Source organism: Acinetobacter sp. AOR41_HL (genome assembly GCF_027854645.1).
Lineage (GTDB): Bacteria > Pseudomonadota > Gammaproteobacteria > Pseudomonadales > Moraxellaceae > Acinetobacter > Acinetobacter nosocomialis.
The window spans coordinates 57,672-115,342 of sequence record NZ_JAKTHZ010000012.1; the positions used below are offsets into that span (position 1 = coordinate 57,672).

Annotated in this window: 52 protein-coding genes and 4 pseudogenes (2 of these 56 cut by a window edge); 19 read left to right on the forward strand and 37 right to left on the reverse strand. The window is 38.1% G+C overall.

Going from position 1 to position 57,671, the window contains the following annotated elements; genetic code table 11:
• The 3 genes in view from MKL35_RS03570 to MKL35_RS03580 are tightly spaced (at most 12 nt apart) and all read right to left on the reverse strand, a layout consistent with a single transcriptional unit that may run on beyond the window.
• A protein-coding gene (locus MKL35_RS03570) for an NAD(P)(+) transhydrogenase (Re/Si-specific) subunit beta (RefSeq protein WP_106479520.1) crosses the window boundary here: on the reverse strand, nt 1–590 show its beginning. 865 nt of this gene lie to the left of the window's left edge; 590 of the gene's 1,455 nt are visible here — the first part of the coding sequence; its start codon is at nt 588–590; the stop codon falls past the left edge of the window.
• Nucleotides 591–602: 12 nt separating this feature from the next.
• On the reverse strand, nt 603–917 hold the full coding sequence (locus tag MKL35_RS03575; RefSeq protein ID WP_106479519.1) for a proton-translocating transhydrogenase family protein: 315 nt from the start codon (nt 915–917) through the stop codon (nt 603–605).
• Nucleotides 918–928: 11 nt separating this feature from the next.
• The gene (locus MKL35_RS03580; protein WP_004883185.1) at nt 929–2,056 is read right to left on the reverse strand and encodes a Re/Si-specific NAD(P)(+) transhydrogenase subunit alpha; all 1,128 of its coding nucleotides are present in this window, start codon (nt 2,054–2,056) and stop codon (nt 929–931) included.
• Nucleotides 2,057–2,294: 238 nt separating this feature from the next.
• Here MKL35_RS03580 and MKL35_RS03585 point away from each other — a divergent pair, with 238 nt between their 5' ends.
• From MKL35_RS03585 to MKL35_RS03605, 5 genes are all read left to right on the forward strand, one after another.
• Complete coding sequence (locus MKL35_RS03585; protein WP_106479518.1) at nt 2,295–3,221, forward strand: DMT family transporter; 927 nt, start codon at nt 2,295–2,297, stop codon at nt 3,219–3,221.
• Nucleotides 3,222–3,289: 68 nt separating this feature from the next.
• Complete coding sequence (locus tag MKL35_RS03590; protein WP_270912844.1) at nt 3,290–3,697, forward strand: RidA family protein; 408 nt, start codon at nt 3,290–3,292, stop codon at nt 3,695–3,697.
• An 18-nt stretch (nt 3,698–3,715) separates the two neighbouring features.
• Nucleotides 3,716–4,906 (forward strand): MFS transporter, encoded by a 1,191-nt coding sequence (locus MKL35_RS03595; RefSeq protein WP_004710591.1) that lies wholly within the window; start codon nt 3,716–3,718, stop codon nt 4,904–4,906.
• A 520-nt stretch (nt 4,907–5,426) separates the two neighbouring features.
• On the forward strand, nt 5,427–6,110 hold the full coding sequence (locus MKL35_RS03600) for a hypothetical protein (RefSeq protein WP_001182927.1): 684 nt from the start codon (nt 5,427–5,429) through the stop codon (nt 6,108–6,110).
• 11 nt (nt 6,111–6,121) lie between these two features.
• Nucleotides 6,122–7,267 (forward strand): helix-turn-helix domain-containing protein, encoded by a 1,146-nt coding sequence (locus tag MKL35_RS03605; protein WP_270912846.1) that lies wholly within the window; start codon nt 6,122–6,124, stop codon nt 7,265–7,267.
• Between the two features lie 383 nt (nt 7,268–7,650).
• On the opposite strand, the gene MKL35_RS03610 is transcribed toward MKL35_RS03605, so the two are convergent.
• From MKL35_RS03610 to MKL35_RS03620, 3 genes are all read right to left on the reverse strand, one after another.
• The gene (locus tag MKL35_RS03610) at nt 7,651–8,553 is read right to left on the reverse strand and encodes a copper resistance protein B (protein ID WP_001260877.1); all 903 of its coding nucleotides are present in this window, start codon (nt 8,551–8,553) and stop codon (nt 7,651–7,653) included.
• Nucleotides 8,540–10,477 (reverse strand): copper resistance system multicopper oxidase, encoded by a 1,938-nt coding sequence (locus MKL35_RS03615; protein ID WP_072688826.1) that lies wholly within the window; start codon nt 10,475–10,477, stop codon nt 8,540–8,542. Before MKL35_RS03615 ends, MKL35_RS03610 begins: the two co-directional genes overlap by 14 nt.
• A gap of 83 nt (nt 10,478–10,560) precedes the next feature.
• Nucleotides 10,561–10,926 (reverse strand): hypothetical protein, encoded by a 366-nt coding sequence (locus MKL35_RS03620; protein ID WP_000853613.1) that lies wholly within the window; start codon nt 10,924–10,926, stop codon nt 10,561–10,563.
• Nucleotides 10,927–11,075: 149 nt separating this feature from the next.
• On the opposite strand from MKL35_RS03620, the gene MKL35_RS03625 reads away from it, so the two are divergent.
• Both MKL35_RS03625 and MKL35_RS03630 read left to right on the forward strand, forming a co-directional pair.
• Nucleotides 11,076–11,759, forward strand: a complete 684-nt coding sequence (locus tag MKL35_RS03625; RefSeq protein ID WP_001221580.1) for a heavy metal response regulator transcription factor — start codon at nt 11,076–11,078, stop codon at nt 11,757–11,759.
• The gene (locus MKL35_RS03630; RefSeq protein WP_000149046.1) at nt 11,749–13,125 is read left to right on the forward strand and encodes a heavy metal sensor histidine kinase; all 1,377 of its coding nucleotides are present in this window, start codon (nt 11,749–11,751) and stop codon (nt 13,123–13,125) included. The genes MKL35_RS03625 and MKL35_RS03630 overlap by 11 nt, the downstream gene beginning before the upstream one ends.
• A gap of 77 nt (nt 13,126–13,202) precedes the next feature.
• On the opposite strand, the gene MKL35_RS03635 is transcribed toward MKL35_RS03630, so the two are convergent.
• Entirely contained in the window at nt 13,203–15,548 is a 2,346-nt protein-coding gene (locus tag MKL35_RS03635) for a heavy metal translocating P-type ATPase (protein ID WP_000349575.1), read from the reverse strand.
• Nucleotides 15,549–15,831: 283 nt separating this feature from the next.
• Between MKL35_RS03635 and MKL35_RS03640 the strand changes: the two genes are divergently transcribed.
• Nucleotides 15,832–16,212, forward strand: coding sequence for a copper resistance CopC family protein (locus MKL35_RS03640; RefSeq protein ID WP_000689220.1), 381 nt, complete (start codon nt 15,832–15,834; stop codon nt 16,210–16,212).
• Nucleotides 16,213–16,278: 66 nt separating this feature from the next.
• Nucleotides 16,279–17,160 (forward strand): copper resistance D family protein, encoded by an 882-nt coding sequence (locus tag MKL35_RS03645; protein ID WP_001067742.1) that lies wholly within the window; start codon nt 16,279–16,281, stop codon nt 17,158–17,160.
• 200 nt (nt 17,161–17,360) lie between these two features.
• Here the strand turns inward: MKL35_RS03645 and MKL35_RS03650 are convergent, their stop codons facing one another.
• The 8 genes from MKL35_RS03650 to MKL35_RS03685 all read right to left on the reverse strand — a co-directional run bounded on the left by MKL35_RS03650 (nt 17,361) and on the right by MKL35_RS03685 (nt 21,836).
• Entirely contained in the window at nt 17,361–18,410 is a 1,050-nt protein-coding gene (locus MKL35_RS03650) for a DUF932 domain-containing protein (RefSeq protein WP_000930100.1), read from the reverse strand.
• A 55-nt stretch (nt 18,411–18,465) separates the two neighbouring features.
• Complete coding sequence (locus MKL35_RS03655; RefSeq protein ID WP_005116050.1) at nt 18,466–18,759, reverse strand: hypothetical protein; 294 nt, start codon at nt 18,757–18,759, stop codon at nt 18,466–18,468.
• Between the two features lie 79 nt (nt 18,760–18,838).
• Nucleotides 18,839–19,252 (reverse strand): hypothetical protein, encoded by a 414-nt coding sequence (locus MKL35_RS03660; protein ID WP_000732630.1) that lies wholly within the window; start codon nt 19,250–19,252, stop codon nt 18,839–18,841.
• 26 nt (nt 19,253–19,278) lie between these two features.
• Nucleotides 19,279–19,890, reverse strand: coding sequence for a hypothetical protein (locus MKL35_RS03665; protein ID WP_001991904.1), 612 nt, complete (start codon nt 19,888–19,890; stop codon nt 19,279–19,281).
• A gap of 92 nt (nt 19,891–19,982) precedes the next feature.
• Entirely contained in the window at nt 19,983–20,231 is a 249-nt protein-coding gene (locus tag MKL35_RS03670; protein WP_000405166.1) for a hypothetical protein, read from the reverse strand.
• Between the two features lie 3 nt (nt 20,232–20,234).
• Entirely contained in the window at nt 20,235–21,308 is a 1,074-nt protein-coding gene (locus MKL35_RS03675; protein WP_001993743.1) for a J domain-containing protein, read from the reverse strand.
• A 13-nt stretch (nt 21,309–21,321) separates the two neighbouring features.
• A complete protein-coding gene (locus MKL35_RS03680) occupies nt 21,322–21,471 on the reverse strand; it encodes a hypothetical protein (RefSeq protein WP_002017940.1) in 150 nt (49 codons plus the stop codon).
• Nucleotides 21,472–21,575: 104 nt separating this feature from the next.
• Nucleotides 21,576–21,836: a hypothetical protein gene (locus tag MKL35_RS03685; RefSeq protein ID WP_000790979.1), complete on the reverse strand. Its 261-nt coding sequence runs from the start codon at nt 21,834–21,836 to the stop codon at nt 21,576–21,578.
• Between the two features lie 540 nt (nt 21,837–22,376).
• On the opposite strand from MKL35_RS03685, the gene MKL35_RS03690 reads away from it, so the two are divergent.
• From MKL35_RS03690 to MKL35_RS03710, 5 genes are all read left to right on the forward strand, one after another.
• Nucleotides 22,377–22,592 (forward strand): hypothetical protein, encoded by a 216-nt coding sequence (locus tag MKL35_RS03690; RefSeq protein WP_001995220.1) that lies wholly within the window; start codon nt 22,377–22,379, stop codon nt 22,590–22,592.
• 359 nt (nt 22,593–22,951) lie between these two features.
• Nucleotides 22,952–24,169, forward strand: a complete 1,218-nt coding sequence (locus tag MKL35_RS03695; RefSeq protein ID WP_029959638.1) for a hypothetical protein — start codon at nt 22,952–22,954, stop codon at nt 24,167–24,169.
• 719 nt (nt 24,170–24,888) lie between these two features.
• Nucleotides 24,889–26,130, forward strand: coding sequence for a YagK/YfjJ domain-containing protein (locus tag MKL35_RS03700; RefSeq protein ID WP_000838837.1), 1,242 nt, complete (start codon nt 24,889–24,891; stop codon nt 26,128–26,130).
• 1 nt (nt 26,131) lies between these two features.
• Nucleotides 26,132–27,112 carry a hypothetical protein gene (locus MKL35_RS03705; RefSeq protein ID WP_000170388.1) on the forward strand — a complete coding sequence of 327 codons (981 nt, stop codon included), beginning with the start codon at nt 26,132–26,134 and terminating at the stop codon, nt 27,110–27,112.
• Nucleotides 27,113–27,130: 18 nt separating this feature from the next.
• Complete coding sequence (locus MKL35_RS03710; RefSeq protein WP_000538009.1) at nt 27,131–27,403, forward strand: pyocin activator PrtN family protein; 273 nt, start codon at nt 27,131–27,133, stop codon at nt 27,401–27,403.
• On the opposite strand, the gene MKL35_RS03715 is transcribed toward MKL35_RS03710, so the two are convergent.
• Entirely contained in the window at nt 27,387–28,535 is a 1,149-nt protein-coding gene (locus MKL35_RS03715; protein ID WP_000534868.1) for a tyrosine-type recombinase/integrase, read from the reverse strand. The two genes, MKL35_RS03710 and MKL35_RS03715, sit on opposite strands and share 17 nt — an antisense overlap.
• 134 nt (nt 28,536–28,669) lie before the next feature.
• Here MKL35_RS03715 and dusA point away from each other — a divergent pair, with 134 nt between their 5' ends.
• Nucleotides 28,670–29,686, forward strand: coding sequence for a tRNA dihydrouridine(20/20a) synthase DusA (gene dusA, locus MKL35_RS03720; RefSeq protein WP_016803800.1), 1,017 nt, complete (start codon nt 28,670–28,672; stop codon nt 29,684–29,686).
• Between the two features lie 336 nt (nt 29,687–30,022).
• Nucleotides 30,023–30,532, forward strand: a complete 510-nt coding sequence (locus MKL35_RS03725; RefSeq protein ID WP_002050979.1) for a hypothetical protein — start codon at nt 30,023–30,025, stop codon at nt 30,530–30,532.
• An 11-nt stretch (nt 30,533–30,543) separates the two neighbouring features.
• Here MKL35_RS03725 and MKL35_RS03730 read toward each other — a convergent pair whose 3' ends face one another.
• The gene (locus MKL35_RS03730; protein ID WP_106479515.1) at nt 30,544–31,437 is read right to left on the reverse strand and encodes a LysR family transcriptional regulator; all 894 of its coding nucleotides are present in this window, start codon (nt 31,435–31,437) and stop codon (nt 30,544–30,546) included.
• A gap of 102 nt (nt 31,438–31,539) precedes the next feature.
• Here MKL35_RS03730 and MKL35_RS03735 point away from each other — a divergent pair, with 102 nt between their 5' ends.
• Nucleotides 31,540–31,662, forward strand: coding sequence for a hypothetical protein (locus MKL35_RS03735; protein WP_081400969.1), 123 nt, complete (start codon nt 31,540–31,542; stop codon nt 31,660–31,662).
• A gap of 63 nt (nt 31,663–31,725) precedes the next feature.
• Here MKL35_RS03735 and MKL35_RS03740 read toward each other — a convergent pair whose 3' ends face one another.
• From MKL35_RS03740 to MKL35_RS03805, 14 genes are all read right to left on the reverse strand, one after another.
• Nucleotides 31,726–32,487: a tRNA threonylcarbamoyladenosine dehydratase gene (locus MKL35_RS03740; protein ID WP_000130925.1), complete on the reverse strand. Its 762-nt coding sequence runs from the start codon at nt 32,485–32,487 to the stop codon at nt 31,726–31,728.
• Between the two features lie 366 nt (nt 32,488–32,853).
• On the reverse strand, nt 32,854–35,610 hold the full coding sequence (gene acnA, locus MKL35_RS03745; RefSeq protein ID WP_006580418.1) for an aconitate hydratase AcnA: 2,757 nt from the start codon (nt 35,608–35,610) through the stop codon (nt 32,854–32,856).
• Nucleotides 35,611–35,734: 124 nt separating this feature from the next.
• On the reverse strand, nt 35,735–36,547 hold the full coding sequence (locus MKL35_RS03750) for a TatD family hydrolase (RefSeq protein WP_106479514.1): 813 nt from the start codon (nt 36,545–36,547) through the stop codon (nt 35,735–35,737).
• Complete coding sequence (locus tag MKL35_RS03755) at nt 36,547–37,488, reverse strand: RsiV family protein (RefSeq protein ID WP_106479513.1); 942 nt, start codon at nt 37,486–37,488, stop codon at nt 36,547–36,549. The genes MKL35_RS03750 and MKL35_RS03755 overlap by 1 nt, the downstream gene beginning before the upstream one ends.
• Before the next feature lie 87 nt (nt 37,489–37,575).
• Complete coding sequence (locus MKL35_RS03760) at nt 37,576–38,418, reverse strand: hypothetical protein (RefSeq protein ID WP_033846471.1); 843 nt, start codon at nt 38,416–38,418, stop codon at nt 37,576–37,578.
• A gap of 69 nt (nt 38,419–38,487) precedes the next feature.
• Nucleotides 38,488–40,077 (reverse strand): peptide chain release factor 3, encoded by a 1,590-nt coding sequence (locus tag MKL35_RS03765; protein WP_017393502.1) that lies wholly within the window; start codon nt 40,075–40,077, stop codon nt 38,488–38,490.
• A 175-nt stretch (nt 40,078–40,252) separates the two neighbouring features.
• The gene (locus tag MKL35_RS03770; RefSeq protein ID WP_209796434.1) at nt 40,253–42,271 is read right to left on the reverse strand and encodes a GmrSD restriction endonuclease domain-containing protein; all 2,019 of its coding nucleotides are present in this window, start codon (nt 42,269–42,271) and stop codon (nt 40,253–40,255) included.
• Nucleotides 42,261–43,694, reverse strand: a complete 1,434-nt coding sequence (locus tag MKL35_RS03775; protein ID WP_016654392.1) for a DUF262 domain-containing protein — start codon at nt 43,692–43,694, stop codon at nt 42,261–42,263. The genes MKL35_RS03770 and MKL35_RS03775 overlap by 11 nt, the downstream gene beginning before the upstream one ends.
• A 44-nt stretch (nt 43,695–43,738) precedes the next feature.
• Nucleotides 43,739–43,951 carry a DNA translocase FtsK gene (locus MKL35_RS03780; protein WP_016654393.1) on the reverse strand — a complete coding sequence of 71 codons (213 nt, stop codon included), beginning with the start codon at nt 43,949–43,951 and terminating at the stop codon, nt 43,739–43,741.
• Nucleotides 43,952–43,972: 21 nt separating this feature from the next.
• The gene (locus tag MKL35_RS03785) at nt 43,973–44,734 is read right to left on the reverse strand and encodes a PP2C family protein-serine/threonine phosphatase (RefSeq protein ID WP_000102846.1); all 762 of its coding nucleotides are present in this window, start codon (nt 44,732–44,734) and stop codon (nt 43,973–43,975) included.
• A gap of 185 nt (nt 44,735–44,919) precedes the next feature.
• Nucleotides 44,920–45,924, reverse strand: a complete 1,005-nt coding sequence (locus MKL35_RS03790; protein ID WP_000877142.1) for a Fic family protein — start codon at nt 45,922–45,924, stop codon at nt 44,920–44,922.
• The gene (locus MKL35_RS03795) at nt 45,921–47,432 is read right to left on the reverse strand and encodes a DUF6035 family protein (RefSeq protein WP_004738127.1); all 1,512 of its coding nucleotides are present in this window, start codon (nt 47,430–47,432) and stop codon (nt 45,921–45,923) included. The genes MKL35_RS03790 and MKL35_RS03795 overlap by 4 nt, the downstream gene beginning before the upstream one ends.
• A gap of 24 nt (nt 47,433–47,456) precedes the next feature.
• Nucleotides 47,457–50,144 carry a DEAD/DEAH box helicase family protein gene (locus MKL35_RS03800; protein WP_032042396.1) on the reverse strand — a complete coding sequence of 896 codons (2,688 nt, stop codon included), beginning with the start codon at nt 50,142–50,144 and terminating at the stop codon, nt 47,457–47,459.
• A 3-nt stretch (nt 50,145–50,147) separates the two neighbouring features.
• Nucleotides 50,148–50,480, reverse strand: coding sequence for a hypothetical protein (locus MKL35_RS03805; RefSeq protein ID WP_209796438.1), 333 nt, complete (start codon nt 50,478–50,480; stop codon nt 50,148–50,150).
• A gap of 50 nt (nt 50,481–50,530) precedes the next feature.
• Between MKL35_RS03805 and MKL35_RS03810 the strand changes: the two are divergent.
• Nucleotides 50,531–50,899, forward strand: a pseudogene (locus MKL35_RS03810) (hypothetical protein); the annotation flags it as partial.
• Between the two features lie 63 nt (nt 50,900–50,962).
• Here the strand turns inward: MKL35_RS03810 and MKL35_RS03815 are convergent.
• The 3 genes and pseudogenes from MKL35_RS03815 to MKL35_RS03825 all read right to left on the reverse strand — a co-directional run bounded on the left by MKL35_RS03815 (nt 50,963) and on the right by MKL35_RS03825 (nt 54,150).
• Nucleotides 50,963–51,907 (reverse strand): YagK/YfjJ domain-containing protein, encoded by a 945-nt coding sequence (locus MKL35_RS03815; protein WP_004992793.1) that lies wholly within the window; start codon nt 51,905–51,907, stop codon nt 50,963–50,965.
• 388 nt (nt 51,908–52,295) lie between these two features.
• Complete coding sequence (locus MKL35_RS03820) at nt 52,296–53,528, reverse strand: hypothetical protein (RefSeq protein ID WP_004992792.1); 1,233 nt, start codon at nt 53,526–53,528, stop codon at nt 52,296–52,298.
• A gap of 291 nt (nt 53,529–53,819) precedes the next feature.
• Nucleotides 53,820–54,150, reverse strand: a pseudogene (locus MKL35_RS03825) (transposase).
• Between the two features lie 87 nt (nt 54,151–54,237).
• Between MKL35_RS03825 and MKL35_RS03830 the strand changes: the two are divergent.
• Nucleotides 54,238–54,555 (forward strand): annotated as a pseudogene (locus tag MKL35_RS03830) (integrase core domain-containing protein); the annotation flags it as partial.
• A 4-nt stretch (nt 54,556–54,559) separates the two neighbouring features.
• Here the strand turns inward: MKL35_RS03830 and MKL35_RS03835 are convergent.
• The 3 genes and pseudogenes from MKL35_RS03835 to MKL35_RS03845 all read right to left on the reverse strand — a co-directional run.
• Nucleotides 54,560–54,688: pseudogene (locus MKL35_RS03835) on the reverse strand (transposase); the annotation flags it as partial.
• Nucleotides 54,657–55,733: an OmpA family protein gene (locus MKL35_RS19375; protein WP_017403325.1), complete on the reverse strand. Its 1,077-nt coding sequence runs from the start codon at nt 55,731–55,733 to the stop codon at nt 54,657–54,659. The gene MKL35_RS19375 and the pseudogene MKL35_RS03835, both read right to left, overlap by 32 nt.
• Before the next feature lie 2 nt (nt 55,734–55,735).
• Nucleotides 55,736–57,671: the end of an SdrD B-like domain-containing protein gene (locus MKL35_RS03845; protein ID WP_039250482.1), read on the reverse strand. It continues 4,157 nt past the right edge of the window; only the last 1,936 of its 6,093 coding nucleotides appear in the window; its start codon lies off the right edge, out of view — the gene reads right to left on this strand; it ends in the stop codon at nt 55,736–55,738.

The window sequence follows — 57,671 nt, forward strand, 5'->3', positions numbered from 1 at the left end:
AAGAAGTAGAAACCACAAGCCAACATCGCAACAAAGATAAGCGCTTGAACAGGTTTAACCCATGCACCAGAAATTGTTTTAGCCCATTTTTTCGCAGCCAATTTACCGTAAGCAAATACAGATGCTGTGAAGGTAATCGCACCAACGAAACAGCCCACAAACAATTCAAATAAATGAACTTTGCTCATGTGCGCATGTTGTACGCCAGCAGCTGTTAATGCCGCCTCGTTTTGGGCAAACAATGCTGTAAGCTGGTTGTTATGCAAAATTGCAGCAACTGCAATTAAAACTGCAGCCAAACCTACTAATGAGTGCATAAGTGCAACAGTTTCAGGCATTTGAGTCATTGGTACAGTACGTGCACGTGCAATACCCACAATCGCGCCAAGCACCATTGCACCGCCAATCATCCAGATCACTGGATTGTTGGCAACAAAGAAGGTTGTTACAACTGCAATCGCCATTGCGATCATACCGTAACGGTTACCTTGAATTGCTGTTTTAGGACCAGATAGACCGCGAAGCGTCAAGATAAAGAGAATTGCGCCTACAAGGTACAACCAGTTTGCATTTGCTTGAATAAATTCCATGTCAAAGCCCTCTTATTTCTTTTGCTTAGGCTTGAACATTTCCAACATGCGTGCAGTTACTGCGAAGCCGCCGAAAATATTAATGCTTGCCAAAAATACCGCAATCGCACCAAGTACGCTTACAACATTCACACTTTGAAATACAACATTTGCATCTACACCAAGTACAGGCAGCCCGACTGTTTGCAACATCGCACCAACAACAATAATTGATGACAATGCATTAGTTACCGCCATAAGTGGCGTATGTAAAGCTGGTGTAACACCCCAAACTACGTAATAACCTACGAAGATGGCAAGGACGAAAATTGTAATAGTTTCAACCATGAGAAATCTCCTTAACCACGCTTAAGCAGCACTTGACCGCCATGAGTGACCAATAGGGCTTTTTGGATTTCGTCTTCTTGATTAATCGCAAAGTTTTTCTCTTTGTCGAATAAAGTCTCTACGAAATTGAAAACGTTACGTGCATATAATGCAGAAGCTTCTGTCGCAACAGTGGCTGGAATATTTGGAATACCCAAAATTTTCACACCATTTTCAGTCACAACAGTTTCGCCAACTTTAGAACCTTCAACGTTACCACCCGTTTCAACTGCCATATCTAAAATGACAGAGCCCGGCTTCATTTTGGCAACAGTTTCAGCTTTAATCAGACGCGGCGCATCACGACCCGGCAACAATGCTGTTGTAATCACGATATCGGCATTCGACACAGCTTTATCCACAATCGCAGCTTGGTCTTTGATGTATTGCTCACCCGGCATCCAGCCATAACCATTTTTTGCTGCATCTGCAGCACGTTGCTGTTCTTCTTCAGACATTGGTACGTCTAACCACTTACCACCTAAAGACTCAACTTGATCTTTAGCTGTTGGACGTAAATCTGTTGCTTCAACAACAGCACCCAAACGTTTTGCTGTAGCAATCGCTTGAAGGCCCGCAACCCCAACACCCATAATCACAACACGTGCTGGCTTTACAGTACCAGCAGCAGTCATCAGCATTGGGAACATGCGTTGATACTCGGCAGCTGCAAGCAAAACTGATTTATAACCAGCCAAGTTCGCCTGAGAAGACAACACATCCATGTTTTGTGCACGAGAAAGCGTACGAGGAAGCAATTCCAGAGCAAAAGCAGATACTTGCTGATTCGCAAACTGATCTAGCTCGGTATTACGATAAGGATCAAACATTGCTACAACAGCTGTATTTGCTGCAAGTTTTTGAATTTCCCCGCCTTGTGGCGCACGAACTTTCAAAATAATTTGACTACCCGTATAGGCATCATCCGTAATGGTTGCACCGACCTGTTCATAAGCACTGTCAATGTACGCAGCCTTTACACCAGCACCACGTTCAATCACAACGCTATGACCAGCGCTAATCAACTTCTTTACTGTCTCTGGCGTAGCAGCTACACGATTTTCACCGACGACAGTTTCGGTTGGGATTCCGATCTGCATGAGCGTTCCTCAAGCTAATTTCTCATTGTCAAAAACATTGCAACCCGCAATGTTTCCCCCATGTGTATTCTTTGTACAGAATTTGGATTCTAATTGAACTTTTTGAAAATACCACCCACTATTTATTTAATAAATACCCATATTTTGAACTGATGATTCACGATATTTGACTTGAGGTGTAATATAGGAAGATTTTTCTTTTTTTGCAGACAATAGTCTCTCTTATACAGTCCTGTATATGAAAATTTCTTTATCTTCGTTTCAAATTGGGTCTTTTTTCGCGCTTTGTTCTGCTTTTCTATTCAGCACAAAAGCAATCTTTATTAAACAAACTTATGCCCTTTCTCCATTAGTAGACGGTACAGTCCTGATGGCTTTACGTATGCTAAGCGCCTTACCGTTCTTTCTATTAATTTGCTGGTTCAATAGGCATCATAATCAGGGCATAAAAAAGAAGGATTGGCTAATTTTAATTTTTGCCGGTCTATTAGGCTACTACTTTGCCAGCTGGCTTGATTTCATGGGCCTTATGTTTATTAGTGCTTCTTTAGAGCGAATTATCTTATTTTTATATCCAACACTTACCGTGATTGCATCAAGCCTGCTCTACAAACAAAAATTAGATATAAAAAGTTTAATCGCCATTTTTCTTAGTTATGGTGGAACCGTGCTAGTGATGCTTCAAGAACACAACAACGCACCAATTCAGGGCAATTTCTGGCTAGGAACAAGTTTCGTATTTGCAAGTGCTGTAGCATTTGCTGGTTATTTACTGTTAACCCCACCATTAATTAAAAAATTTGGTTCTTGGAATTTCACAGGTTTAGCGTTAACTGTGGCCTGTATTGGGGCATTAACACATTACGCACTAAATACTCCTCACCCTATTCAACTAATATTACAGCTCCCCTCAAGTGTAATTTGGTATGGAATCGGCTTAGGCTTTTTAGTCACTGTCTTACCCACCGTTATGCTCATACAAAGTATTGAACGTCTTGGTGCATCACAATCTGCAATGATTGCTTCAATTGGACCAGTTTTAACTATTTTACTTGCCGTTGTTTTCTTAAATGAACATCTTAATATGTGGCAATGGGTCGGTTGCCTACTCAATATTGTAGGGGTAATGATGATTACGCTTAGAAAGAAAAGACTAAAACATTAAATTCTCTTGACCTCAACTTAAGTTGAGGTTGGATACTCATCTAAATTTTACTGAAAGGTTGAGTTCCGATGAATAAAGAAGCTTTTAGAATCATAAATCCCTCTACTTTATATAACCCAACGCCAAATACTTATAGCCATATTGCTGTAGTCCAAAATTTTAAAAATATTATTCATATTGCAGGACAAGGCGGTGAAGATTCGAAAGGGGAATTAAGCCCAAATTTTGAAGAACAAGCCACTCAAGTTTTTAATAACATTCAAAATGCATTAACAGCAGCAGAAGCAAAAATCTCAGATATTGCTGTTTTAAGGGTTTTAATTGTTGACCACTCAGATGAAAAACACCAAATTTTAATTAAAATCATGCAAAATCTATGGAAAAATCATCCTTTTCCAGCCTGTACGCTCATTCCTGTACCACGCCTTGCATTAGAGCGCATGCTCATTGAAGTTGAAGCAACAGCATACACCTAATAAAACCGAGAGAATATCATGTCTACCCCTGAAGATATCAGTCAAAATAAACCTTTGCTTTGGTTGATGGCAGCAGCATGTGGCTTATGTGCAGGTGTGAATTATTACTGTCAGCCTCTAATTCATTCTATTCAGCAAGAGTTTGCTGTAACTCAAGCACAAGCCGCTTTAACAGTGACATTTGCTCAGGTGTCTTATGCCCTTGGTCTACTCTTTATTGTTCCGATGGGTGACATCGTCAATAAAGCCAAAGCTATTCCGTTTTTGATGGTGCTTTGCGCAGTTGGTCTATTTACTTCTGCCTTTGCTGTTAACTTACCTATGCTCTGGATTGGTACAATTTTAGCGGGCTTATTTTCTGTTGCAGCTCAAGTATTAATCCCATTAGCTACTATGACAGTCAAACCTGAAAAAACAGGCGAGATTATTGGTTTTTTAATGAGTGGCTTATTGGTCGGGATTTTACTCTCTACCAGTCTGGCCGGTTTATTTTCCAATCTTTTCCACTGGAAAGTCGTTTATGTGGTAAGCGGCGTATTAATGCTATTACTGGCATTTACTTTAAAAAGTCGTCTACCTTACGTCTTGCGTATGAAAATGAATTATGGGCAAATTTTTGTTTCCATGGCTCAGCTTTTAAAGCAGGAAAAGCGACTATTACTAAGAGCGCTTACAGGTGCTTTCGCCTTTGCAGCAGTAAGTACTTTATATTCCACTATCGCCTTACTACTGACCTCAGCACACCATTTACCAGACCTGTTTATCGGACTCGTTCCTCTAGTCGGTATTTTTGGTGCATTATCAACCCGCTATATTGGTAAATACGCCGACCAAGGCTACACAAAATTACTTACTTGGATGGGCTGTGGACTATTCTTAGTCAGTTGGGTTTGTTTCTATTTTGGACAAACTCTACTTTCTACATATGTCATTGGGTTTGCGTTAATTCAATTAGCACTTGCGCTCGTTCACACCAGTAACCAAAGTATTATTTTCCGTCTACGTCCAGATGCTAAGTCCCGCATTAATGCCATCTATATGACCACTTACTTTATTGGTGGCGCAGCTGGTTCGGCATTAGGAATTTTTGCTTGGAATCATGGTGGATGGGCCATGACTTGCCTTGCAGGGGTTGGACTCGTTCTGTTTTGTATTTTATTTAGTGTGATTGATGCCTTCTTACAAAAAAAGCAGTTGGCTCACTCATAAGGTAATTTGTTAAAAATCATCTTTCTACATTCATCATAAGGGCGGTTATAAATTACGCGATTAAATGTCTCTGTCGATTCAGAGCTAAACCCCGTATAATGCTGCCCTTTCTTTAATTTAGCGACTTTTGGGTCTATTGATTATGCAATCACTTCAATCGTTACAACCTCGTATTTCAGTTGCCCCAATGATGGATAGGATCGTCTAAATTTAAAAAATATTTATTATCAATCTCTTAGCAAAAAAAATAAAAATTGTGGTGTAAATTTAGTGTAAAAAAAAATAGAAACAAATTTTTATATTTTCAACCATTTATTTTAATAATACATTTTACCTTGTTAAGTTAATAAGCCAGAAATAATACACTCTCAGCATAATTTCCTTATTATCCATAGTACCTTGAACAAATCTTGAAACAATTTGTTTTCTATTTTTTTTACCAAAAAATATGACTATTTCTATTTTTTAAACCTAAAACTATGTATGCTGTATTGAAGAGAAACTTAATAGATCTAATTTTATGCAGCCATTATATTTAACTATTGATGATCCACAACATGCCCAGAATCGAATAAAAGAGGTTTTCGGCTTTGACTCAAAAGTTCTACTGGGAGTCATTGAAGATGGATTTGCAGCTCGCAATGAAACAACAAATAATCACCCTAAAATTTATGGGGGTTATAGACATTTTGCTGAAGGAACCGCTTTTTTAAGAGAACGCCTTCTACCTAAAGGTTATTCAAAATATACCCAAGGAAACTCTGAATGGGTTCATAATGAAAAAAAAGGTATTTTAATCAGCTTTATGGCAGGAAATGCCTCTGTTGGGATGAAAGGTCAAACCCCATCTAATACAGATGGTTTAAAAGCTGAAAAAGTTGCTCGAAATAGAAATCCTAAAGGTAGCATGTTTTCAAGAATTGCTAATGCACAACTGCATGGCGATATGTTGACTTTACACTCAGGTATAGATACGTGGTGTTGGGTTTTGATGTATTATATTGATTATAAAAACAAAATAATTAGAAGTGAACTATCATGCCCTTCAAGGCTTACGGAAAACGGTAAATTTTTTGCAGAGTATCATGAAAGGATTATTCTAAAAGAAATTAGTTTCGATCCAGAGTCTGAATTTGATACTATTCTTTCCCCTGCACCAACCCCCCCGTCGATTGATTTTGAAATCAAACGCAAGAATGCTTAAGAGGCAATATTATGTTCAATATGGGTCGTTTCGATCTCGCTCGTCAACGCCGTGGCTTGACTAAGAGAGATTTGGCTCATCTATTAGGCGTAACCGATAGAACTGTTTCAAATTGGTATAGTAACCAAGAAATTGATGAGAGAATTTTAGAAAAGGCTGCTGAGATTCTTGATTTTCCTCTCAGCTTTTTTTATGGAAATGATATTGAGAAAATTCATGCTGAGTCTGTAAGTTTTAGAGCTCTTACTAAAATGACAGCTAGAAAAAGAGATATGGCAATTAGCCAAACTATTTTAGCTGAAATGATCAGTGATTGGATTGATTTGAAATTTGAATTACCTCTTCCTAACGTTCCTGATTTACATGAACTAAGAAGTGATTTTTCGTCCTCTTCTATTGATGAATTAGATGAAGTCAGTGAAGATGAGGTTAATTATTATTTAAAATATTCTTATCCTGAAGCATGCGCAGATACAGTAAGAAAAGCGTGGGGATTAGGAGAACAGCCCATCCCAAACTTAATTGCACTTTTAGAATCTAAGGGCATTAGAGTTTTTTCTCTTACAGATGAAGCACAAGATGTTGATGCATGTTGTAGATGGACAAGTGGTCGGCCTTTTATTTTTTTAAATACCTCTCGAACTGCTGAAAGATGTCGATTCGACTTAGCTCATGAGCTTGGTCATTTAGTGATGCATAAGCACGGAATAATTGAAGGTATTCATGTTGAACAAGAAGCTAACGCTTTTGCTTCCGCATTTTTATTGCCACGTAGAAGCTTACTAGCAGATCCTTTAAAAATACCTTCATTAAAGGGTATTTTATCCAAGAAAGAAATATGGCAAGTTTCTGCTGCTGCTTTGACTTATCGTTACAATAAGCTCGGTATTATTACTGATTGGAACGCGACTAGTATATATAAACAATTGGCTCAGAGAGGACGAAATAACGAGCCAAACCCTATTGCTCATGAAACGTCTCTTTTACTTAGTAAAATTTTTCAAGCTTTAGCTCAGGAAAATTTTGATTTATCAGAAATGACTAATGAGTTAGGTCTTAATCTAGATGAAATTAATAGGCTTACTTTTAATCTTGTATCTAAATATCAAAATTTAGAAGCACTACGTCGTCGAAGTCAGTTAATAGTTTTGAACTGAAATTACCTAAAAAGAGAATTTTCATAATTCTCTTTTTAGGGATAATGGTTCATTTTCCAGCAATTTATAATATAAATTACTTCATTTATTTTGATAAATTTTAAGCAAGAATACTTTTAAGTAGACAATTAAGTTGATATTTTCATATAGACAATGGGCATTATTTCTAAGTTTTAAATTCTTCTAATTTCATGAATTGTACCTGTTTTAATGTTATTAAAATAGTATTTTAGAGAGACCTACAAAAGATTTGGAACGCTTTTAAGCCCTAAATACAAAGAATTAAACTTTAAGTTTTTTAGTTTTACAAACCAAGAAATAATAGAAACTACTTTATGAATAGTAGCTTCGGCTACTATTCATAATTTTAAATTGTAGTGATTTTAAAAAACTAACTCGATACCAGCCCCATATACCCATCCTTTTTCAGAATCAGTGGCTTCCTGTAAGGACGTAGCTTTTTGGCCTTTTTCATATTGGTAGGCCACATCAATGAAAGGTCGGATTCTTTTAGTGATCTCATACCGGGTTTTGATACCAGTTTTTAACTCAGATAAACCTGATTTTGCAGCATAGTTAGAGTCATCGCTAAATACAGCATCTACTTCGAGATAAGGTTGTGTGATCAATTTCTGGGTTAACAAGAAATCACGTTCGACTTCTAAGCTTGCCCCCCAGAAATTATTATCACCACCGTACAAATAAGCTTGAGTTTCAAAGAAATAGGGAGCTAATCCCAATACACCAATAACACCATCAACCCGATCACTGTTGCTGTTATTTTTATCTTCACTGTATCTCACCCCAGCCTGTACATCCCAGAAGGGTGCTACATTACGGCTATAAAGTGCTGACACATCATATTTTGGATCATGACTTTCTGCTTTATCCAGATTTGCTTCAATAAATAGGCGATTTTCATCTGTGCCTATCAATGTTTCAATTTTCGATCCTAAAGTACCTTTACCATCTTCATCCACAGTCCACTCATTCTCAAATTTAGTTGTTTGAAAAACTTGTCCACCATGTTCTTTCAGATGCTTATCATGATTTCGGCTATTGGATGTTTCAATTTCAGCTTCAAGACCTGTTTGGTAAGTATTACGATCAACATAACTTAGCCCACCAGGCTCTTTTAATAGCATTTTCATACTCTCGGACTGAGAGGATTTAGTACTATTATCCATGCTTTGAACATCCGTATCATTTGCAAAAGCTAGACCTGATAATCCAATTAAAGCTATTGATAATAGTGTCTTAGAATATATTTTTTTAGTGGTGCGCATGTTGATTTACCCCCTTATCATTAGTATTAGGTTGAGCAACAACATCTTTCGAATCAGTACTATTACTATCGACATTTGCCACAATAAGTTTATTCATCATTCCAGCAGACATGTGATAGAGCAAATGGCAATGAATAGCCCATTCACCTAACTCATCAGCCGTTAATAAAGTTGTAACTGTCTTACCTGGTGGAACAATAACCGTATGTTTATTCGGCATATTACTTGGATCTTGGCCATTTTCCAGTTGCATAAACATGCCGTGTAAATGCATCGGATGAGCCATCATACTATCGTTAACAAATTTCAAGCGTATACGCTCACCATATTTCACTTTAAATGGTTCAGTTTCATTAAACTTCTTACCATTAATTGTCCAAATATAGCGCTCCATATTTCCACCTAAGCGGATTTCAATTTCACGTTCTGGAGCACGGGTATCTTTTTGAGGGGTTAAAGATTGTAGATCACTATATTGAAGTGCTTTTAGTCCAGCTGGGGTTGAGGCATTCGCCCATCCGTAAACCACTTCATCTGATCCAGAAGAGCTCATTGTTTTTGAAGACATGTCATGATCCATACCCTTCATTGAAGACATGTCATGATCCATACCTTTCATTGAAGACATATCATGGTCCATACCTTTCATTGAAGACATGTCATGATCCATACCTTTCATTGAAGACATGTCATGATCCATACCTTTCATTGAAGACATGTCATGGTCCATACCTTTCATCGAAGACATGTCATGGTCCATACCTTTCATTGAAGACATGTCATGATCCATACCTTTCATTGAAGACATGTCATGGTCCATACCTTTCATTGAAGACATGTCATGATTCATTCCCATATCTTCCATTGTCAGTAAAGCACGGGGACGAGGTGTCGGCATGACAATACTTTTTACAGGTGAAGTATTTTCGTCATGTAATGTACCGATAGAAAAACCACTTCGGTCAATAGATTCAGCTTCAATCTGATAATTTGCCTGTTTCGGTTCTACGATAACATCGTAAGTCTCCGCTGTTCCTATCCGGAACTCATCCACTGGCACGGGTTTGACTGGCTGTCCATCCGCGCTGACTACTGTCATTTTCAGATTAGGAATTCTTACATCGAACAAAGACATTGCCGAGGCATTGATAAACCGGAGACGTACTTTTTCTCCAGCTTTAAAGTTTCCAGTCCAATTTTGTTCTGGAGTCTTACCATTCATTAAAAACGTATAGTTTGTTACATCAGACATATCTGTCTTAAGCATTCGCATCTGATTCCACATGGAACGATCTTTCCATGTTGCTTTTAAACCATCTCTTTTAATCTGCCTAAAAACATCAAAAACTGTTTCTCTTCGATTCTGGTAGTAATCAGCTTCTTTCTTGAGATTACTCATAATCTGACCACTAGTAGAATTGTGAAAATCAGAGAGTAAGACTACGTAATCTCTATCAGCTTTTTCTCCGGCCGTTAAAGGAACTTTATTTTTGGGATAAATGACTAAAGGGCCATATAGACCATCTTGCTCTTGACCTTTACTATGCGAGTGATACCAATAGGTTCCATTCTGACGAACCTTGAATTTATATTCATAGGTTTTATTTGGTGCAATACCATCAAACTGGTTGAACCCCGGTACTCCATCCATGATGCCAGGTAAAATTAAACCATGCCAATGAATAGAAGAATCTTGGTTTTTCAACTTGTTGTGTACACGAATAACGGCATCATCGCCTTCCTCAAACTCAAGAAGAGGCGCAACAAACTTACCATTTACAGTAATTCGTTTTAGAGGCTTTCCTGTAATATTCACCGTCTGTTCAGCAATTGTTAAATCATATTCTTTAACCGCTGCCATAACCCAAGTCGACGAAAACAATCCGACTCCTATTAAAAGGACATGACTTAATTTTCTAGACATTTATTTTCACCTATCTATAGTTAATTGAGGGCTAAGCAGGTGGATAAAATACTTTTCCCTCAATATCTTATTTCACGTATTAATTATTTATTTGGCATATTCATTTTAGAATGGTCCATGTCCATCATCTTAGAATGGTCCATGTCCATCATCTTAGAATGGTCCATATCCGTCATCTTAGAATGGTCCATGTCTTTCATCTTAGAATGGTCCATTTGGGACATATCAGACATTTGGCTGTGATCATGCTGACTATGGTTCTGTTGATTTTCCTTACCATCTTTCATATCACAAGGCTTTTTGCATTTCTCTTGTGCTTTTGCATTTACTTTAACTTCTGTACTTAAAGTATTTTTCTGTTGAGCATCAGCAGCCCAAGATTGGCTTCCAGCAATTAAAGTCCCAACACACATAAAAGCAGTTAAGCTACGACGGAATAGAGTTTTCATTGATTGCTCCAAAAATAAATTTTATATAACTAACTTATAGGTTGGAACCGGACATCTATGTGACTTGAAAATGACATTTTTGTAATCTACATCGCATCGTGTATTTATAACGTTATTATGGTCTTAATATGCGATACGGGGCTTAATAAATGAGAATCTTACTAGTTGAAGATGAACAAAAAACTGGTGATTATCTAAAGCAAGGTCTTTCTGAGGCAGGATATATTACAGACTGGGTTACAGATGGCTTATCAGGTAAACATCAAGCTCTTTCTGAAGAATACGATCTAATCATACTAGATGTAATGTTACCGAAGTTAGATGGCTGGAATATCATTAATGATATTCGCAAAAGTGGAAAAACTATGCCTATCCTTTTTCTCTCAGCTCGTGATCAAATTGAAGATAGAGTTAAAGGCCTGGAATTAGGAGCTGATGATTATCTGGTTAAGCCTTTTGCTTTTGCAGAACTTCTTGCCCGAATTAAAACCTTACTTCGTCGCGGTCAACAAAAGGAAGATAGCAATATTATTACGATTGCTGATCTTGAACTTGATCTTCGTAAACGTCGCGTCACACGTGCTGGACAAAGAATTGACCTTACAGCTAAAGAGTTCGCATTGATGGAATTATTCATGCGTAGACGTGGCGAGATTCTGCCTCGTGCTCTCATTGCTTCTCAAATATGGGATATGAATTTTGATAGTGATACCAACGTTGTAGAAGTCGCTATCAAACGTCTAAGAAATAAAATAGATAGTAATTTCAGTCCCAAGTTGATTCAAAACATCCGCGGAATGGGGTATGTCTTAGAGGTAGAAGATGACTCATAAACTGTTTAATGCGATCAGTTTCCGTATTGCACTCATCTTCTCGTTATCTACCATTATTATCTTAATGATTATGGGGCTGGTCATTCATCAGCTTGTTATGCATCATTTCGAAACTCAGGACCGTACTCAGCTAGAAGGGAAAATTCAGCTTTTAGAAAATTTACTGGAACAGAATCCGAAAAATACTGATGAATTAAAGATATATTTAAAAGATGCTTTAGTTGGCCATCATGACCTAATTGTCCAGATTGAACGCCCAACTGGCCAAATCATTTTTAGTTCAGCACCTGCCGTTATAAAGGCTCAAACATTAGTAAAGTCTAAACATATCCCTTGGATAGAGTGGGAAATTCAAAATAAAACCTATCGTGGTTTAGTTTATAAAAAGTCGTTTGATAAAAATATGAGTGTTCCAACTGCTCAGATTATTGTTGGAATCGATACCTCCGAACATCAACATTTTTTAAACGACTTTAGACGACAATTGTTATATATCGGAGTGGTGGGCACAATTTGTTTAATGTTTTTAGGTTGGTTTGCCGCATGGAGAGGCTTACGTCCAGTTCAGAAAATGGCAAAAGTTGCAGAAGGTATTTCAGCTCAGCATCTATCTGAACGGTTAGCGGTCGATAACACTCCTACTGAACTAAAATCATTAGCCATAGCCTTTAACGATATGCTAGATCGATTAGAAACTGCTGTAGAAAAACTCTCAGATTTTTCATCTGATCTTGCCCATGAAATAAGAACGCCAATTAATAATTTAATGACTCAGACTCAAGTATGTTTATCTCGTAGTCGGGATATTAATACTTATCAGGAAGTCCTCTTTTCTAATCTGGAAGAGTTTGAACGTTTGGCTCGAATGGTTTCAGATATGTTATTTCTTGCAAAGGCAGAGCATGGCCTACACTTACCAAACCTGCAACAGGTCAACCTGGTACAAGAAATTTCTGCTCTATTTGACTTTTATGATGCTATCGCTGCTGAAAAGGGAATGTCCCTAGAACAAAGTGGACAAGGATATGTTAAAGGCGATCCTTCAATGTTACGTCGTGCACTGAGTAATTTACTATCAAATGCGATCAAATATGGCAAACCTGATACAGTAATTAAGATTAACTGCCGACAAAATATTGATACCACTATATTTACAATCGAAAATGAAAGCTCACCAATAACATCTGAGCAGCTGAATCGGTTATTTGACCGTTTTTACCGTACGGATGCGTCCAGACAAAGAGTTGAGGAAGGCACAGGTTTAGGTCTAGCAATTACCAAGTCAATTCTTGATGTACATGGTGCAACGATTCAAGCGGACTATAACAACGGTCGGATAGCTTTTAAAATAATTTTTAAAAAATAAATGCTTGTGAATAAAAAATAACTGACTACTCATATCTGTATCTAAAAAATTATGAGTAGTCAGAGAATGATCCTTTCTTAACTACGTAATCTTAAAGCATTACCAATAACCGATGCTGAACTTAGGCTCATTGCTAAAGCTGCGATCATAGGAGAAAGTAGCCAACCGGTAAATGGATATAAAATACCCGCAGCTAAAGGGATGCCTAAAGCATTATAAAGAAATGCAAACATTAGGTTTTGCCTCATATTTTTAATAGTGGCCTCTGACAGGGAACGAGCGATCTCTATACCCCGTAAATCACCTTTGATTAAAGTGACTTGAGCACTATTCATGGCCACATCTGTTCCTGTTCCCATTGCAATACCAATATCTGCTTGGGCTAAAGCTGGGGCATCATTAATGCCATCACCTGCCATTGCAACCATTCTTCCTTCGTTTTGTAATTTATTAACCAGTTCCAGTTTATCTGCCGGTTTAACTTCTCCATAAACTTCATCAATACCTAATCTAGCACCAACTGATTTTGCAGTAGTTAAACCATCTCCTGTGGCCATTATAATTCTTAAACCAGAATTCTTCAGAGCATGCACAGCCTCAGGTGTACTCGCTTTGATTGGATCTGAAACAGCCAATAACCCTACGAGCTTCCCATCAACAGCCAAATGCATAACACTTGCACCTTCTGCTCTTAATTGCTCCGCTTGAGGGATATATGTATCAACTGATATGCCGAGTTGTTCCATTAGGGCTGTATTGCCTAATGCTAATTGTTGCCCGTCTAACTCGCCCTTCACACCAATTCCGGAACCTGACTCGAAAGATGTTGGTGTTGTTAGTACAAGATTTCTTTCACGGGCAGCCCGTACAATTGCATCCGCCAAGGGATGTTCACTACCTTGATCCAAGCTGGCAGCTAATCTGAGAACTTCATTCTCTTCATATCCGGATAAAGCAATGACCTTATCAAACGAGGGGCGGCCTTCTGTTAAGGTGCCTGTTTTATCAATAATTAATGTATCAATCTTACGTAAATTTTCTATTGCTGCGGCATCACGGAAGAGTACGCCATTGGATGCACCACGACCTGTTGCGACCATGATTGACATGGGTGTAGCCAATCCTAAAGCACACGGGCAAGCAATAATTAAAACTGCGACAGCATTGATTAGTCCGTATACCCAACTTGGTTCTGGTCCAAATATTCCCCAACCAAAAAAGGTAAGGATAGATATACCGATCACCACCAGCACAAACCAGCCGGCTACCTGATCTGCCATTCTTTGCATAGGGGCTTTAGAACGCTGAGCTTGTGCCACCATTTGAACTATCTGTGAAAGTACTGTTGAAGAGCCGACCTTTTCCGAGCGCATCACTAATGAACCGTTCATATTCATTGTCGCACCTATGACTTGGTCACCTATACGTTTTGTTACCGGAACCGGCTCTCCCGTTAACATCGACTCATCAATAGAACTAGAACCTTCTGTAATTATTCCATCAACAGGTACTTTTTCACCTGGCCGCACTCTCAGTAAATCTCCAACATGGACATGGGAAAGTGGAATATCTTCCTCTGTACCATCTTTATTAATTTTTCTTGCAGTTTTTGGTGCCAACCCAAGTAAAGATTTTATTGCTGTAGAAGTTTGCGAACGTGCCTTTAACTCAAGAACCTGGCCTAATAAGGTCAGTGAAATGATTGCGGCTGTTGCCTCAAAATAGACAGCAACACGCCCCATAGAGATGAAAGACGCTGGGAAAACTTGTGGGGCTAAAGTCCCAACGACACTATAAATAAATGCAGCTCCAGTCCCAATTCCAATTAAAGTCCACATATTCGGACTACGATTTAAAATTGAATGCCAACATCTAACAAAAAATGGCCAACCTGCCCAAAAGACGATAGGTAAAGTAAGGACAAGTTCAATCCAGCTTTGCACCTTCATTTCAAACCAGTTCAACTGATGCCCGAACATCGCCAAAAATACGACGATGAGGGTTAAAGGTAAGGTGTACCAAAATCTTCTTTTAAAATCTTTAAGTTCAGGATTATCATCAGCTTCATCTAGATTGGGTAGTAATGGTTCCAGGGACATACCGCATATGGGGCAGTTACCGGGATGATTTTGCCGGATTTCCGGATGCATTGGGCAAGTATAAATTGATGAGGTATTTGCATTTACACTATTTGACTGTGCCTCCATCTTATTTAGAGAGGCATTTGCGGAAGCAGATCCATTTTCTTTAGCAATATATAAAGCAGGATCATGCTTAAATTTTATCTGACATTTTTCACTACAAAAGTAAAAAGTCTTATTGCCAACCTGTTCATGAAATTTAGATTCTTCTGTTACAGCCATGCCACAGACAGGATCTTTAAATGCTTCATTTATAGTTTTCTTTTCATGATGATGGTCCATATATAAACCTCCTTCATATTTAATTTTTTTAAAAAACAATTAGCTTTGGACAGAAATAAATTTCCGGTTATTTGAATATTTAATGAACATTTTTCTTGATAAAGTCAGTGTAGCACTTGTGAGTTTTCAATTCTAAAAATGACAAAAATGTAATTTTGGAGTCATCAAGACGTTTCTCTCATTCTTAAATAATAGGCATACAAAGAGTGATGACCAACTCGATCAATTTAGGAATTTCACTGGGTCATTACTTAGCAAGTACTAATTTTAAAAAGGTGATGAAATGAAAATTTTCCAGAATAAAGTGTCGGCTCTACGTAATGTACTAGTAGGTGCGACTATGGTTGTAGCTGCTTCAAGCGCATTTGCTCATGTCAAACTTGAAAGTGCTACTCCGGCTATTAATGCATCTGTAGCAAGCCAGCCAAAAAATATAACTCTGAATTTTGGTGATGAAGTCATGTTAATGAATGTCAAATTACTTGACGCTCAACGTAAAGACATCCCTTTAAATTACCAGGTAACTCATGATTTAAAAAAATCATTTGAAGTCGCAGTACCTAAACTTAAGAAAGGCAAGTACACAGTGGTTTGGACCACAATGGGTGCTGATGGTCATAACATGAATGGTGAATATAGCTTCACCATTAAATCAGCGAAATAACCATAAAACACCAGTAGTCTATATGCCAGCAGCTTGCTGGCATATTACTATCGCCGGGGAATAAATATGAATCCTGAAACTTGGATATATGCAACGTGGCTGATTAAAGTCGTTTTATATTTAGGAATAGCCTTTGTCGTTGGGGGCGCCTTTAGCTATTTTCTACTGGGACGCTATGTAGAAATCAAGAAAACTCTCCTAAAGTACATTACTATCGGTGCCGGATTAGGCTTTATTTCAAGTACTTTAGGTTTCTTCGTTCTTATAGGAAGTTTTGCCAATACAGGTCTTTCTGGGATGTGGGACAGTAACTACATTAATATCTTAGTAAATACACCTACTGGGCATATCCATATCATCCGTTCAGTCAGCTTCGCACTTTTACTGTTATTTATGCTCGTAAAGCTTAGTAAAGGGACTATCCAGATTTCCAAAGTAGAAGGGACAATTTTTACCATCCTGCTCATCCCCATAGTTTTTAGTTTTTCACAACTAGGCCATGTTACGAATTTACCTTTATTCGCTCAATTCTTATTATCAATACATGTACTTGTAATGTCCTTATGGATGGGATCACTTTTCCCTTTATGGAGAACAACTAAAAAAATTACTGGTCTTCCATTAAAAGATCGCATGCATTTATTTGGAAGAATCGCAGCATTTGTTGTAGGAATACTACTCGCTTGTGGTGCCAGTATTGCGCTGTTACTCATTAAAGATTTTAATACTCTACTAAATACTCCTTATGGACATGGTTTTATTATTAAGATCGCATTTGTTCTAAGCATTTTATTATTAGCTGCCTTTAACAAATGGTATTTTACCCCTCGCTTACAAGATCCGAAATTTGCTAGACAGTTGGGTTATGCCATTTTATTTGAAATGTCATTAGGCCTAATGATCCTTTTAACGACTGGATATATTACAACTGTAGTCGGCATTGAGTAATTGGAGTAGTAGCAATGCTTTCATAGTTAAAAATAACCTATTAATTTTCATATAGATGTCACTCCTAATTTCTCAAAAACCACATATATACGTAACTTTTTTGATTTTTTAAAAAATTAAATTTAGCTGCATAAAAGGACCACGTCTTAAAGACGTGGTAAAAAACTTTTTAGAAATATATTAGAATTTAGCGGCCTTATTTAAGACACCATTCTTAATGCTTGTTCCAACCCACGTTGTTTAAGATTGGCTCCAGCCCCAAACCATGCTGAATCCATCCTGTAGTCCGATGAAATGGCCCTTCGCTCGTGATCGACAAACTCGGTAATACTACAAAGCAGCCCATAAGCCGTATCTTTAGCTGAAGCTAACTCAGCCCCACGACCATGCCCGTTAAACATGGTCATGACCTTAGACATAGCACGTCCATTCGGTTCGGTTTTATTATCAGCTTTGGTTGAATAGACTTGTTTAGGGGTAGCTACATTACGGTAGAACTGAATGATACTTTCATCCTGTTCGGCAATGTTCAGGTTCGTGTTATTAAACACTGCATCAAAGTAAGCTGCCGCTTCTTGCTGGGTGACTTTACGCTGGCTCAGTTGCTTCATTTCATACATGTGCTCGTCCCATGCACGCACTGAAATACCCAATTGCTGTTTAATCTTTTCTGCATCAAACTTGGTACTGTGCGGAACTTTCACTACACCAACACTGCTATTCTGCCCACGTAAGGCAATCGCTAAGGTGTTGCTACACACCACACGAATCGAAGTAAATTGCGCTGTGGTTGCCAACGTACCATCACAAGCAGTTGCCAACAAAATGTAACCATTACTGACATCCTTACTTTTCAACGCTGCCGATTGCCCCGTTCTTGCCAATGCCCAGAACTTACGCCCCCCTTTAAGTACCCCCGCTGTTTCCAGTTCAAATCCCGATTGCTCGGTAAGGTCACGGTAAAATTCTAGAATTTCTTTGGGTTGTACTTCTTGGTAACGCTGACTCACTACAGACAATGGTGCATGAGTATCTGAACGATAAAGTACTCGTTGCTCTTCATAAGGCATCAGAATATTTTGTCCTCGTTCATTCTTTGCCATATAGCTGACATTGGATGATTCTATTCGCCAGTCCATACCAGCTTGCTGTGCCCAGATTTCTATCGGCTGATTTTGAGGGAGCTGATTTCCCAGACCATGCCATGGGGTTTGACCTACAAAAGCCATTGTTTCCACGTGATGTGCCACGATTAATTTCCTTTAAGTGATATTTAAATATTTTGAAAGTTATAAACGATGTGAATTAAGCAAATCCTGATTGCTGGATTTCAAAATGTTCCAGACATTGCTCACACTGGTAATACAGTGTCACCATATTGTCTTGATGCTGTACGTAGAGCAGAAACATTCCACCGATAACCAAGCCAATAAAACCGCCTACCAAAGGATGAACAGAGCTTCGTTTTGACAATTGCATACAGGCGGATGCCAGAGACATGGGTGAGAATGATGAAAGCTTTGCAAACACCCCTGAACTGGGCTCAGTCTGGCGGAGTAATATGATGTGTAATGAATGACAGTAAGGACACTGGAGCATGTGCTTTCTCCTTAAAAAGCGGACATAAAAAGAGCCTGCGAATTTGCAGGCTCTTTTTGTCTGGGTTCAATTTTCTAATTTACTTGCCACGCTGTTTATTTTTACAGTCAGCAACAGCTTGTGGAACGTGATTTAAACCCGGATCACATGGATCACTTCGACCGAGTATATAAATACGTCCCATTTTTCGAGGTTTTACACCAATGAAAGTCACAAAAGTACGTGAGGTCGTATAGGGAATCCGCGCCACGGTGTTGTAAGAGCTTGTACCTACACTACCTATGGCTAAAATCTGTTCACACTCATTAAACATTGACGCTTTAAATGTTCTTCGGGTTCCATTAACTAAAACAGTCTTATAAGTACACGTCACTGGTCCAGAATAACCCACCTGTTCTATTAAATAAGCAGGTATTTCATGGGGTTTAAGATCCAATGCATAAGTTGAAATACTTACGAATGCTAAACCTATACCTAGAAATAGTTTTTTCATTTGATCGATCTCTATTTCTTAATGGTTTACAAAGTACAGGTAAGTTCAACACTGTCGATGGTCTGTTTCGTTTTAATATCGAACATGTTTTGCATGAGTAGACATTCACCAGTATTCGTATACGCACTGTAGAATATTGCTAAAACATATTTCTGTTCTGGACCATATTTCATTACTTGCCAACCTGTCCAGTTGGATGGAATTGAAGTCACCTTATTTCCATCAGTAATAGAGAACCAATAGTCGGTATTATTCTCCCAAGTTTTTTCCAGAGTATCTTGCCATTCTTTAGGGAGTTGGTTCACTTCAAACAAACCACAGGTTACTTTGGCAGAATCCAAACATTTACCACTATTCATATCAGAGGTATAAAGTCCATTCCCTAGATATTTGCCCTTAGAACCCTCCTCTGTTTTTTGAGTAGGATCTGCTTCTTTTGCCTGTATTTCTAATACAGGTTCACTGCTAGCCTGAATTACAGGTTCAGAGGCAGCGGGTTCAGAAACAGATGCCATTACCTTTTTTTCTGATTTAGGCTTTAAAAACTTGTCATAGCCGACCCATCCTGCAAGTACCACAACTAGTGTAGATAAAACACCAATAATAAAAATCTGGATATTCTTAGTTTGTGTTGTCATCATGCTTCCCCCTTTCGGCTTCATGAATTTGTTTAATTAATGAGAGCAATTCTTCCGCTCTCTCATTTGGGTAATATGTATTTAAAATTTCTTTATTTATGGTTTTCCTGATTAAGGTTAGCTTGATTAAAAGCAGGGACTTCCTCTCCACTTTGAATACTGATTACAGTGTTATCATCAGCAGTAACTGATTGGCTTTTAACGTCTTCCAGCATCTGCTCGGTTTGTTCATCCTGAGCATGGTCATAGGCATAAAACAAAGTGAATGACAGAATAAAAAAACCTATATAAGCGGCATACCATTTCCAGCGCCGTTTGAGCCGTTGCGGATTAATCTCCATCGACTACACTCCCAAATAGGCTTTTAATACGCCTCTGGCCTGATTGAGTTGTTGTGCCTGTTGCTCAATCAACTGACGGACTGACTCGGGTAAGGTCTGGTATTTATCGGGGTGGAAATCTGCCATCTTTTTTCGGTAAGCAACTTGAAGTGATTGCTCACTCAATAGTTCAGGCTGAAGCTCAAGAAGTTTGCAGGCCTCTAATTGTTCCTCGGTCAGATCAGAAACTTTTTTCTCGTTCATCTCACCTGCCATACATTGATAGACAATTTTGACGAGATCAGGAAAGACTGCCCTTGAGACATTAGATACACGGCATAAATGAGTCATGAAAAGATCAGCTTGATTCTGCTCAACTTGACCGAGTGCCATGGCATAGACCAGTTGCTCAATCATCTCTCTACGGAAGTTATAGGCAAGCTTATCTTTAAGGTCTGCCAGACGATGTAATAAGTCTTCATAATCAAAGAGCGTCTGTTTATTCAGGAGTTGTTCGATATACTGATGCACTGCCTTATCATTCAGTTTAGTAAAATGATCGGATACCGCTTCTTTCGATCGGGTATTCCATTGCCCCACACTAAAGGTAATGAAGTAGGCAAACAGATCAATCATGATCTGCATCTCGGCCTCAATCTTGATACTCATTTGCCTATCGTCCTGTCTTCCGTGTAGTCCCTGACAACATTCATTTAAGAATGCCACCAAAGCACGAATCACACTCTTATCCAGTTGGCTAAAGTTCAGTTCATCATGACCATTGATTAAAATCGAACTGGTGATCATTCCAATTTCAGCTTCTAACTGCTGGATATGTTCGAACAGATAAGTCTGCTCATCTTCAAAGCTAGCTTTATAGAAGAGCCCCTTTTCCGTTACGCACATCCCGACCTTGGCGCTGCCAAATACTGTGTCGTCAATCAGCATCAGTACATCATTAGGGCCCACACCATAAGGTAAATATGTCATAGCACCTTGTAACTTTTTATTGGGAATGACTGGTGCAAAATAAATGTTGTCGCTACTCCTCAATAAGGGCACCCACTGACTCTGCTGGATTCTTTCCTTTATACTCATCACCATACGCCCCCTAGAAAAACCAGCGTATAAATATAAAAGGCCAGACCAGAGCACGACCGAGTAGATAAGCGCCTGAGTAATGCCCCGGATATTCCCAAATGCAATACAACCAGTAACCTATGACAATCGTAAAATAGAACGTAAAAAATGGATGTTTCATAATCATTATTCCTAAATTGAGTTGCATAAACCCTTCCCGTTGCCCGAACAGGCAACAGGAAATGAGTGATTTAATGATTTGCTTAAAGCTTTAAATATGTATTGTTAAAGTTTATGTACGCACTGCTGACCTGACTGATACATCACACTGTCTAAGTCATTCGGGATATAGCTCATACGTTCAATCTGGCGCATGACTTTGCGACCATAATGTTCTTCCACTTTGTCATAGACACAGGAGCAATAGCTGCGACTGCCGCCCATGTTGTAACAGCCCTGCTTCACACCCTTTTCAAACTGGGAAGAACAACCATTTAGAATCAGAATACTGACACCCACTACACCCATCAGAATTTTATTTTTCATCGTTATATCCAGTGATATGGTCATGCAACTTAGGCTTTTTTAGGCAACACAAAGCCCTGCCACGGTATAGCCCACATGACATTTTTATTAAGTTAAATTTTTAGACGAAAAAAGCTAAAGCTTGATAAACCAGAAGTTCATCAAACCCTATTAAAACTAGTCGGGAAGTGTAAAAAGAATATGCATAGCCAACTCCTTTATATTGGGAGTTCTGCCAAAGCATTAATTTAGAATTATGGTGGCAGAACGAAAGTGGGTTGACAGACTGATAGTAAAGAACCAGCACGCACAAGGCGTCCCCCTTCCGTCCTACCGCAACAAAAAAGGGGGACGGGTGTACCTACATCGAAAAACAAGTTTTCAATGCACTTTACTATTCGGCCTGTCAAAGCCGGCTGGCAATGTAGGCCAGCAAGCAAAGGATAATGCGCAATATTTAAGGTGTCAATCATCTATCGACTAAGTCGTCAAGTGATTGTTATTGTTTTTCATTAGATTAAGTTATTAAACTAACCATTGCGCAAAATGAAGGATGATTCGGTGCTTCGGTTAAAATGTCTTGGCGGCCCTCTGTATGGACAGGAATATTCTCATGCACACGATGAGTTTATTTTTAAAGACAAACAGACAGGAAAACAGACGCATTATCGTAAACAGACTTTAGACTTCACACCGCCCCAAGAGTTCTTTGTAGCAGAATCAATTTCTACAACCGTAGCCTACAATCTTGCATTGCAATTGATGAAACGCTATTGAGACCTTTTAGTAATACACAGACCTACTATTAACAACCAGTAATGAGTGATTTTCTAGCACTTGATTCAATCCATAATAGGTTTATAATCCGCTAAAATGCATCACCCTATTACGATTTTAACCCAACAATTACAAATCAAAGCTAAAACCTAATTTTGACTACTTTTCACCCAAAACATCGCAAGTCGGTACAGAATCATCACAAGTCGGTACATAAATAGAGTGTTGATTTAAGAGCTAACATCCTACCCCAGTATCTAAAACTCTTTTGCAAGTTAGGCTAAATCATTATTAAATTTTAAGCAGTTACGAATTATAATATTTACACTTCTTTAAAATGAATAAGCGAACTTGAGTACATGGCAACTGCTAATAAAAATGCTAAGGCTAAAAAAGAAACCTCCTCTACTGAAAACCTCAAAAAACTTACTGGCCTAATTGACCAACTTGAAGAACATATTATTAGAAGACATAAATTCCCTTATGGTTCTCCATCTGCCTATGCCGAACAATACAAAGCTTATCTACCTGAACAAATAGAGTCTGTAAGTGAAGAAATAACGGAGAATGACCGAAAGTGGTTTTATGAACAGCTTGATCAAGGCTTATTAAAAGAATCACCAGAGCAATACGCACTCCGTCAACAGGCATGGAGATTACCTCCACCATTACTTCGAGGAAAATCTAAAACTCACATTTATATCCCTGAACAAGACCGACTTGCCCGACACTATGGTGAAATCGCGAATGAAATTCGTGATTTTAAAAACATAGTATCAACTATCAAAGTCAGAATTTTTAAAGAAAAAGAAAAACAAGCTGAAAAACATTTTAACGAAGCATTTCGCCTCTACTCCGAACACCATGATTGCTCCTTTTATGTCTATACACTACCAGAAGATATTTATAAACAAATTAGGCAATCTCAGTTAGCACGGAACAGCCATAAACAATCCCATAGAATAAAAGAAATTTATTTATCAATTGTTCAACGTTTTATTACCGAGGATAAAAAAACTTATTCAAGTATGGATATGGTTTTAGGGGCAATTGAAGAGCAAGCCCTCTCACAAATTCCAGAGGAACTCGTTCAAGAATACAATTCTGAAATAGAACATTGCCTACTAAAAAAAGAAGAAGCCGAGTATTACCTTTTTGCCACCCGAAATGATTTATCTACAGTCAAAATCGAATATGAAGGTGACGACAAAGACAAAGACAAAGACAAAGACAAAGACAAAGATGATAAAAAAATTAAACGGATAGAAGCTCAGAAACGTGATCAGCCTCTTATTTCTTTTATGGGTTATCCTACCGAACGTTTTGAAGAGATGAGAACTTATTATCTAAAAAAGAGTTCTAAATTAACTCAATTAAAAAATAATATGTTGACTCTTATTCCACCAACAAAAGATGAAAAAGAGAGAATGGAATTATTAAATCCTCATATGAAGAAAAAAGAATATAAGACTGTAAATCTAAAGTCTGATAAAAAATGGTTAAAAGAAGATAGACCTGACTTATACAAATTACTCGAAGCTTTTGTAAGAAAGAAGTCTACCACCTCACATAAATAAAAAAATCTTATCATTAATATAATTTTATAAGAGCATGTTATATCTAGATTGATATGCTCTTTTTCTTAGAAGAATATAAAAATACTATAAAATTTCATTTTTTAAAAACCTTAAAAAAAATTAAAATATCAACAACTTATATATAAATTCCCCGCAGTTTTTTTTGGGGTGGTCAATTTTTTTCTAGAATTTTCCTTATGCAATAAAGCATACAAAACTTGATACATAAGGAAACAATATGAACAGCTTAACCCGAAGCCTGCAACAGATCAAATTGAGAAATACATTCAATTGGAAGCTTAGCAATTTACAGTTGTGGATCAACCCAAGAATCGCTCAACGAAACCATTTAAATGCTGCGTAACTCAGGACATCGCAACTTTTAAAAAGTCCTCGTATTACCGTCATTTTTTGGTAGAGCATTCTCGGAGTAAAGTGCAATCGGCTTTTCGGTTTAAATACAATTGTAATAAGTAATATTAGATATATGTAATTAATCTACTAGATACTTATTGTCATAAGCAGTATGCCTTAGCAAATACTGCTTATGGATTAGATTGATTTAAGTGTGTATCCATTTGAGATGAATACACTCCAGATAGATTAGTCAACACCCACTCTACGCCTACCCTAATGGACATTTCTAAACGATGTCCATAGGGAGAGCTTTTACCTCATGACGCCTAATACGTAATTAATTATTTGTATGTAGGTATATTATGAAATCTTTAAACACAAACACTTCAGCTAAACCAATTCTTCCACCTGTCGCACAATTCTCAGGTGCAGATAGAGATGCATTCTTAGAACAACTCAAGGAAGATTTTTCAACTCATGAACATATGACAGAAAGCGGTAAGACTGAAATATTCAGAATGAGTATAAACCACGAACTTGAAACAATACTCAGTCGTGTTGAGCTCATTAAGTATTTGGTGGAGGAGCGTCCAATCGCGACCCTTAAATCTATTAAAAGTTTTAAGGGTAAAGAGCAACTGCGTGTTGAATATGCCAAGGATATTCCACCTTTACTGAAGAACCAAATTGCGACAATCTTTGTTTCTATTCATTCTAGCAACTACAAGATGGGCATTGAATTACAAGCCTTTCAGGACACTTTCTCAGAACTATCAGATGAAGAAAAACATACCCTATATGGCTTTGCTCTGATCAATCAGTGTTATACATCTGAACAAGCTCAAGCCTATGTTGCGGCTTTGATTAAATTTCAGAAGCTGTTTGCAGCAAAAATGGAAAGTGCTTCAATTCGAAAACAGCTTTCGAGTCGTGCTAGTAACCGACGCCGTCCTAAACAGCGTTGTGTTCAGCTTGTTGAAACGCTACTAAAAATCCATTCTAGAATCCTCGTTGTTCGAGTAGACCTAGGATTGATACGTGATCCAGCCAAGCTTCAAGAACGCTCTATTTCCCCTGATTTTGCTCAGGCTGGGCACGATATTGAGTTTATGCAAAAGTCTATGGCTCGGTTCTATGAAGCCGCTAAACGTAATCAGCTTAAGCATGCGATTGGGTACATCCAGCGTCTTGAATACACGCCCGCCAAAGGTCTACACCTCCATTGCTACTATTTCTTTAATGCCAATGACCATCGTGAAGACATCACGTGGGGGCAATATATTGCTGAGAAATGGAAGATTGCTACAAACAATCTTGGTTCTGCTTTTATCTGCAATATGAAAAAGAATGAGTACCGCTATCGTGCTTTGGGCATTCTGGCTTATAACGACCATGAAATGCTTGAGAACCTCAAAGCTACGTTTGACTACATTTGTAAAAATGATCAGTACTTTGCCTTTACTGTTCAGGAGAGACTTCGTAGTTTCCGCATAAGCCAATTACCTGACGTACCAGATACAAAGCTTGGTCGCTCACGTAAGTTTGAACAGCTTAACCTTCTAGACTCTGATCAATCAGATGATGCTCACGAAGGAGGACTGTAATATGACTAAATATGCATCAGATGCGTTACATGTAGCCACACATTTATCATGCAGCATTCAACCTACTTATGCTTATGATCTGATTGGTTCGGAGAGGTCGGCAAAAGCTCTTGGGAAATCAAAAACCACGAGCATGTTTGCAAAACAAAAGTCTCAAAATAGTCATGGAGCGTTGTCTCTCAGTAAACCTGTTGAATTGATTAGGTCCATGTATCCATTAGTGACAGGTTCCCCTGTCACTAATGGGATGTTAGCCGTTCGTCTAAAACCAGAGAATGAGCTGTTTATTCAGTTTATTAAACAAATAGGACCTATGGTCAATGTTGGAATTTACTGTGACGATCAGTATTTTTCGAACAAAATGACGGGCTATCAATATACGCTCAATACTAGACAGGTTAATGAGAAGTCATCGGCTTGGGATGCAGAACAAGTTCGTATTGAAGAGTTATTTGATTCAACAATGAAGGCTATAATCAAGGACAATTCTGGCTTCGAGACACATGAGCTAAATCTGCCAATGCAATTTACGCTTTCAGCGAATACAACAACGTATTCCAAAAAGCAATATTTAGATCAGCAGAAGAAAGATATGATCGCTGTTTTCCTTAATGAAAGCGGTAATAATGATGTTATTGCCGTCTTTTCCAAATGGGAACTTACACCTCAAGGACAATTAGCACTTAGACTGGTGTTTTTACTGGAACGCCAGTTCATAGATGATCCTATTGGTTTATCTGATGAAAATGCTTTCGTTGCCTTACAAGGTAATCTGGAAGGCCTGTTTAATTGCAAAGCATACCCTGTGCCTATGGCATTAAACGGCTTTATGCAAACCAATCGCTTTTTTAAAGGTGATCCAAAGTATAAAGACCTTATTAAGTTGCTTAAAACGTATCTAGTTGGCACCGATACAATCCTTCGAATCTGGGATACGCAGTCTGGTTTTGATGTTTTGTATTCTAAATTTAAAGCTAGTTAGTTCAGGAGCGATTTCACAATGGGAGTATTTCAGTTAAAAACCGCTGATTACCTGTTCATGAAATATCGCACTATGACTGTTGAACTTATGACGGTAGTACAAGAATATTACCCTCATTTAAGTAAGGCGGAAGCGCTGAGAAAGGCAAATAATCAAGAATTTCCTTTCTCGGTCTTTAAAATAGATCCAAGCAAACGTGCACCATTTCTGGTACACGTTCAAGACTTGGCTGGTATTTTAGACAAAAAGTATTCTGAAGCTGCTAAAGACTTTGCTACGTTTCATCAATGAGGCGTAGCACCTCTTCCAATTGAATTACATTTCGCCTTGACTTCACAGAAACATAACGCTGTAAGCTACCCCAAGAATCATGCAAACTTACTTTCTGAATTTCAGGTATTGTAAAACTTTGTTCTGCAAGTCTCGTACAACCTTCATGTCTTAAATCATGAAAGTGCAAATCCTCAATTCCCAACATTCTACAAGCATCACGAAACTCTTTTCCTATGGTTTTCGGATTCAATGGCAATAAAAGCTGCTTATCATACCCCAATTGAAGCATACGGCTTCGAACTTCATTATCTAACAAAAGTTCAATTATTCTTTTACATGGTTCCAACACTTCAAAAGACTTATGATTGCCTTTTGAACCATTTGGGTTTTTCAAATCATAAACTTTCCATGCAGAATGGTAAGAATCATAATCTTGCAGCCATAAGCGTGTTAACTCTGCTTCACGTCTGCATGAAAAAATTGCAAACCAAATAATTAAATGCATTGGATACTTAGTGCCATATTTATTTAATTTCCAACGTTCAGCAAAAAATTTCGTTAAAGTAACTAAATCTTCATTTGTGGGAAGCCTATCTCTAACTTTACTAGAAGAGATTTGGCGAGTTTTTCTAAGCTGTGCTGTAGCTTTGTCAAAGTTACTTAAATCAATCTCTACACCCCACATAACAGATGCATGAGATAGCACGCCTCTAATATGTAATAGCTCATGCTGCTGTGTACTTGTTGCAATAGGTTCCAAGCCAAGATTCGGCACACCTTTCCGTCTTAGAGCAACATGCTCAGCCAAATGTGTTGAATGTATTTTTGTGATAATATTGCGCGCGATTGGCAACTTCTTAATTAAGAGTAGAGCATAGCGTTTCGTCCTTCCGTATTCGCTCCCAACTTCATCCAAGTATTTATCTATGGCATCTGACAAAGTTAGGTCAATCAGTTGTTCTTTGCCAAGTAAAATATCTGGATTTTCTTGAATCTCGACTTCTCTTTTTTTAAGCCAGTTTTCTGCCACTTTTTTTGAATGAAATGTTTTGCTTTCAGAATAAGCTGGATAGCCTTTTTTATTGATCCGGATAGCAGCGCGGTAACTAACGTTTCCATCTGCACCTTTTCTGGCAGTAATTGACCCCATAATTTTACACCACGAACCATTTTTTTTATTATGGTGTAAATTTTGGTGTAAATGCAAACCGATTTACGCAGCTAAACATGAGTTCCCACAGATTCAAACAGATTGCAAAACACTGATTAAAGGTATGATTTTTAATGACTATTAATAAAACCATTGAAACTATTAAATCTCCAAGAATCAGTGTAGCCCCAATGATGGACTGGACTACAAAGGATTACCGATTCTTTGCACGGTTGTTTAACCCAAACGTTGTGCTGTATACCGAAATGGTGACAACAGGCGCGATTTTATTTGGCGATGCAAAACGCCACTTGGACTATAACGCTCAAGAACACCCAATCGTACTGCAACTTGGTGGTTCAAATCCTCAAGAGCTTGCCACTTGTACAAAAATGGCTGAAGACTGGGGCTATGACGAAGTCAACCTGAATGTAGGCTGCCCAAGTGACCGTGTACAGAACAATAAAATCGGCGCATGTTTAATGGCAGAGCCAGACTTAGTTGCTGAATGTATTCATAGCATGCAAAAAGCGGTGAATATTCCAGTAACGGTTAAGCACCGTATTGGTATTGATGACATGCAGTCTTACGAAGAAATGCTGCACTTCGTAGATACCGTTGCGGCAACGGGCTGCACACACTTTGTCGTACATGCCCGTATTGCGATATTAAAAGGTTTATCTCCGAAGGAAAACCGAGAAGTACCACCGCTACGCTATGAAGATGTTTACCGTTTAAAGCAAGAACGCCCGCACTTAACGATTGAAATTAACGGCGGAATTAAAACTTTTGCCGAAACTCAAGCTCATTTACAGCACGTTGATGGCGTGATGATTGGTCGTGAAGCCTATCACAACCCTTATCTACTTGCTGAGCTTGGCCAACTTTGGAATTTAGAAGCACCAGACCGTTTCGATATCATGGAGCAGATGTTGCCTTATATTGAACAACGTATGGCGGAAGGAGCTCCACTCTCTATCATTACGCGTCATATTTTAGGTTTATTTCAAAATCTACCGGGTGCCCGTAAATGGCGTCAAGCATTAAGCGGTGGAAATGCAAAAACTTTAGCTGATGTCGAGAATGCTATTCGAAACATGCAAGCTGCGATTATTCGTACTGAAGAATATGTGAAAGAGCATCAGGCTTAAGCCCACTCAGCCTTCTTAAATTGTAAGAAAATGTGGCATTTTAAATCAGAGACTTAGATTTTGAGTATATTCGCAAATGTCGGCTCGAAATATTCAAATTTAAGCTCTGATTATTTATTTATACTCAATAATATCAGTTACTTAAATTTTACTAGTTTTAGCTACTATTTTAACTAGGCTATTTTTTCGCAGTCAGAAATAAAAACTGGAAAAAAGATACGTTATTACATAACATAAACAAAACTTTTAAGTTTGGGCAATTAGTATCTCTGAACGCCACAGGTAGGTGGTGATTTTCTAAATACGGATATAGGTAGTACGGGTAGAGATTTCACGATGATTATTTATGACGGACAAGTAGCTGATAACTATATGTATCAGGATTCAAATCAGGCAGCGATTGTTGTATCACACAGCACACCAAGCCTTCCTTATCCCTTCACCATGAAACCCAACAATCACCGCACTGAAAGTAATACCCCTCCAGCCATTGATGTAGAAAAATTCGTAGCAAAATTAGAAAGTGTTACTTCTAGACGCAGCAAAGCTCGTTGTGCACGTAGCATTCGTCTTGCACTTGAATCTGCTGGCGCCGATGTTGAAAACCACCCAATTGCAGCATCTGATTGGGGCGATACCCTGAAAAAGATTGGCTATAAAGAAATTAACCCAGCTTTTGATGAGCCTCAAGAAGGCGACATTTACATCATTCACAGAACCCGCAACCACGTTTATGGTCACATCGCTGGTTACACAGGAAGTGAATGGGTTTCGGACTTCAAACAAAGCAGTTACGACGTCTATAAAGATGACAACGTCACCTATACTTACTACAGATTAGGTTAATTTACTGCTTTTTAAGATCGAAACATTTGATGAATTTGCTCAGCACAATGCTGAATCATTTCATCCTGATCTTTTCTATAGACCAAGAAAACTTCTGAGAATGACAAATCATCTGACAAAGGTAATAGCTTTACCTTATTAGGTAAAATTTGTTTGAACTCTTCAGGAACTATACTGATTCCCAAATTTGCAGCGACCAATTGTAACTGCGAAACCTTACGTGACAGAATGGGGGCTTTTTGTGGAGTAAATCCTGCAGCTAAACATAGATTTGCGACCAAATAACTTAAGCCCCCTCTTTCGGCATGAGGTGTAGTTACAAAACACTCATCTTTCAAGTCTTTTAAATAAACCTTTTCTGCTTTAGCAAATTTGGCATGCTCGGTATGCACAGCCACCATTAAAGGTTCTTCATATAACTTAAGAATGCTCATCTCATCTAGAGTGTGCCGAACGGGAGGTCTAATAAAACCAATATCAATTTCACCGTTCATTAAAGCTAAGATTTGCTGCTCGGATGACAAGGTATTGATCTCAAAACTCAGCTGCTGCGTTAAGCTAACTTCTTTTAATATTTGTACCTTTTTATGATCCATAACAATGCTACTTGAATGAGCAATTTTAATCTGGCGGTTTTTCCCTTCCGAAACACTCTTGGCAAGATCAATGATTTCATTTAAGTAGAGCAAATTATCTTTTATTTTCTTATAAAACACTTCTCCCGCTGCCGTGAGTTTTGCCCTTTTATCCGTGCGATCAAACAACTGAAAACCTATCTGTTCTTCTAATAGTTTCATTTGTCGACTTAAAGCAGACTGAGCAATAAATAGTTTTTCGGAAGCAGCGGTAAAACTCCCTTCTTCAACAATTTTTATGAAATATTGGAATTGTTTTAATGTGAGCATTACCATCTCAAAATTAGATCATTTGGTCTATTTTCTATATTAGATTAGATAGATTCCCTTCGCTAGAATTTTATTAAGACCATTCACTTGATTGAATTCTTTATGAAGTATTTAAAAGGTTTCGCAATATGCACCATCGTTATTTTAATTTTATGGTGCTTTAAATTTTATGATCAGCAACTACCCACACAGCTCCAGCAAGACCACATAGAGCTGTACGATTAAATAGTTTCTCTCAAAAATAAAAGGCATGCCCTCACCTAAGCGCATACCTTTTCAATATTTAAATTAGGCTTTCTTTAAATCGAGCTTTTTCAAAACTTCCGCCACGGCAATCATGGCAAAGCTTGAAGTGACCACCACCGCTGAACCATAACCACCACAGCGCAACCCTGCCGATGGGCAGACATCCGCACTAGAAAACGGATTGTCGATAGAATAAATACAGGTAATGCCAAATTTCTCTTTTGGCTTTTTACATATGCCGCGAGCACGAAGCTGACTACGTAACTTCGCTAACATTGGGTCTTGCTCTGTTTTTGATAAATCAGCCACACGGATTTTAAGTGGATCGAGCTTACCACCTGCCCCACCCGACACAATCAAAGGAATTTTATTAAAACGACAATGGAGCATTAAAGCCAGTTTTGCTTTAACGTCATCGATGCAGTCCAAAACAATATCCGGTACAGGGTTTAAAAGCTCTGCAACATTTTCTGGTGTTAAGAAGTCATCAATAATATTAACTTTAATACGTGGGTTAATTTGGCGACAACGCTCCGCCATAATCTCAACTTTTTCACAGCCCAGAGTTGATGTCATCGCAGGTAGCTGACGGTTCACATTTGATGCTGCAACCACGTCCATATCGACTAGTGTGATCTCACCAATTCCCGTGCGTGCTAAAGCTTCTACCGCCCAACTGCCAACACCACCAATACCAATCACCATCACATGACTTTTTTCATAGTGCTGGAACGATGAATCACCATAAATTTTGGCTACACCTGCAAAACGGCGGTCATATTCATCTTGTTGAAGATCGGTCATTGCTACTCTTTGAGGGGATATAAAACACGGAGAGTATTTTACTGCTTTTCAGAAGAAAGTGTATTTCAGATCAAAGAAAACTTGAGATGGTGATATTTAAATTCACGACAAGTCTTATCATTATAATTCAAGTACTAACAGCTAAATCTTCTTACTTTTTTAAAAAAGTAAGCAAAAACTTTCTCATTCACAAAACCTGTCATCTGTTCACGAGTATCAGAAGAATCGCAGAAACTATTATCTTTTTATAATGGGCAGGTTGTGAATGATGATTAGCTCAAGCAAATAAAATGAAAAGTTCTAATGTAAAAGCTCAATTAATACCAACCAATAAAAATATTGATTGGTATTAATCTCAAGACAACATTAACCAGCAATCAAATTCCGTAGTACATAATGCAAAATACCACCTGCCTTAAAGTACTCAACCTCATTTAACGTATCAATTCGACATAACACATTAAAGTGGCTGGCTACCCCATTTGGCCCTTTCACATCAACTTCTAGAATTTCATGAGGCTGAATGCCATCCGATAAACCACGAATCGAAATGACTTCATGACCGGTTAAGTTAAGCGACTGTCTGGTTTGACCATCAACAAACTGTAATGGCAACACGCCCATACCCACCAAGTTTGAACGGTGAATACGTTCAAAACTTTCGGCAATGACAGCTTTAACACCTAACAAGTTCGTTCCTTTGGCAGCCCAGTCACGTGAAGAACCTGTTCCGTATTCTTTACCAGCAATAATCACAAGCGGTGTATGCTCTTGTTGGTAACGCATCGCCGCATCATAAATGGCAAGTTTCTCGCCACTTGGTACATGAATGGTATTACCGCCTTCTTCACCGCCCAACATTTCGTTTTTAATACGAATATTGGCAAAGGTACCTCGCATCATGACTTCGTGGTTACCACGTCGAGAACCATAAGAGTTGAAGTCTTTTGGCTCAACACCTTGTTCTTGTAAATATCGACCTGCCGGACTGTCTTTTTTGATATTACCCGCTGGTGAAATATGGTCGGTGGTTACCGAGTCACCTAGCACTGCCAAAATACGTGCCTGTTCAATATTTTTGATTGGTTTTGGTGGCTCACCAATACCCTCAAAGAACGGCGGATGGCGAATATAAGTCGAATCATCAGCCCATTCGTAAGTTTTACTTTTTGGAATCTGAATCGCTTGCCAGCTTTCATCACCATCAAACACCGCAGCATATTCTTTGTGGAACATGTCGGTATTTACTTTTTGTAAGACGGCATCAATTTCTGCCTGACTTGGCCAGATATCTTTTAAGTAAACAGGTTGCCCATCTTTACCTTGCCCAATTGGTTGAGTCGTTAAGTCGGTACGGATATTCCCAACTAAACCATAAGCAACTACAAGTGGTGGTGAAGCAAGCCAGTTGGTTTTAACCAATGGATGCACACGCCCTTCAAAGTTACGGTTACCCGAAAGTACAGATGCCACGTTTAGATCATGACACTGAATTGCATCTTCAATTGGTTCAGGTAAAGGACCCGAGTTACCAATACACGTTGTACAACCATAACCTACCAAGTTATAGCCTAACTCATCTAAATACGGGGTAAGTCCAGCAGCCAATAAATAGTCGGTTACGACTTTAGAACCAGGTGCAAGTGAACTTTTTACCCACGGTTTACGCTGCAAGCCTTTTTCAATGGCTTTTTTAGCAAGTAAACCTGCCGCCAGCATTACACTTGGGTTAGAGGTATTGGTACATGAAGTAATCGCTGAAATGACGACATCACCATGATTTAACGGATATTCCTGCCCTTCAATCACACAAGACGGGCTTTCATGCTGAATATTGGCTTTGGTCGCTTCTACAGCCGTACCACCACCGCCTTCATTTTCCAAACGCTCTTTGGCTTCTTTGGCTGGCTTAAGTGTTAGCTCCATGAGCGCATTAAACGTTTTTGGTACTTCTGATAAAAGCACACGGTCTTGAGGGCGTTTTGGACCTGCCAAACTTGCCTGAACCGTACTCATATCTAAACTTAAGGTATCTGTGAAAACAGGTTCATCACCCGGATTACGCCATAAGCCTTGTGCCTTGCTATATGCTTCAACCAGTGCAATACGGTCACTTTGACGGCCAGTTAATTTCAAATAACCCAAAGTCACTTCATCAATTGGGAAGAAGCCACAAGTTGCGCCATATTCAGGTGCCATGTTGGCAATGGTCGCCCGGTCAGCAAGTGGTAAGTCGGCTAAGCCATCGCCATAGAATTCTACAAATTTACCTACCACACCTTTTTGGCGAAGCATTTGAGTAATGGTGAGTACCAAGTCGGTTGCCGTAATTCCCTCTTGTAATTTTCCGGTCAGTTTAAAACCGATCACTTCAGGAATAAGCATAGAGATAGGCTGACCCAACATGGCAGCTTCTGCTTCAATACCACCAACACCCCAACCTAAAACCCCTAAACCATTAATCATAGTGGTATGTGAGTCTGTACCTACTAACGTGTCAGGGAAAGCAAAGGTTTGACCATTGTCTTCACCTAACCACACCGCTTGAGCCAAATACTCTAAATTGACCTGATGGCAAATACCAGTACCCGGTGGCACAACACTAAAGTTATTAAATGCAGATTGTCCCCAACGCAAAAATTGATATCGCTCGCCATTACGCTGCATTTCAATTTGAACGTTTTCTTCAAAAGCCTGATCATCGGCAAAATAGTCCACCATCACGGAGTGGTCAATGACTAAGTCTACAGGTGATAAAGGATTAATTTTTTCAGGGTCGCCGCCCGCTTGTGCCATTGCAGCACGCATTGCAGCCAAGTCAACAACTGCCGGAACACCGGTAAAATCTTGCATTAAAACCCGTGCAGGTCGATATTGAATTTCCTGATCGGAAGTACGGGTTTTTAGCCACTCAGCTAAAGCATGAATGTGTTCTGTTTTAACACTGTGCTGATCTTCAAACCGTAATAAGTTTTCCAACAGTACTTTTAATGATTTCGGCAGTTTGGCAATGTCACCTAGCTTTTTCTCGGCTTGGGTTAAGCTAAAAATCTGATAATTGCTGGAACCTACTGTTAGCGTCTGTAGAGCATTAAAACTATTGATATTGCTATACTTAGCCATTGGGTTATCCTCCCATGTCTGGCAATGTTATTTTTCACGTTTTTACATGTTGTTTTCTTACTTTAAGCTTCTTTTTTCATCGCTGTGTTTTGTTTTAGTTACTATTTCTAATCTTTGATTTTTATTACGATAATTTCAATGCTGATAGTGAGTTTTTCCACAGCAAATCAGCTAAATCTGCCTCAGCCATATTTAAATTTTCGGCCAAACTTTTGAGTACATAAGGTAAGTTCACAGGCGTATTGCGAGTACGCTGCTCAGTTGAAATTTGACAGCAAAGCGGGGTCATATCAGGACAGTCTGTTTCAATCACTAAATGCTCTGCACCTATAGCCTGTACCACAGTATGAAGCTTTTTCGCATTTGGGTTAGTCACTTGTCCCGTCACACCAATTTTAAAACCAAACTTAATTAGACCTTTTGCCTCTTCCACTCCACCACTAAAGGCATGAGCAATTCCGCCGAGTTTAAACTTATGTGCTTTTAATATTGCTAATACGTCCCCGTGTGCTTTTCGAATATGAAGTAACACTGGCTTTTGGTATTGAATTGCCAGATCTAACTGATCGGCAAAATACTGTTTTTGTTTGGCATATATATCGGGCTGCTTATGCTCTTTCAAAAAAGTGTCGAGGCCAATTTCACCCACTGCCACGCAGTCTTCTTGCTGCAAAATTTGTTCAAGATGAGAAAGATGCTCTGGCCTGTGTTGCTCAATATAAAACGGATGCAACCCCGGCGCTAAATAAGAAGTGGGCACATTCTCCCACTGCTTGAGCTGATGATGAGTGCGTACCAACTCATCAAAACGTGACTGTAAAAAGCCAATTAACACCAAAGCATCCACACCCACTTTTTTAGCCTCAAGTGCTAACTGCTGCCGATCTTCATCAAAATCGGCAACATCGAAATGGGTATGGGTATCAAACAAATGCATTAGCTAGCACTTTTTTCGGCAGGTGTCGAAGCTGGTTTAGCTTTAGGCTGTGGTAAATATTCTTCTTTCAATACATCTTGTAATTGGTCGTATGGAATAACTAAACGAGGCAACCCCACAACATAAGGACCAATTTCATATTCGCCATATTGAAGAATCAAGCCCTGATCACCGAGCAAGAAGTTTTCAGTGAGTTTAAATGGCCAAGCTTGTTCATATTCACTCACACTATTGGCAAGTTTTGAGTCAGTCACCCAAGCTTTAAACGCCTCATGTGCTAACTTTTCTAAAGCGGCTTTTTTCTCTGGACGCAGCAAGTTTTCAAGTTTGACTTGCTTTTCCTCTTTTAAATCAAAATTGTAATAGTGCTGGGCAGCCGAACCATGCGCCCCACCCAAATAGCTACTACTGTTAACTACAACAGTTACGACCTTACCTTGCGACTGTATGATTTTAGGCTTCACTAAAAGATTAATCTGATGATTACTACTTAACTCTTTTAGTTCCTTGTCTAAACCAATAAATGAGTTTGCATAGCGCTGAACCTGAGCATCGAAACTATCTTGTTGGTCAGCAGCAGCAACTCCCGAAGCTTCTGTCTTTTTATCAGCTTTTGCTGTTTTTGCATCTGGTTCTGCAATTTCAAGAATCTGTCCGAGTGCTTTTAAAACTTGTTGATCAATAATCTTATCAATAAATGGATAGTTACTTTGCAAGCGCTCTACAGTAAATTCAGGGCAAGTTTTACCACTACAGTCTGGCAAAACCACCTTACTTTGAACTGTTTCCCCTTTTAAAGTCAGTTCCACAGGCTTTTGCTCAACCACTGCTGGCTTTTGCTGATCTTTCGACTCTTTAGGTTCACTTTTAGGCTGACATGCCACTAAAAATAGTGCAGAAGCAAGTAGCGTCAAACGTAGCGAGGCCTTAGAAGTTAACATCATATTTTGCCTTTATTCTGAGAAGATTATGCATAACTCATATGAAGTTAGCGCATCTATAAGTAGGTTGCAAATTCTGCTACCAACTTAAAACATTTGTTCATAAACCTCAGGTTGTAATATTTTTTTGGTTTGTTCTGTCGTTAAATAAATATCGAGCTGAGGCGCATCTTTGGTAATCTGATTTGCCTGATAATGCAGACCTACACCCTCACCATCAAAGAACCAGTCGGCCTGTCCCCAATACAAAGTTTTTGGTGCGTCTTTTTTAACGTCAGCATTTTGTTTTTTCAGCCAATCCTGATACGCAGTTTGCACGATTTGATGCACAGTGGTTTGCTGGTCTTTTTGAAGTACATCAAGCAAAGTTAAGCTTTTATGCAATTTACGATCAGCCACGAAAAAATAATAACGATCTTTTATGGTGATCTCTTCTTGTTTACTATCCAAAGCCAGTTGTAGTAATACATATTGATTACGCTGCGAGGCAATGCGTGTATGAATGTGTAATTCATAGGCACGGTTTTTAGAATATTTATCTTGCCACTCATCTGACTTTTTAACGTAAGCATCAACTGCTTGTTGCAGGTTCAAATCTTTTTTCAAATTAATTTGAGTCTGAATGACTTTCGCCTGATTTTTTTCGATCCAGCTATTTAACCATGCATCTTGGGTTTTTATGGTTTGAATATCGACATCAATACAGTTTTTCTTTTCACAAAAAGGCACTGCATAATTTGCCTTGGTTTCAGTCAAGTTTAAGTAAGGTAAAACCTCTGCCTTTTCAGTAGGATGCTCTTGAGCAGAAATTGGATTTTTTTGAGAAGATGATGAGGACTGAGTGCTTTTCCAGACAAATGCAGAAATAGCAGAGATTAGTGTTACGGCTGCAACTACAAGCGCAATAATTGCCTTCTTACTCAAATTCATTTCATCATCCTTTCTTATTTTTCAAAACAAAACAGCTTCTGTTCGAAGCTGTTTGTCACATTTATATGCTTAGTGTTCACGTGTACTACGGAACTCAATATCAGGCCAACGCTCTTGCATAATCTGCAAGTTTACTCGGCTAGGAGCAAGATACGTTAAGTGACCGCCGCCATCAATTGAAAGTTGATCATGTGCTTTTTTCTTGAACTCATTAAGAATCTTGTCATCATCACAATGAATCCAACGCACAGTATTTACACTTACTGGCTCGTAAACACAGTCAACTTTATATTCTTCTTTCAAGCGGTAAGCAACAACGTCAAACTGAAGCACACCAACCGCGCCCACGATCAAATCATTGCTAATTTGTGGCATAAACACCTGAGTTGCCCCTTCTTCAGACAACTCTTTCAAGCCTTTTTGCAATTGTTTTGACTTTAATGGATCTTTCAAACGTACACGACGGAACATTTCTGGCGCAAAGTGTGGAATACCAGTGAAGTGTAAGTTTTCACCGCTAGTGAAAGTATCACCAATCTGGATGGTACCGTGGTTGTGTAAACCAATAATATCGCCCGGCCATGCTTCTTCTAAGTGTTCACGTTCACCAGCCAAGAAAGTTAAGGCATCACTAATGCGGACTTCTTTACCAATACGCACGTGGTTCATTTTCAGGCCTTTTTCGTACTTACCTGAACAAATACGCATAAAGGCAATACGGTCACGGTGTTTAGGGTCCATGTTGGCTTGAATTTTAAATACAAAGCCAGAGAAACCTTCTTCTTTAGCTTCAACCATACGCTCTTGCGTTGGATGTGCTTTAGGTTCAGGCGCCCAGTTCATAAATGCATCGAGAACATGGTCAACACCAAAGTTACCTAATGCTGTACCAAATAGAACAGGTGTTTGTTTACCTTGTAAGAAAAGTTCACGGTCTAATGGTTCGTTTGCCATTTGTACCAACTCAAGCGACTCTTCAAAAGAAGCCCAAGCCAACTCACCTACTTTTTCACGAATATCGGCGTGATCATAGCCATCGCGTACTTCAATATCGGTAATGGTTGAACCAAAACCTGCTTTGTAAACATACAATTTATCTTCAAGAATATTGTATACACCAGCAAAGTCACGACCCATACCAAGTGGCCATGTAATTGGTACACAGCGAATATTTAAAACGTTTTCGATTTCGTCTAACAACTCAAGTGGTTCACGAATTTCGCGGTCCATTTTGTTGACGAAAGAAATAATTGGTGTGTCACGCATACGACACACTTCCATCAATTTGATGGTACGTTCTTCGACACCTTTTGCACCGTCAATCACCATCAGTGCAGAGTCAACCGCGGTAAGCGTACGATAAGTATCTTCCGAGAAGTCTTCGTGCCCCGGTGTATCGAGTAAGTTAATGGTGTGACCTTTATATGGGAACTGCATAACAGACGTGGTGATCGAGATACCACGTTCTTTTTCCATTTCCATCCAGTCAGATGTAGCTGCACGGTCAGATTTACGGCTTTTTACCATCCCTGCAACCTGAATCGCTTTACCCCATAACAACAGTTTTTCTGTCATGGTGGTTTTACCGGCATCGGGGTGGGAAATAATAGCAAAGGTTCTACGAGCCTTTACCTCTCTAGCTAATTGATCTTTAAACATGAGAAAAATCTACAATATGTACACAGTTATGTACACATTTCTAAATATGTACTAAAACTGAAAAAGTGGGGATTCAAAATTGGCGTAATTGTAGCAGATTTGAATAGGATTTTACTGATTGCGGATATGTCTTGATTTATCCACAATTCAAATTATTGAATAGATTCACCAACACTCATTTCACAAAGTCTTGGTAATCTAACTCAAACAAATCAAGCATCTTTTTCTCGTGATCTAGGATTTGTTCTTTTTTCCAAACTTTTTCTTCTTCAAGCGTTTGAATCATCAAATACAATTTAAGGGTATCAATTTTACCCTTCCTTATCTCAGGCATAAAATAATCACGTTTAGCACTTGGCAAGCGATTCCCTATGCTTGAATTTTTACTTGAACTAATGAGACACAAGTTCCCAAAGCGATGTAAATTTTCATGATCTAATTTATCAAGCTCTCCCTCTATCTGTTGTGCATAAAAATGCTCAACCGAACTCCGTTGCGTAAATTTAAAGTTTTTGATTACCTTATCATTGCTATTTTCTGCATCACAATAAATCAAGAAATCCAAATAGTTAAAGACAAAATTATTTTCAATATTGCCAAAGCTTAGTTTGGATTGATCAATTTTAAAATCATCAATTGTCTGATTGCCATAAATCAAATCAAAATAATCAATCTGTTTTTCATTTAGATACCGCTGAAAAATAAACTTTCTCGCTAAATGTTGTAATGCATTAAAATAGTCAGACTCAGATTTATCTGTATTTTGATAAAGCCAATACAGCACACCATTTAACCAATACTTATAAGACAAGGTAGGCGTGGAAACATGAAATGCTGTCATCAATAATAGAATTTTTTGGGTAATTTCAGAACTATCTCCATCCAATGTATTCACATACGAACTACTATCTTTATATCGTTTAAGCCGCTTTATACTCCAATCATAATGATCCGTAGAATAATCCCGCTTAACTATGTATTGATCAAATATAAATTTGCACTTCAGCAGGGTAAACATAAAACCTTTTACATTCTCAATAACCCTTTCATGCTCTTGGTTTCCCTGTCCTTTTAACAGAATATATTTTTCAAATTGATCAATCAGTTGCTTATCATCCAATGCCACTTTTTCATTACGGTTCGTTTGACTTAGCCAAATTTGTAAAACCTGTAACAAGAAATTCGGAAAATTGATAATACTGTTGAATCGTTCAGGCTTTTCTTCTTTTGTATCTTTATTTTTAATACGCTCAGGCACTCGTTTTAACATTTCAGAAATAGATTTAAAATTGCTTTTCGAACTTGTTTGTTCTTTTGATTCTACATTTCTGCTAAAAATTTCGAGCAAGCTAGAAGCATTTTCAGGAACAAAATCACCCCAATCCTTTCCAAAAATCACATCACGATATATTGTAGAAAAACCATATTGAACGTAACGCTCCATATTGGCAGTCGCGTTCCAAATACTCGTAAATAGTGTCATGCTTGATGTTTTATCTGCTTCATCTTTGATTTGATTCAATACGCTCATCAATCTCGCTTTTAAAATTTCATGCTTTTCTAATTGTTCACCACGGTTATTCATAACCTCAAAATAATGATTGAGATCAGTATCTTTCGGAACTAAAACTTGTGTGATGACTACATTTTCAAATAAATATTTGCAAAAAACACTCAAACCGCCTTGATTGATGATTTTTTCGATTGCTCGTTGTAGCAACACAAACCCCTGAACTAAATCGGCGTTATATTCGGATGATTTTAAATGTTGTAGATGATCGCCTCTAAGTAAAGCCTGAAACGTTAAAGAAGACTTTGGACGACTTTCAAAATCAAGATTGAATTGATTAAACCAAGACATATCAAGAACAACTTTTTCTTCTTTGGATAATCGTTTCAGGCAAATCGCTAACAAGGTTAAAGTGGTAAATCGTTGCTGACCATCGATAATTTCATAAGTGCCATCGCTACGCTCAAAAACAACCAATGTTCCAATATAATATTTTTTACTTCCTTGAGTCTGCCCTTGATTTAACTGTTCAGGTTGCTTTTGATAATCTTGAATATCTAAAATTAACTGATCAATTTCTTTCTCACCCCAAGCATAATTACGCTGATACATCGGGATAATATAAGTCTGTTTACTCTCGAACAGGGCCTGAACCTTAAGCGCTTGGATTGACTCATTTGTCATTCTGATCTTCCTGTTTGAGATAATTTAGTTCTTTAAATAAAGTGATCAAAGGCTCAACTTTAGTGCCTTCTTGTTTATCGACTATCGGAAGCGACCATCCCATTAACTCACTGGGTGATTGAGCATATTTCAGTAAACTGAATATGTTCTTTTCTAGGACATAATTATCTATCGTTGCCAATTGCACCGAATATTGACTAATACGACAGCGATATGCCCAAATAAAAATCTTTTCAATCGCTTCTGATAACCGATCAGTAGCAAATTTATCGATATAAAAAATCAATGCAGAATCAAACAAGGTTCGCACATAACGATCCCCATCCCTATTTCTTGCATCATATGAATTCAATATTTTGATAATTCTATTCGCTCGATCCTGTAGTGTCGCACCAAATATAGAAATCTTCTCAGACTGATCTTGATGATCCACCACTTTACTGATCTGTTTTTCATAGTGCTCAACCATTTCAAAAAATCGACGACCGTTTATGATCATTTGATCAAGCTGAAACGGAAAATTCATTTCTTGTCGATCTATTTGCCGTTGATACTGTGCGTTATAGTCATCAATAAAATAATGCGCTATGCGTAATGGTTCTAAATATGGATGATGGTCTGATTGCCCAAGATGAATACCTTTAAAAAGATGCACATGATCTTTATTGAAAAATCTTGCGGACTTTCCTCTTGACCAAAGACGGATACGGAATAGATAGTTCGAAAATAACTTTGCCAAATGAGCCGAGTCTAAACTTTCCCAATGAGCAACAGTTTGGGCTTTTAAATATTGCTCCTGTGCAGAAAATTCTCGTAGATGATAAGCTTTTAAAAGATCATGCGGTTCTAAATCACGACCACGTGCATTTTGTGAATCAAAAAACTGAAATGCCTCTGAAACATCATCTAAAATAAAAACCGCAACCTGACAATTATTTAATAAAAAATCAATATCTTGTTCCGAAAAGTTTACTGAAACGATCCGTTTAGCGGCATTAAAGTTCTGATAAATATTGTAATGGCTAATATCACTATTAAATTCTTGCACACCCATAAAGACATTAATTTGATTCGATATTTCATTCAAAGCTGTTTTCAGATCCTCTCGTTCTAAATCTAATTCTGGCTTCTGAATAATCGCCCAAACAAGCAGCATTAAAGTTAAAGTTCGTTGTTGTCCATCCACAATATTTATATTTTTAAGGCTCGTATTATTTTTATCGTGGTGTAATACGATAGTACCCAATCGATATGCAGATTTATCTTTATGTTCTTGTATATCATTGACGAGAGCATTTAAATTTTTTTCAGTCCACTTGTACGGACGTTGGTAATCAGGAATACTCAGTTGATCTAAACTTAATAGCAATTTTTTTACTGACCAAATCCCTGTCTTAAATTGATCAACTTGATGCTGAGTCATAAAAAATTATCCTAAAAATAAAATTTTTTTAACTGTTAAAATTGTTATTTCATACCTTGATGCAATTTATAGCCATACCCATAATCTAGAACAAAAGTTTTTGTAGCTTCACAAATACTTTCTTCAATTAACTGATTAAGTAGTTGTTCAGCCTGAGAATACCCAATTAAAAAATGGTGTTGTAAACTCGATACAGAAACGACACCCACTTCCTCTGTGAATAATTTGGCACGTTCAAAAATATCATCTGATTGCATAATTTCCCCATTCTCAATGAATTAAATTTTTGCTCGTACTAAGACCATGCTGACATTGTCATACGCCTGTTTTGAATCTAATGACGCTTTTATATTGAGTAACCATGTTCGAAGCTCCATATCTGCTTTTAAAGGAAGCCATTCCCCACACTCCATCACATCATGCACACCATCTGTACAAACCAATAAGGCATCATTCTCAGTCAAATATTCTTCTGTTGTTGTAAAATCCATCACTTCATGCAAAGGATCAGCACAAAAGTATTGTAATAATGCACCATAAATACTGGCATAGTTTTCCCCTTCTTTTATCTCGCCATTTCCTCTTAACTGTTCAAGATAATTATGATCTCTCGTCAGGCAGTGCCACTTTTGATCATGCTGGCTAAACAAATATACTCGACTATCCCCAATATGTTGAATTGTCACAAAACCTTGTTCGCCATTATTTTGAATGAGTGCAAGTGTTGAACTGGCTCCAAAACTATTTTTCTGAAGTGCTAATTGATCGACAAGATACTGCTGAATGGTAAATGCTTGACAAGTTTCTATCTTTTTATTTTGCATTAAAGCATTTAAAACTGTATAGGCTGCTTGCTCAGCTACTGGACTATTGCTAATCCCATCCGCTACAGCAACACACCACTGTTCTTTTTCAGAATGGCTATATAGTTTAGTGATGAGTCCATCATGTTGAATAACTTTATTTTCAATCAAAATGGCATCTTGTTGATACTTTGACCTCGCCTTCCATGTCAGACCTTGCATTTCAAAAGTACTCATCACATTGATCTCAAACTTAATAGTACTTTTTTTACCAAAACCCGATAACACAATCAAGAAAAATTTTGTATAAGTTACTGATTAATAATCAATTATTTAATTTAAAACTTACTTTACGCTTTTTAATTCTCATTCATGTTTAACTGTTTAAGTAAAAATGTAACTAAATATTTTTTCAAGCTAAATCATGATTTAAGACGATACCTTTGCTTAGGGCTTTTCGGCTTATCTGGAATAGTACGCTCAATCAAATCTGCTTCTATTGCTGGATTCAAATAATTCTTTTGGAATGTTGCCCGATGGTTTAAACCAACCAATTGCATCAACTCAGCCAAAGTGTAGTCTTCTAGCTTCATTGCTGAAATTAAACGCTGAACTTGATCGCTCACTTGTACGTAAGCTTGAGCGGTAACATGACCGCTATCTTGAGCGGTATCAGTTGAACTAAGAATTGCATCTAAAATCATCTGCAAAATAAATTCTATAAAAGGTGCTGAATCTGTTCGATCCGTACTTGCTTGTAATGCTTCATAATAGGCTTTTTGATTTTGATAGATCAAACTCTCAACAGGAATATTAGCAAAGATTGGATTCCATCTGCTTAATATTAAAGTTTGCCATAGCCTTCCCATGCGCCCATTGCCATCCGCAAATGGATGAATGAATTCAAACTCATAGTGAAATACTGAACTTTGGATAAGAGGATGCACTTCGCTATCATTTAACCAATCAAGTAAGTCAACCATCAGTCGATTAATTTGATTTGCAGGCGGAGCCATATGCACCACTCGATCACCTGACATTACACCGACACCACCATGACGATACTGACCAACTTCATCAATCAAGCCTGTCATTAAAATTTGATGAGCTTGTAGTAAGTCCGACTCTTGACTTGGTTGCCACTGCTGAAAGGCTTCATAGGCTTTAATCGCATTACGCACTTCCTGAACTTCTTTTGGAGGTGCAATTACGGTCTTACCATTTAGAATCGCCGTGATCTGTTTCGTACTTAAAGTGTTCCCTTCAATTGCAAGTGAACCTTGAATAGTACGTATACGATTGGCTTTTCGCAGTTTTAATCTATCCTGAATTTCCTCTAAAACAGTCAAACGCCCTATATTTTCACTGATCTGAGCAATCAGGTAAATGATTTTAGATGTGATGGTATAAGGCGGTTGGTATTTCATTTTTGGCTAACTCCACTAAATTGTGCATTAGAATAAGATGCACTACTTTCCCCCCAAGAAATCAACCGCCCCTCAAACTCTGGCACTAAAAACTCAATAAATTGATTTAAATCATGCTTGTATATCTTAGTGCTTTCAGGCTGTTGGGTATATTTTTTATAGCGTTCTTGCCATTTACCCGAACTATCTCTCTCATTCAATAAGTTAGGTTTTTCAGTTACTTTCAAAGTAAGCATAAAATGCTTTATGTAAGCTGGATGATGTTCCATCAAGTTATGAGCCACACTAATCATATCGTTAATATTATTACCTACAGCATAGCCAAATTTTGCACTTAAAATTGAGTTAACCACTGTTTTATAGGGCGCATGTAAAAGATATTTAGGAGTACTAATTCCCATTAGCTCAAGCTCTTTACGAATAGAAAACCACTCATAGTTGAATTGATTGTCGGTAAGGTAATGAGTTTTTATCCATAGTTTAGTAAACTCGACCAATAATTCAGATTTAGTTTTTGATGGAACTTTTGTATCAAGATCAACCCGTTCTAGTGATTCGATATATTTCTGAACTTTTAGTTTATCTTTTTGATTCTTACTCTCTTGTAAATAACTATGTCGTAAGCCTAATTTTTGCTTTAGCTTTTGATATTCAGCTTCATAATCAAAAAAGTATATTTGCTTTGTAGCTTCGTTCTGGACTAAGTTTTGGAATTCGACGAACTCAGTATTCCACTGATTAATGATTTGATTATTCTTTATTTCAGGCTTTAAATAATGACACTCTAAAGTAAAAACTTTTGTTTTAATTGATTGAGCGACTGTAGAATCATTCACTACAAAGGCATTTGCATTATTGTTGTAGTAAATATCTTGCATTGACTGCTTCTTCGCTTTTTCTGTTGGTTCAAAATGATTAAAAATCCACAGTAAGCAAGCATTGTTATCTTGATAAAAAATCTTACGATCAATAATCACATTCAAAAAAGTTGTAGAAAGTTGTCCTTCAAAAACAACTAATTGCTTTTTATATAATGAAGATACATCTGGTCTACGCCATTGCTTTAGGTCAATGCTTTTACGAACTTGTTCAATATGAATATCACTAAAAGATTCATCCACTTGCAGACTCTTATATATATTCTCTTTTAGCAATTTATGTTGTTGGGTTTCTTTCGCAATCTGATACTTTAAAGCAGTTTTTTCTTGCTCCGATAGCTGTTTAATATGCTTTACAGGACACTTGAAGTTTGGGTTATTTTCCAACTCAGGAATATGTCTGAAAAAGAATGTTGCCGAAGTGTTGATCTGCATGTGATCTGTACGTCTAGCGAGGGTTACAGGTGATTGACACCAAGCACATGTAAAATGAGGCTTGGTTTTATTCCTTTTATATTGCTCTCTTATTTTACTACGCCATTGTGTAAGTTCCATTTCAGATTGTTGAAAGAATACATCAACATCAATCCAAATATTTTGATCGGTATCAATGATATGAATTAACTTCATGTACTCTCCCAACTATTACTTAAATTAGCTTAACAAGCTCTCAATCAGATCGAAGCGCTTATCTTTAATCATAATAAATTTACATTGTCCTTCTGATAAATTAGCCCATAGCTCCCCAATTTGGCGATCATCCTTAGCAGCTTCCCACTTATCAGCCCCTTTATATTCAACCACTAAAATTTTTCCATTAGGTAGTTTACATATAAAATCTGGATAGAAGCGACCATTTCCCTTTTGCAAGTAAAAAGAACAGCCTTCTTTACGAACTAAGTTTCTCACCCAAAACTCAATATTTCCTTTAACTGCTTGCTGATCCAACCAACATGCACAAGCAAACTCTTCACCACTATCAAAAGCCCCAATACGGCCATAGTAATGTTTGTTAAATGCATAATATCCGTATTCACCATTATCATCGCGAGAAGGTGCATAAACATTTGGATGGAAATTAAACTGATATTCTTGTTCGTTTGAGACAGTTATTTGATGAAGCTCATCATTGCCAAATAAGAAATTTTGGTAAGCATCATTAACAGCTTCCTTTCGTAAAATATTAATTCTTTTTTCAATCAACTGACGAATTATATATTTCTGAGTATTTGTTCGAGCCAAATCAAAATCATCTTTACTTAACAAATCATTTAGCCACGCAAGAACAAAATTTCGTTTAGCCTCATGAGTTAACGATTCTTCTAAGATATTCTTACAGAACCAAGTTGCTAATTTGACTTCATCCCAATTTTCAGGTTTATACACCAAACCTAAATCTCTCTGAAGTTTTGGAAGAAAAGTAACTTTTACCTTACCTTTAGTCTCATCAATATCTAAAGTTCCAAAATCATTTGAAGCATAAGCTGAATTTAAAATTGAAATATCATCATGCAAAACTTTTGCATCTACTGTTGTTAAATTCCAAGGATATTCAAGAACTTCTGGATCATCAAATAATTGAAGCTCGCCCTGAACCGATAATGCTAATAGTGGGACTTTAAACTCTTTACCCAATTCCGCAGGTGTCTGAAAATATTCGATAGATTGACGGCTAACCTCGGCCCCTTTCTCAATCTGCTGCACTGACTCTAGTTGTGAAACAGTTTTCGTTAGTTCCACAGTCTCTTCTTTAGTCAACGGGGTAATAATCGTCAATTCATTGGTTTTATTATTCCATTCTACTTTCTTTTTTACCGTAGGTGTAACAGACTTTAAATCTGGCTTTTCAGGTAACGGAATTGTTATTGGTTTCACAATAATTTTAGAATTTCCAAAGTCCAAACGAGCTTGCTCACCCGTACCTGCTTTAACAAATTCAGCCGCTTCTTTAGTATCAAAACCAGCCCCTTCAACTAGGCTATCTCTCAAAGTTTCAGCTGTATCAGAAAAACTTTTTGATACAACATAAGCATAAGATTGATTTAACTGTTCACTCTGTCTATGTGATGCATTTGGCTGTCTAAGAATACGCCCTAATAATTGCTCAACTGCTGTACTTGATTGCACAGAAGCCATACTCACTAAAATATAAGCAAATGGGCAATCCCAACCCTCAGCTAAAGCTTTTTGAGTAATTACATACTTAATTTTACAAGCCTTATCTAAAATTCCTTTAGGATATTTTGCTGTAATTTCTTCAAGTTCTTTCTCATCTCCTGTGGCAAGAGCGATTTGCTCTCTTGGAATATTCTGATTATTTTCTAGTTCATTAAGTACAGCATAAATATCCAATGTTTCACGAACTTTACTTTTTGCTTCGGCTTGAATAAGTACTATCGGTCTCAGATATTCAAAACCTTGTCTCTGTTCTTCTAACGCTATATGTTCTAAAGACTCTCTTTTATGAATCGCATATGCTAAGCATTGTTGCCAATTTGATTCTGTTTCTAAAACAATCGGCAATTTAATCATTTGTTCTGCTTTTAATTCAGCAGCAGAGACGCTATGTAAAACATTGGTTGGAGTTCTCACTGTATCTGGTGTTGCTGTAAGCTCCATAATACCACTTGGCTTAAAACGAGCTAACATATCAAAAGCAAGTTCAGTACGACTATTATGTGCTTCATCTACAATAATAAAGGGCCGATGTAATCTAAGAACGTTAGCTAAAGAATTTGGAACTATTAGATCACTCCCTTCACCCTCTGTTAACAACTCTGACTTTTGTTCTGCTGTTAGATGCTCAAAATGATGCATTAGCGCACCATTGTTCTGGTAAACCTTTCTACTTTCTTCTTCTTCTACTTGAAAGGCTTGGCGTGTAGCAACAATAACAACTGTTGAAGTTAAAAGCGTTGAACGAGTAATGCTTTTTGCCTCTTCAATATCCATAACTGTAACTTCACCTACTTCACGTAAAGCTGCTGAATATGGATGTTGTTTATTTTTTAAAGCAGTAATAGTTTGTTCACGTATCGTCTTGCTTGGCACCAACCATAAAACGACACTTTGAGAAACTCTTAAAAAATGCTTATTAACTAATGTGACACTTTTGCTTGCCAACCATGTCTTCCCTCCACCTGTAGGTACACGTAAGCAAAAATACGGCATATCTAAGGCAAAACCATTCAAAGCATTATAAGTTTGCCCTTTTCCCCATAATCTTTCAGTAGTTGCATAAAATGCGGTCGAAGCATTCTCAAATTCATGACATGCTTGAAAATATGTTTGTACACTCTCTAATACTTGATCTTGATATTCTTTAGCAATATACGCAGTCATGGATTAAACCTCTAAAGCATAAGGTGTTTGTTTAAATACAATATTTTTGCGTTTAGCTTTAATACCTAAACGATTGGCAGCTGCATAAATCACTTTAGCCCCATCAAATTTTGGAAGAACATCAAATACCTGCTTAGTAAGGATATTTCCACCTTCATCTGTAATATCTTTTAAAATTCCATTATAAAGTAGATAAATGGCACGACCTTCAAATACCCCTAGTAAAGGAGAATCAGCTTTTCCCGTATAACCAGTTCCTGTTTCAGAAAACCATACAAATTCAGCTAATTGAGAGAACGAGACATCGGCACGTATATGGCCACTTGCATCAAACAAAGGTTCTTGTGAAAGCTTAAAAAATTGGAAATTACCATCAATACCCTCAATCCATGATGGAGTCTGATCTTGATCCCAACAATCCTGAATATAGCAATAATATTCCGATGGAGATGGAGCAACCAGAGATATCTGTTCGTGCCCAAATTTCCAGTCGGGAATCTCAATCAGCGTTTAATGTGCCTGGTGCAATTGAATATATTTTGGAAATTCAGTCCACTTCTGAACAACCCTTCACTTTAGAGGGATTAAATATTAACCGTGGTCGCTGTGGTTTTTATACAGGAGATTTCTATAGCAAAATTCCTGTGCAAATGAACTATAGTTCTACGGTATCCTATTTACTGAAATGCCGTGGTGATCAGGTCATTGAAGCTGAAATGATTACAGATCAGGGCAATGTAAATTTATCATTTTAATCTCAAACCCGACCCTATAGAGAACACTGCTGATAGTTGTGTTCTCTATTGAAAATTCAATATTTATAAACCTCTTCGATTTTTTGAATCAACCACTCCTCTGCCAAAGCTACGCATATAGGCTGAATCTTTCACTCGGAGATGCTGCTGTTCTTTTTCGCCATTCACCAAATAAGGGACAATATAATTAAGAAAGTTATAGACTTCACTGGCATTGTTACGATGAATCATACCAATCCCTAAAGTCCCCATCGCTTCATAGATCGCCATATAGTCGGAATGGTTACAGTTAAAAATATAACCATATCCGTGTGTAATCTGCTTCCAGCACTCACCTATCCACTGCCCCATTTCAAAACCACATTGATGCATATTTCCATCGTACATAAGCAAAAGATGGCAATGGTAGCCCTTACTAACCCCATGCTCTAATGCCCATGCATAACCATATAACCCACTAAAACAAGTATCTTGATCGGCTATACGCCGTAGCAATGTTTCTAGCGCTTTATTGAACACTTGGATGTTGTATAAGGCTTGATATTCTTTCTTGATAGATAAATCCACTCGAACCACCAGTGTTCTCGCATAATGATGAATGAGTGTGGATGTATAATCAAAAAGGCTATGCTGATTCTCTAATTCACGTTGTTGAAAATCAATCAGTTGCTGTTTTACACAGCCTGATAATGATTGGATATAAGTCAGAATATGCCAGACTGTCATATCATCAAAACAGACTATACAATCATGGTCTGCCTGCGGCATTAGACGGAGTGTGTGATCAACGATGTTCACCACCTCAATGAATATCTGCACTGTATTGCAATAGAAAAAATTAGCGTTATAGATTGGCTTAAATGACTGAACTAATTTTTGTAGGTCTATCATCAGGTTTTGATGATATAAATCATAACTACCTAAGCAAACTTCTTGAATGAAATGGTCTACTGCTGCCAATACTTCTGCTTCATGGTAAAGCTGATCATATTGAATATTCTGGTACATTTAGGTTCTCACTGAAACATAAGGTTCATATGTAAGTGAGGAATATATTTTTTTACTGATCTTGATTCTAAAGCAGGATGTTGTGATCATCCTGCTTAGCTGAATATGCTCATAGACTTTGGAACATACTATAGGGTTAGTTCTGAATATTTTAATACTGTGTTATTGATACATAGTCTATAGCCCATTTGAGTATGGGCTATACTGTGCTAAGTGTCTCAATCAACTAGATAAGATATTGTTTATGTTTAATATATTATTTATATATTACTTATAGTTAATAATATATATTACCTGTTAAGCACTCTACACTGTAGTTTCGATAAGTTCGTTCATCTACATAACGCTAATCGCCAATCTATCGGATTTTGCTTAGGCTAAAGTTACACTAATTTTTATTTTTTGGCAGGCTTCCTCTGAACACCCTGTACATTCTTTTCCCCTCAAGACGTAACACTTGATCCACTTCAGACTGTTCCTCAGAAATCATCTTAATGGATTTCAGGTATAGCTGAAGCTCGAATGGGCAGTAAAAAAATTCAGATAGTACGATGTAAGCAACAGCATGTTCACAAATCAACCTTTTCATATTCTGATTATTCTTGCCGACTGCTAAAAAATGGGAGATAAGTTTTTTATGTGACCATGCAACAGGCAGCTCAACCGCTTCAAATCTTATCGCATCTGTGCCTGTAAATTGATATATTTCCTCCTCTCTAATTTTATTAAAATAGATGTTTTCCCAATAGTAACTGATATCTTCAATCCATTCTTCTGCTTCAATGCCAATATCAGGCACAATGAACATCATCCTGAAGCACAATTTATTGTTTTCTGCCAGATCCCAGAACCCCATATACCCTGAAATCTGAGCAAGTTGCCTGTAGCCCCTGATTGCGTTCATAAAGTCTTTTTTTAGATTGATGAGGGTATGATCGTATAATTTCTGTAGACCATGTATAAGAAATTCAAGGGTAAAAATAAAACTTTTGGCATTTAGACTCATTACATCATTAAAATAATGACAATATTCGTGAAATTTTTTGATAGCTTTATTTTCGTCATTTTTTCGCTTTATAAATTCCTCATGGTTTCTGAACTTTTCAAGAAATTCATCCATATAAGCAATATTTTCGACACTCATATCACTAAACACATCAGGGAAGAAATTCGCAGGCAAAACGTTAAATTGTGTAGGCTTGCTTCTTTCATTCAGAGTGGGACGTAATTGTTCATTCAACCTCACTAACTTCTCATTTTTAATATGTAAATCGAGAACCTCGTAATACAGCTCCACCCGTGATGTCGACTCAAATAAATTGACTTTATATTCCACATTATCAATATGCATCCTACGGGTATTCTTCAGACCAAGATCATTACTAAGAAATTTAAAAGGATAAAACTTATAAGCAGAAACCGGAAAATAGAACTTATTCCATGTGATTAAAAAATAATGTCCTTTCATCTTATCTAGTGATCTTATAAACAGTATCAATTCCAATAAAACTCCTAGATTCAACTCATCCCTGTGTTTCAGAAAACCGCTGCGATTCAGGTCGATGCCAAGGTTGTGAAAAATATTTTTAATTATTTTGTCACTGAAATAAACTAAAGACATTACCACACCTGCATTTCAACTATTTTTAGAGATCAAATTTGTAGATCATATTACCAAAATTATTAGCTTATTATCCAATCTTTGTAAGGTTTGTGATTCATATAATTCAGCCAAATTTTCATTATAGTTAAATTTCGGCTGAGGGCCACGGTTTCACCAAGGTGAACTTTAGCCCAGTGAAATTTGCCCTGTTCCAGCCGCCGGGCTGAGTAGATATCCAGATTTCATTAATACGGATCATGTTGCAAGCGCCTTGAGTAATTCTGCTAAAGCAGATATTTCTGATACTTGCTATTTCAAGCCAATTTCTGCTTTTGAGTGGGGTAAAGTAATTTGAACCGTTAATATGTCAGTAGGAGTAGGATCTAATGGTCCAGAACAGGATAAGGCAATAAATGCAGGTTTATTCGGTAGTGGGGGAACGATCATCCCCTGGCTTAGCATCAATTAAGCGAATCCATTTGGATACAAGATTTGTATTCAATCCATGTTGCAAAGCGACTGAAGCAATTGAAACGTCCGGCGCTTTACAAGCCTGAACGATCTGCTGTTTAAATTGAGCACTGTATGTTCTTCGTTTTTTCGTAAGAGATGCGATGGATGTCTGGTTATTTGTAGTCATAAATTTAAGTCCCCACTTGTTTCTAAGTGGGGACTAAATTAAGGCTTATAGGATGAATTCAGAAGGTGTGTTCAGCGGACGCTTACAAATAAACCAGGTTCACCTCATTTGAATGGCAAGGTAGAGCGTTCTCAAAAGACTGATAAATCTGAGTTCTACGCTACTGTCGATATTAATTCTGAAGATATCCAAGACAAGCTAGCCGAATGGCAGCATGACTATAACTGGATGAGACCACATTCAGCTTTGAAAGGTAAAACACCGATGGAAAGGTACTTTGAATTATGTGAAGAAACCCCTTTCTCTGATGAGGTCCAGAAGCAATACAACCCATCCAATGAACGGATTCAACACGCCAATTACAAGATGGATTTAGAGATCGCTAAATTGAAACGATCTCTATGAATCACACAAGCGTTGGGGAGACGTCCGCATCGTACATTTCCTTGAATGTGGCAACAATATCTCGTGTCGTCATGCCTTTGGTGTATAGGGATAGGATTTGGCTATCCATTTGTGTGATACGGGTTTTCATTTTTAATCAGCTGGGTCTTACCTTTTGCCTCTGTCGCAATACGATTTAGGGCAACACCTTGCTGAGTTAGATATTGAGATACTGCCTGCGCACGACGCAAGGACAATTTTAAATTATATTGTTCATTTGCCTGCTGATTGGTAAATCCATACAGTGTCAAGGTGTAAGCTGGATGTGCTGTTAGGAAGTTCACGATCTGATTGAGCACATTGATGGAATCTTGCGATAAAACTGCCTGATCCAAAGCAAAATGTACAACATCCGGCACAGGTTGATCAGCAACCTGGCTATTTTCAGAGATGACTGTTTTTTGTTGTGGCGACCAAATCGGCCATGTTCCGACCACACCATGACATCCCTGCTCACTGCCATTCAGTTCCTGTAAAGATGGATAACTAATTTTCGGAAGCTGTTGAGGAACATCTGCACTGCAACTAAACGCCCGACTATTTGCCTGATCAATTAAGCGCTGTGCTGATAAAAACAGCTCCCGTGAATGTCGCCAGCCCAACTCACAATGTTCAGCGGCTGCCCAGACCAGCATCACCTCTGCCTGTGCAATCTGAGACTGGGCACAGGAAAAACCTGCATGCTGTTTCAATAATTCAGTATTTGCCCATAAATCCCGACGCATTACACTTGAGGTAGACAGAATCGGTGTGGTTAAACTTAACTGCTTAGCCTGACCTTGCTCTAATGCCACTATAATCATTTCCGCCTGGGCAAGGGCCTCCTTTCGCGCAACCGTTGCACTTTTTTCACTTCCCTCATGGGCTGCATAAGTCAACCATGCGGCTGCTTTGACAGCATGATAACGTTCAATTCCCTGTTCATTCAAAAAAGGAACGAGACGTGTTTGCAAGGCAGCAACCTGTTGATCTTTTGAATTATAAATACCTGACTGGGCTGTAGTATCTGGAGAATCTTGCGCCATAACAGGTGCAGCCAAATGATCAGGATTTTTTGCCCAAACCATCACGCTCCAGCAAACCACAACAGTTGCAGCACCACGATAAAATTGACGCAAGGCAGGTGTGACATATTTCATCTTTATGGTTCTCTTGAAGCGTTCACGGTAGAATTGTTGCGAGAAAACAGGTTCTCATCAAACTTGAATCTAAAGCGTACATATGCGCCCTGAAGAGTTGTGTCACTATCCACCAGATCATCATCTTTATAGCCAGAGAAGTTATAACCACCTGATAACCAGAGGTTTGCAGCCAGCAAATAGCCCACTTCCCCCCCAACCAAAACACGGCGGCCCGAACTCATGTTCGACCATAACACGCCTGTATGAATACCCGCATCCCAACGTTCATTGATGTCATACATTGCCCGACCACTGAGCATATGTGTCATACCACTTGACTCCAAACCAGAGAACGTTGTGTCCACATTTTTAACTGCATATTGGCCTGAAAGGGTAATATCGCGACTTGGATGATAATTCAAGTGATTTGAAAAAATATAGACATGCTTTAAGTATGGATTATTTAAATCTGACTTGTTACTGTCATAGCGGTATTCCACCTTGGTCAGCGCATCAAAACGATTGTGCTCAGTGTCACGGTAGGCAGCCCCCACCTGGAAACGATCAACCAGGCGATCACCACTGTTTTCATTCTTACTATCAGTCAGGCTAACTACATTTTTCGCCAATAAAGTCACGTCATTGGAATATTTGTAGGCAATCCCCAGATTATTCAGGATGGTGTCAGACTGGTCAGCCCAACGTGCTTCAATTCTCGCAACAGCTTTCCAGTTTGGATTGGCCAGATATTCCACACCTAAAGATGCAGCAGTGTTATCGGAATTTTGGTTATCGGTATCTGCTTTTGACAATGACTTCACCTGTTCAAAACTGGTGGTTGCATAGAAGCCTTTTTCCAGTTCCCAACGGTTACGTAAACCGATTGCAGCTTCAGCTTCGCGCGCACTGATGCCATCGCGAACACGATATTCACTAAATGCCGTACCGTTATTGTTATATTTACTGTCCAGACCAAACACTGTGACATTACGACGCTGATTGTTATTTAGGTCATACAGTCCCTGAATACTGGACACCAACTCATGGCGACCATAGGCACGTAGTTTTGAATTAATCTGGTAATTCGCACCCAAGGCAAAATTACGACGCTCAGCTTCGGAAACATCCTGCTCATATTCAGCAAAAACATTTGAACCCTGCCAAGGAAGCTGTGTGGTGATTTTTGTACGTGCGGTTAAACCATGATACGGCGCTGTTTGTGAAGCCCCCAACAGTGCTGGATTCTCAGACTCATCATAATATTTCAGGCCCAGCTCAACTGCCACAATACGGCTGATCGCACGTTCAATACTGGCAGAAACACCCTGATTGACACCACTTTGCAAATCTTCAGTACGGATGGCCTCCAGTTTTGCCAAACCGATCTTACCCAGTTGCGCACGCCCTTTTATACCACTTTCCTTACGTCCAGCGGTGATTGGTGCCGCTGTATTATAAAATTCTCTATCAGCTTGGTTATGATAAACTTTCATTTCCAAGTCTTTATAAGAATAGTTTAATTCAACTCGTGCAGCATTACCCGATAATTTACCAGTTGCATCTGGTGTGGTGTTAATCTGTGTTAAAGAGTTTAAACCGTCATTGATATTTTCAGAACGGGCAAACTCAGCAATCAATTTACCCTTGTCGGCAAATTTCACCACGGTATTGACACTGGCCAACTGGTCCTGCGTTAGTGGATTATTACTCTTCACATAAGAACCACCTACTTTGGCTTTATCTGTGACTTTTACAGAACCAGACACACCACCAACCGTGTATTCATCCCCACCCTGCTCAGATTCCACTGTAATACGTAGATAGACTGGATTCAGGTCAGCATCGACACTTGGTACAGGATCTTTTAAGTAAATGCTGTTGCTAAAGGTATCCACTTCATAATCAGTAAAACGTGCCAAAGTACTACGCGAAATGATCAGGCCTGGATTATCGCGG

What these genes read in the sequence shown, in the direction of transcription:
- MKL35_RS03795 (WP_004738127.1), bottom strand. Translation starts at nt 47,432, where the DNA reads ATGAAGTTAATTCATATCATTGATACCGATCAAAATATTTGGATTGAT.
- MKL35_RS03640 (WP_000689220.1), top strand. Translation starts at nt 15,832, where the DNA reads ATGAAAATTTTCCAGAATAAAGTGTCGGCTCTACGTAATGTACTAGTA.
- MKL35_RS03765 (WP_017393502.1), bottom strand. Translation starts at nt 40,077, where the DNA reads ATGTTTAAAGATCAATTAGCTAGAGAGGTAAAGGCTCGTAGAACCTTT.
- MKL35_RS03685 (WP_000790979.1), bottom strand. Translation starts at nt 21,836, where the DNA reads ATGAAAAATAAAATTCTGATGGGTGTAGTGGGTGTCAGTATTCTGATT.
- MKL35_RS03605 (WP_270912846.1), top strand. Translation starts at nt 6,122, where the DNA reads ATGTTCAATATGGGTCGTTTCGATCTCGCTCGTCAACGCCGTGGCTTG.
- MKL35_RS03815 (WP_004992793.1), bottom strand. Translation starts at nt 51,907, where the DNA reads ATGTACCAGAATATTCAATATGATCAGCTTTACCATGAAGCAGAAGTA.
- MKL35_RS03705 (WP_000170388.1), top strand. Translation starts at nt 26,132, where the DNA reads ATGACTAAATATGCATCAGATGCGTTACATGTAGCCACACATTTATCA.
- MKL35_RS03580 (WP_004883185.1), bottom strand. Translation starts at nt 2,056, where the DNA reads ATGCAGATCGGAATCCCAACCGAAACTGTCGTCGGTGAAAATCGTGTA.
- MKL35_RS03725 (WP_002050979.1), top strand. Translation starts at nt 30,023, where the DNA reads ATGATTATTTATGACGGACAAGTAGCTGATAACTATATGTATCAGGAT.
- MKL35_RS03740 (WP_000130925.1), bottom strand. Translation starts at nt 32,487, where the DNA reads ATGACCGATCTTCAACAAGATGAATATGACCGCCGTTTTGCAGGTGTA.
- dusA (WP_016803800.1), top strand. Translation starts at nt 28,670, where the DNA reads ATGACTATTAATAAAACCATTGAAACTATTAAATCTCCAAGAATCAGT.
- MKL35_RS03670 (WP_000405166.1), bottom strand. Translation starts at nt 20,231, where the DNA reads ATGGAGATTAATCCGCAACGGCTCAAACGGCGCTGGAAATGGTATGCC.
- MKL35_RS03675 (WP_001993743.1), bottom strand. Translation starts at nt 21,308, where the DNA reads ATGAGTATAAAGGAAAGAATCCAGCAGAGTCAGTGGGTGCCCTTATTG.
- MKL35_RS03735 (WP_081400969.1), top strand. Translation starts at nt 31,540, where the DNA reads ATGAAGTATTTAAAAGGTTTCGCAATATGCACCATCGTTATTTTAATT.
- MKL35_RS03620 (WP_000853613.1), bottom strand. Translation starts at nt 10,926, where the DNA reads ATGAAAACTCTATTCCGTCGTAGCTTAACTGCTTTTATGTGTGTTGGG.
- MKL35_RS03600 (WP_001182927.1), top strand. Translation starts at nt 5,427, where the DNA reads ATGCAGCCATTATATTTAACTATTGATGATCCACAACATGCCCAGAAT.
- MKL35_RS03730 (WP_106479515.1), bottom strand. Translation starts at nt 31,437, where the DNA reads ATGCTCACATTAAAACAATTCCAATATTTCATAAAAATTGTTGAAGAA.
- MKL35_RS03755 (WP_106479513.1), bottom strand. Translation starts at nt 37,488, where the DNA reads ATGTTAACTTCTAAGGCCTCGCTACGTTTGACGCTACTTGCTTCTGCA.
- MKL35_RS03585 (WP_106479518.1), top strand. Translation starts at nt 2,295, where the DNA reads ATGAAAATTTCTTTATCTTCGTTTCAAATTGGGTCTTTTTTCGCGCTT.
- MKL35_RS03630 (WP_000149046.1), top strand. Translation starts at nt 11,749, where the DNA reads ATGACTCATAAACTGTTTAATGCGATCAGTTTCCGTATTGCACTCATC.
- MKL35_RS03710 (WP_000538009.1), top strand. Translation starts at nt 27,131, where the DNA reads ATGGGAGTATTTCAGTTAAAAACCGCTGATTACCTGTTCATGAAATAT.
- MKL35_RS03635 (WP_000349575.1), bottom strand. Translation starts at nt 15,548, where the DNA reads ATGGACCATCATCATGAAAAGAAAACTATAAATGAAGCATTTAAAGAT.
- MKL35_RS03775 (WP_016654392.1), bottom strand. Translation starts at nt 43,694, where the DNA reads ATGACTCAGCATCAAGTTGATCAATTTAAGACAGGGATTTGGTCAGTA.
- MKL35_RS03780 (WP_016654393.1), bottom strand. Translation starts at nt 43,951, where the DNA reads ATGCAATCAGATGATATTTTTGAACGTGCCAAATTATTCACAGAGGAA.
- MKL35_RS03715 (WP_000534868.1), bottom strand. Translation starts at nt 28,535, where the DNA reads ATGGGGTCAATTACTGCCAGAAAAGGTGCAGATGGAAACGTTAGTTAC.
- MKL35_RS03590 (WP_270912844.1), top strand. Translation starts at nt 3,290, where the DNA reads ATGAATAAAGAAGCTTTTAGAATCATAAATCCCTCTACTTTATATAAC.
- MKL35_RS03680 (WP_002017940.1), bottom strand. Translation starts at nt 21,471, where the DNA reads ATGAAACATCCATTTTTTACGTTCTATTTTACGATTGTCATAGGTTAC.
- MKL35_RS03645 (WP_001067742.1), top strand. Translation starts at nt 16,279, where the DNA reads ATGAATCCTGAAACTTGGATATATGCAACGTGGCTGATTAAAGTCGTT.
- MKL35_RS03660 (WP_000732630.1), bottom strand. Translation starts at nt 19,252, where the DNA reads ATGAAAAAACTATTTCTAGGTATAGGTTTAGCATTCGTAAGTATTTCA.
- MKL35_RS03750 (WP_106479514.1), bottom strand. Translation starts at nt 36,547, where the DNA reads ATGCATTTGTTTGATACCCATACCCATTTCGATGTTGCCGATTTTGAT.
- MKL35_RS03625 (WP_001221580.1), top strand. Translation starts at nt 11,076, where the DNA reads ATGAGAATCTTACTAGTTGAAGATGAACAAAAAACTGGTGATTATCTA.
- MKL35_RS03790 (WP_000877142.1), bottom strand. Translation starts at nt 45,924, where the DNA reads ATGAAATACCAACCGCCTTATACCATCACATCTAAAATCATTTACCTG.
- MKL35_RS19375 (WP_017403325.1), bottom strand. Translation starts at nt 55,733, where the DNA reads ATGAAATATGTCACACCTGCCTTGCGTCAATTTTATCGTGGTGCTGCA.
- MKL35_RS03655 (WP_005116050.1), bottom strand. Translation starts at nt 18,759, where the DNA reads ATGCTCCAGTGTCCTTACTGTCATTCATTACACATCATATTACTCCGC.
- acnA (WP_006580418.1), bottom strand. Translation starts at nt 35,610, where the DNA reads ATGGCTAAGTATAGCAATATCAATAGTTTTAATGCTCTACAGACGCTA.
- MKL35_RS03595 (WP_004710591.1), top strand. Translation starts at nt 3,716, where the DNA reads ATGTCTACCCCTGAAGATATCAGTCAAAATAAACCTTTGCTTTGGTTG.
- MKL35_RS03770 (WP_209796434.1), bottom strand. Translation starts at nt 42,271, where the DNA reads ATGACAAATGAGTCAATCCAAGCGCTTAAGGTTCAGGCCCTGTTCGAG.
- MKL35_RS03700 (WP_000838837.1), top strand. Translation starts at nt 24,889, where the DNA reads ATGAAATCTTTAAACACAAACACTTCAGCTAAACCAATTCTTCCACCT.
- MKL35_RS03785 (WP_000102846.1), bottom strand. Translation starts at nt 44,734, where the DNA reads ATGAGTACTTTTGAAATGCAAGGTCTGACATGGAAGGCGAGGTCAAAG.
- MKL35_RS03695 (WP_029959638.1), top strand. Translation starts at nt 22,952, where the DNA reads ATGGCAACTGCTAATAAAAATGCTAAGGCTAAAAAAGAAACCTCCTCT.
- MKL35_RS03820 (WP_004992792.1), bottom strand. Translation starts at nt 53,528, where the DNA reads ATGTCTTTAGTTTATTTCAGTGACAAAATAATTAAAAATATTTTTCAC.
- MKL35_RS03615 (WP_072688826.1), bottom strand. Translation starts at nt 10,477, where the DNA reads ATGTCTAGAAAATTAAGTCATGTCCTTTTAATAGGAGTCGGATTGTTT.
- MKL35_RS03610 (WP_001260877.1), bottom strand. Translation starts at nt 8,553, where the DNA reads ATGCGCACCACTAAAAAAATATATTCTAAGACACTATTATCAATAGCT.
- MKL35_RS03760 (WP_033846471.1), bottom strand. Translation starts at nt 38,418, where the DNA reads ATGAATTTGAGTAAGAAGGCAATTATTGCGCTTGTAGTTGCAGCCGTA.
- MKL35_RS03665 (WP_001991904.1), bottom strand. Translation starts at nt 19,890, where the DNA reads ATGACAACACAAACTAAGAATATCCAGATTTTTATTATTGGTGTTTTA.
- MKL35_RS03575 (WP_106479519.1), bottom strand. Translation starts at nt 917, where the DNA reads ATGGTTGAAACTATTACAATTTTCGTCCTTGCCATCTTCGTAGGTTAT.
- MKL35_RS03800 (WP_032042396.1), bottom strand. Translation starts at nt 50,144, where the DNA reads ATGACTGCGTATATTGCTAAAGAATATCAAGATCAAGTATTAGAGAGT.